This is a genomic window from Fulvivirga sediminis (assembly GCF_016757215.1).
GTDB lineage: Bacteria > Bacteroidota > Bacteroidia > Cytophagales > Cyclobacteriaceae > Fulvivirga > Fulvivirga sediminis.
Genome location: NZ_JAESIY010000001.1, coordinates 519042 through 576712, shown reverse-complemented (window position 1 = coordinate 576712; position 57671 = coordinate 519042). Strand labels below are relative to the sequence as shown.

Sequence of the window (57671 nt, the reverse complement as noted above, 5' to 3'; positions counted from 1 at the left end):
TTTACAGATTACCATACCTCTCTTAATGTCAGTTTTTTCAATACCTCTAAGAAGAAGACCTACGTTATCACCAGCCTCACCTCTATCTAATATCTTTCTGAACATCTCAACACCAGTAACTGTAGACTTAAGTCCTTCAGCACCCATACCAAGAATATCAACAGGATCTCCAGAGTTAATAACACCTCTTTCGATTCTACCAGTAGCCACAGTACCACGACCAGTGATAGAGAATACATCTTCAACAGGCATTAAGAAATCTTTGTCGATAAGACGCTCAGGAAGAGGGATATAGCTATCAACAGCCTCCATCAATTCTTCAACTTTAGCAACCCACTCAGGCTCTCCGTTAAGAGCTCCAAGAGCTGAACCTTGGATTACAGGAAGATCATCACCAGGGAAATCGTAATCAGAAAGTAATTCTCTAATTTCCATTTCAACAAGTTCTAATAACTCAGGATCATCTACTAAGTCAACTTTGTTCATGAATACCACAAGAGCAGGTACACCTACCTGACGAGAAAGCAATATGTGCTCTCTAGTTTGAGGCATAGGACCGTCTGTAGCAGCCACAACGATGATAGCGCCGTCCATTTGAGCAGCACCAGTAACCATGTTCTTTACATAGTCAGCGTGACCAGGACAGTCAACGTGAGCATAGTGACGGTTCTCAGTAGCGTACTCAATGTGAGAAGTATTAATTGTAATACCTCGTTCTTTTTCTTCAGGAGCGTTATCGATTGAAGAGAAATCTCTGTTATCAGCAAGTCCTTTGTCTGACAATACTTTAGATATTGCCGCAGTTAAAGTAGTTTTACCGTGGTCAACGTGACCGATTGTACCAATATTCACGTGGGGTTTTGAACGGTCAAAATTTTCTTTAGCCATATTTGAAAATCCCTAGTTTAGTTAAAATTATATTCGTTATTTAAATTATCGCTTCTTTCTAAATGCGTATAGAGAACCATCTTACCGCCATTATCTCTAATAAACGGAAATGATCCCTACATCATTCGACTTACCCTTACGGCCAAGAAATTAATTCTAAACCAAAAGAGCCAAGAAGGGGAATTGAACCCCCGACCTCTTCCTTACCAAGGAAGCGCTCTACCCCTGAGCTATCTCGGCTGATTTTCTGAGCCAGGAAATACATTATTTAAACAATGTCCTACCTCTAGGCAGGCTTCTTGGCCCAATGCCGAGAACTGGCAGGCGCTTTACCTTGAACTCAAAAAGAGCGGGAGACGAGGTTCGAACTCGCGACCTACAGCTTGGAAGGCTGTCGCTCTACCAACTGAGCTACTCCCGCTTGAATTCCATACAAATTTCTTGGAAAAGAAGTAATTTTCAAAACACTTCCAAGATCTGTATTAAACATTAAATCTATAAAAGAGTGGGGGGAGCAGGATTCGAACCTGCGTAGGCTTGCGCCAACGGATTTACAGTCCGTCCCATTTGGCCGCTCTGGTATCCCCCCAAAGCATCTTTCTAATAAAGAACTCCTTTGATTTTCGGCTGTTTTTGTGTGCCTTTTGATCAAAGAGAGTGCAAATCTATGCGCTTTTTTCTTTTATTCAAACTTTCGGCTAAAAAAAAGTGTATTTTTTTTAAAAATTTTCTAAAAACAGCCTTCAGAGCCATTTTATCAATAAAAAAGAATTTCGTTAATTACCTTATGCCCAAATTCCTTTTCTAATATTTTCATGATCTCCATCTTAGAATGGTTGAGTTGGTGCTTTAATGGAGCCGATAGTATTTCAACGAAAAGCACCTGATCTTTAATGAAAATTTTACCTGTGCGATTAGCTATAGTATTGCCCATAAGCTTGGCCCAACTCTCCACTAAGCGAGCCTCATCAAACCTGCCTTTTAAGCGATAAGTATCTAACAGAGAATCGATCGCCTCTTTTACTGATGAAATGTCTGATTTCCTTTTATCGAATTTATCGAAATTACGTTTCTTCATTGTATCACTGTACCCCGGTTTACTCTATAAAAGTTAGCTGAGATTTTAAGTTCATTTAATATTGTACGCGTTCTTTCTTCTCTTGCATCTGTGATGAATATTTGACCGAAATCATGATTCACCACTCTTTCCATGAGGTGTTGTATACGGCGAGAATCTAATTTATCAAATATATCATCTAACAAAAGAATCGGTTTAAAACCCTTCAATTCTCTGATTATATCGAAATGTCCCATCTTCAAGGATACTAAAAATGTTTTTTGCTGTCCTTGAGAACCAAATTTTTTCAGGGGCTTCCCTTCTATAGTAAATCGAAAATCATCTTTGTGCACGCCCATTGTAGTTCTCTCCAAAGCTAAGTCTTTCCTTAGAGCATTATTGTATAATTCTTTAAAATCAGAATCTGATGCCTCGGATCTATAGTGTATGCTTACTTTTTCATTTCCTTCCGAAAGTTTATCATAATGATTTTGAAATAATTTTTCAAAATCGATTATAAAATCACTACGCCTCTGGTTAATGTATAGCGAAAGCCCTATAATATGTTCATCATATATTTTCAATAGCTCGTAATCAGTACGTCCTACGTTAGCAAAACGTTTCAACGCACTATTGCGTTGTTTCAAGTACTTTGAGTAACTAATTAGGTTATCAAGGTACTCTGCATCTATCTGACTAATAATAGCATCAAAAAATTTTCTACGGGCTTCACTACCATCTCTAATAATATCTGTATCGTTAGGAGCAATCAGTACTACGGGTAACTTGCCAACATGCTCGCTTAAACGTGCATATTCTTTTTTATTTACTTTAAAGGTTTTTCCTTTCCCCTCCTGATAAGAGCACAATACAGGTAGTGCTTTTTCGGAAAGTCTAAAATCTCCACGAATGGAAAAAAATTCCTCTCCAAACTTTACATTTTGGCTATCAATAGTGTTAAATGCACTTCTAGTCATAGACAGATAATGTATGGCATCCAGTAGGTTGGTTTTCCCACTTCCATTTTCTCCTACTAAACAATTCACTTCATTTGAAAAAGTGAGTGCTACTTCTTCGTAGTTCTTAAAACCAAACAAACTCAATTTTTCAATGTGCATTAACTTTTTTTACTTATTTTCGCAATCCAAATTATTGGATTCAAATTTACTATTATGGCAACTACAACAAAAGGAAAGTCAAAATCTAAATCCTCGGCCAAATCCAAATTCAATAAGGAAACCTACATGCACTGGTTCGAGAGCATGTTATTCTTAAGAAAGTTTGAGGAGAAAGCAGGCCAGTTATATGGTCAACAAAAAATTAAAGGATTTTGTCACCTGTATATAGGACAAGAAGCTTGTGTAGCAGGCTCTATTTCAGCATTAGAAAGAGGTGATAAACACATTACCGCTTATAGGGATCATGCACACCCTATCGCATTAGGATCAGACCCGAAAAAAATTATGGCTGAGCTGTTTGCTAAGGAAACTGGTATTTCTAAAGGAAAAGGTGGCTCAATGCACATGTTTGACAAGGAAAACAACTTCTTTGGAGGTCATGGTATAGTAGGTGGTCAGGTGCCTTTAGGTGCAGGTATTGCCTTTGCAGAAAAGTACAACAAAACTGGCAAGCTATGCATGTGCTATATGGGAGATGGTGCCGTAAGACAAGGTGCATTCCATGAAGCTCTTAACTTGGCAATGACTTGGAAGCTTCCGGTAATCTTTGTTATAGAAAATAATGGTTATGCGATGGGAACTTCTGTAAAACGAACTTCCAATGTAACTGAGTTATATACTTTAGGTGAATCATACGATATGCCTTCAGAACCTGTAGATGGTATGTCAGTAGAAGCGGTGTATGAAGCTGTGGAAAGTGCTGCCGAAAGAGCAAGAAAAGGAGAAGGACCTACTTTATTAGAGTTTAGAACATATAGGTACAAAGGACACTCCATGTCTGACCCTGCTAAATATAGAACTAAGGAAGAGTTAGAAGAGTACAAAGGGAAAGATCCTATAGAGCAAGTTAGACAAACCATACTGGAAAATAAATATGCCAGTGAGGACGATATTGCTGCTATAGAAAAGAAAGTGAAAAATGAAGTAGCTGACTGTGTAAAATTTGCTGAAGAATCTGACTTCCCTAAAGAAGAAGAAGCTTTCAGAGATGTTTATGCTCAAGAAGATTATCCTTTCGTAACTGACTAAGAAAATACGACTTATAAAAGAAGGAACAGGATTTTTTAAGATTCCTGTTTCTTATATGTAAAGTTATCACTAGCTTTGAAGCCTTTAAATTTTTGCAGATGGCAGACAAAAAGACAAATAATACAACCGAACATCACAATGAGCTTTTAGAAAATCCAGAAGCTCTTGCCGATCAGTTAACCAAAACTGAAGAATTCCTAGAGAAGAATAAAACCATTGTACTCGCTATAATCGCCATTTTCGTGGTAGGTGTAGCAGGATATTTCGGTTTCAAGTATTATAAAAACTCTCAAAATGATAAAGCACAAAATGAAATGTTTCAGGCTGTGTATTATTTTGAAAGTGACAGTTTAGACTTAGCCCTTAATGGAGATGGTAATCGTTTAGGCTTTTTAGATATTATAGATGAGTACGGTATTACTGAAGCGGCTAATCTTGCACATTATTATGTAGGAGCGGCTTACCTTAAGCAAGGTAATTTTGATGATGCCATATCTCACTTAGAGGAGTTTAGTGCCGGGGATCTATTAGTTCAGGCCCGCGCTTATAGCTTAATTGGAGATGCTTACATGGAAAAAGGAGAGTTTGAAAGTGCTGCAAGCTATTTCCAAAAAGCAGCTGATTATAAACCTAATAAGTATTTTACTCCTGAGTATTTAATGAAAGCAGCTTTAGCATATGAAAAACTAAATCAGGTTGATGAGGCTAAGGAATCTTACGATAAGATTATTAATAATTACTGGGATTCTAACCTAATCCAAACTGCTAAGAAATATAAGGCTAGACTTGGCGCATAAAAAGCTAGGTAAGCAATAGCTTAAAAGAAATTGAAAGGGATAAGGGTATAATCTTTATCCCTTTTTTATTTTTGAAGAAAATTCTAAATACACATGGCTTCATCTCAAAAGAACTTAAGTGATTATAGTTCAAAAAATATTCAAGATATCAGTAATAAGAAATTTGCAATAGTAGTCTCTGAGTGGAACGATGAGGTAACAGAAGCTCTTTATTCTGGAGCTTATGAAACCCTCATAAACAACGGTGCTGATAGAAACAATATCATAAGAAAAAATGTCCCGGGTAGCTTTGAGTTAACCCTCGGAGCACACTGGATGGCTGCAGAGGAAGATATTGATGCAGTAATTTGCCTTGGTTGCGTGATTCAAGGAGAAACCAGGCATTTTGACTTTATTTGTGATGCTGTGGCTCAAGGTATCACTCATGTTAACCTAAAATTTGCCAAGCCGGTAATATTTGGGGTATTAACTACAGATAATCAAAAACAAGCTTTAGACAGGGCTGGAGGTAAGCATGGCAACAAAGGTGATGAAGCTGCCATTACAGCCATAAAAATGCTGGGATTTTAATAAAACAAAAAAGGGGCTGAAACAGCCCCTTTTTTGTTTTATTAAAAAGTATATCTCAGGCCGAGCTGCATCTGCCATCTGGAAATAAGTCCAGTATCAGTAACAAAGGTACTGTTCAGAGCTTCATTGAAATTATAGGTAGGCTCTCCCGCACCATTAACCTCTACTACACTAACCGGCTGTACACTACGTGGTATTTGCCTCACTCCCCAATCTGAGCTTAATAAGTTACCTGCATTGAGTACATCTAAACTAAATTGAATAGTATTCCCATTATTTAATTTATAATCCTGTAAGAGTCTGAAATCAAAGCGAGAATACCAAGGACTCAATGCTCCATATCTTTCAGCGTACTTCCCTCTGTTATCACTTAAATAATCATCCTGCTGAATATAATTTCTATAGGCTTCTCTGTTTTCGGATGAGATAAAGTTCATTTGATCTAGCTCAGAATCAGTAGGGATATAAAGCAGGTCATTTAATACCGAACCATCTCCATTCAAATCGCCAGCATAGGTATAACTATATCTTCCACCATGCGCATATTCAAAGAATAAAGACAAAGTAGTGGACCAATGGTCATTCCCATATTTAAAGGTTTTATTTACATTACCTACAAAACGATGTTTATTTCCATAAATCGATGGAGCCAATACTGCTGTATTAGCATTACCCACTACTGGGTTAATTGAGAAAGCATCACTGGATATTTCCGCTTCTATTGAAGATACAGACTTAGCATCTAAATAATTATATGCAAGGCTCGCGAATAAACCATTATCCCATTTTTTCTTTATTTCCAGCGTCATGTTAAAACTTCTCCCTTTATCTGTATTCGTGAACACATAGTTTGAAGCAACTCCTCCGTTGAAAGTAACAATATCTTCAGGCTGATACCTATCCCTGTTATCGACTCCTCCTAACTGTCCGGAAGGTTTTCTCAAGCTATAATCTCTCACCATCATAGCATTAATATCTTTAGTATAGCTCAAATCTATCGTAGCTACTAGCCCTTTGCTAATTACCTTATCTACGCCTAAAGAGGACCTCCACACCTGAGGAAATTTAAAATCTGGTGCTGTAACATTTAAGAATCCCGTGCCTGGATTAGCAACTTGATTCCCAATCCAAACAAAAGGCAAACGACCTGTAAACACACCACTACCTCCACGCAGCTGTAAAGTTCCGTTCTTCATAACATCCCAATTAAAACCTACTCGGGGAGATGCCAATATAGTAGCATCTGGCAATTTAGTATTATCAAAAGTTACCGGCTGATCGTTTTCATCGTAGTAGACGACCTCATCAGTATTAGGAGGAATATTGTCAGAAGTATTGAAATATAAAGGTTTATCGAACCTAACTCCTAAAGTAAGGGTAAAATTATCATTCACTAACCATTTATCTTGTGCATAAAATGCCAATTGGCCTACTTCTGTTTCTGCCATGGCCCAGCCATCATTGGCATTATTAAAATCATAGGTAGCACGTGCTTCTGCCACTGTAGCATCCCATTCGCCATTATTAACTTGAGTAATAAAGTCTTCAATGTTGGTTGAGGAAAAAATACTTGGCCCATAAGCCGTTAGGTTAAAGGAATTTTCAAACATGAACTTTTCAAAAGAAACACCAACGGTGAAAGTATGATCACCCAAATACATTTCGAAATTATCACTAGCTTGAAATACTTGCTGATCTAGTGTATTATTAATAGAAAAAGGCTCATGCCCAACAATTATATAATTACTACCTCCTTTAGTAAGATTAATAGGTGGGAAAGGCGTACTAAAAGGATCTCTATAATCATCGAAATGGGTATAGCCTACCTGTAGCTTATTTGAAAATTTATTTCCAAACAAAGACCTTAATTCTACCAGCCATGAATCAATATTATTATTCATCTGATAGCCAGAATTTCTGAATTGAAGAGTATTTGCATCTGGTCCTCTCCTTCCTAAAGCCGTGGGGTGGGCAGGTTTTTCTTTAGAAGCTCTTAAAAAATTATAGGTCGCGGTGAGGGTGTGATTGTTGTTAATATTATAGTCTAGCTTCACTATTCCTTTTTGGTTTCTGGTGTCTAAAGTAAAGCCTTCATAAGGTCCGGTTTCATATCCAAATCGATTGTATAATAGAGAGCTGATTCGTTCTAAATCTGTAGCCAACACTCGTGATTCATTTACAGCGCCAGTACCTCTGTTGGCTACAAAACTAGAACCAAGATCCTCTCTTCTGTCTAGTTCGAAGTTGGTAAAGAAAAAAAGCTTGTTCTTAATAATAGGGCCTCCCAGACTAAAACCTGCCTGCACCTGCCTAAGGTCAGCTTTCAGCACATCTTCTCCCTCTACCTTACTCCCCAGCAAATCCTGATTTCTAAAAAAACCAAACACAGTACCATGAAAATCATTGGTTCCGCTTTTAGTAACCGCATTTATGGACGCCCCGGTGAAACCCGATTGAGTAACATCATACGGTGCCACAGACACTTGTATTTGTTCTATAGCATCTAAAGAGATAGGTTGAGCATCGGCCTGACCACCTGGCGTTGCTGCATCTAACCCGAAAGGATTATTAAAGATAGATCCATCTAATGAGAAATTATTATACTGATCATTTCTACCTCCGAAGGAGTTTCCATCAGAAGATGGGGTAAGTCTATAAATATCACTAGCGGACCTAGTGATAGTGGGTAGCTTCTTTATTTGATCATTGGAAAAGGCCACTTCTGCTCCAGTACGATCACTGTTAAAAGTATCATCTCCGGCACCTGAAACCACTACTTCTTGTAAAGTGGTAACATCAGGGTCTAATGAAATATTTAAAACAAAGGTTTCTCCCAGCACCAGTTCAATTCCCTTAAACTCCTGTGGGTGATGCCCTACATAACTAACTCTGATGACGTAAGGCCCTCCAACCTTTAAATTGGGTAAGGTATACTTTCCATCCAACCTAGTAGAGGTGCCATATTCTACACCTGTGGGTTCATGAATGGCTATAACATTGGCTCCGGGCAGGGTAGCGCCCTCTCCATCAGTTATCGTTCCTCTTATACTGGCTGTAGTCACCCCTTGGGCTAGTATTTTTTGACATGACAGCAACATTATCATTGCTAAAAGCAAGACTGATCTCTTCATAGGTTTAAGTAGATTATTTAGGTTAAATTTTATCCGAAAATACCCTTTTCATAACAATATGATCAAATTAAAGCCTAATTTTTAATCATAAATTCTGAAAATAATCACTTTTACACACTAATAAACCTTTTTTTTAGCCAACAGAGTCTTTATCTCCCAATATGGAGGTACCATCAATTTATTTACAAACAAAAAAGGCATGCCCTTAGGGCATGCCTTTTTTGTTGTATAATGCTTAGTTTAGATTAAGCTATCTATCACTGCATTTAAAGTAGGGCTAGGTCTCATAGCCTTTGAAGTAGTTTGGTAGTCAGGGTTATAATAACCTCCGATATGCTTTGCTTCTCCCTGCACTCCGTTTAGCTCATCTACTATTTGAGTTTCTTTCTCTTGCAATTCAGAATACACTTTTTCAAACGTAGCTTTTAAAGCCTCATTCTCTGACTGTGCCGCCAAAGCTTCTGCCCAGTACAGCGCCAGATAAAAATGGCTACCTCTATTGTCTAACTCACCTACCTTACGAGATGGTGATTTTTTATTTTCTAAGAACTTACCGGTAGCTTTATCTAGAGCATCGGCTAAGATCTGAGCGCCATTATTATTATAGGCATCACTCAAATGCTCCAAAGAAGCGGCCAAAGCCAAGAATTCACCTAAAGAATCCCATCTCAAGTGATTTTCTTCTATGAACTGCTCTACGTGCTTAGGAGCCGAACCTCCTGCTCCTGTCTCAAACAATCCTCCTCCGTTCATCAACGGCACTATAGAAAGCATTTTAGCACTGGTACCCAATTCCAGAATAGGGAACAAATCAGTTAAATAATCTCTTAAAACATTTCCTGTTACAGAAATAGTATCTTTTCCTTCTTTAACTCTCTTAAGGGTAAACTCTGTAGCTTCTACTGGAGACATGATTTGAATATCAAGGCCTTCAGTATCATGCTCAGGCAAGTATTTATTTACTTTTTCGATTAGCTCAGCATCATGTGCTCTGTTTTTATCTAACCAGAATATAGCAGGTGTATTAGTAGCTCTAGCTCTATTTACCGCCAACTTAATCCAGTCTTGGATAGGTGCATCTTTAGCCTGGCACATTCTCCAGATATCACCAGCCTCTACAGCATGCTCGATAACAGTCTCCCCTGCCTTATTAATTACTTTAACAGTACCATCAGCTGGTATTTCAAATGTTTTATCATGAGAACCATATTCCTCAGCTTTCTGAGCCATAAGCCCCACATTAGGTACAGTACCCATTGTGGTAGGATCAAATGCTCCATTCTTCTTACAGAATTCAACGGTAGCATCGTATACACCAGCATAACTGCTATCAGGTATTACGGCTTTAGTATCTTGTTGCTTTCCTGCTTTATTCCACATCTGGCCTGAGGTTCTGATCATAGCAGGCATAGAAGCATCTATGATTACATCACTAGGTACATGCAGGTTAGTAATTCCTTTATCAGAATTCACCATAGCCACGTCTGGTCCTTCGGCTAAGGCTTTTTCGATATCAGCTTCAACCTCAGCTCTCTTATCTTCAGGAAGTGTTTTTATTCTAGCGATAACATCTCCAAGTCCATTATTCGCATCTGCTCCTACAGATTTTAAAGCCTCTCCATGTTTTTCAAAAACATCTGCAAAGAAGACTTTTACAGCATGGCCAAAAATGATAGGGTCTGAAACCTTCATCATAGTGGCTTTCATATGCAGAGAAAAGAGTACCCCTTTAGCTTTAGCATCAGCTATTTCAGCCTTAAGAAACTCTATCAATTTCTTCTTACTCATTACAGTAGCGTCAATCACCTCACCTGCGAGTAGAGCCACTTTTTCTTTAAGTACCTGAGTTTTTCCTTCTTTATCTACAAACTCGATCTTTACACTGTCATCTGCGGGTATAGTAACCGATTTCTCATTAGCTCTAAAATCGCCCTCACTCATGGTAGACACATGAGATTTAGAATCAGAAGACCATGCACCCATACTGTGAGGGTTATTTTTAGCATATTGCTTTACAGACCCTGGAGCTCTTCTATCAGAGTTACCCTCTCTAAGGACAGGGTTAACTGCGCTCCCTTTGATCTTATCATATTTAGCCTTAACCTCCTTTTCTTCATCATTCTTAGGCTCTTCAGGGTAATCAGGCAAAGCATAACCCTGTGCTTGCAATTCTTTAATAGCAGCCACCAACTGAGGAACAGAGGCACTGATATTCGGCAATTTAATGATATTAGCTTCTGGTTTCTTAGCCAGATCACCTAGTTCAGCAAGGGCATCAGGTATCTTTTGCACATCAGTAAGCTTTTCTGGGAAATTAGCTATGATTCTTCCTGCCAAAGAAATGTCTCTGGTTTCGATGTTTACGCCACTTTGTCCGGCAAATGCCTTTATTATCGGTAAGAATGAATGAGTTGCCAGGGCGGGGGCCTCATCAGTTATGGTATAAATTATTTTAGCTGTGTTGTCACTCATGATCTATTATGCCATTTTTGATTATTGAATATGTCTTAAACCTTCTTTAAAGGGATGCTAAATTAACAATTTTAAAGGTGGTATCTAAATGTGAAATTAGATTAATGCATTACGATTATTGAACTTAATTTTTACGTAATCTGTAGTATCTTAAAGCAAATATTTCATCCAACAGTTATGTCCCTTCTTTTTTTTATTCATTTGAATTTAATATCATTTTTCACCCCTATCACAACACGTGTAGATGTTTGTGTAAGTACGGAAGAGAAAAAGTTATACGAAATAATAAACGAATATCGTAAGCAAAAGGAGCTTGACCCTATTGCTTTTTCATCTAAACTCACTGCCGTAGCACAAGCTCATGCTAAGGATCTTTCTGAAAATTATGATTTTGACCCTAAAGGAAAGTGTAACCCTCACAGCTGGTCTGATGAAGGCGCCTGGACCCCATGCTGCTACACCAATGATCATAAGCAAGCCCAATGTATGTGGGATAAACCAAAAGAAATAGCGGGCTACACTGGCTCAGGCTATGAAATTGCCTACTTTAATAGTGGCGGAGCAAAAGCAGAAAAAGGGCTTGAAGGGTGGAAAAAAAGTCCAGCTCATAATCCTTTGATCATCAACTCAGGAATGTGGGAAAAGGCCCATTGGCAAGGAATTGGTATAGGAATTTATAAAGAGTATGCGGTAGTGTGGTTTGGAGAAGTTGCAGACGAACAGAATAAGATCATCACCTGCAACCTGAACTAAGCTATTAAATAACTAGTAGCTTTCATCTTGATTAGGAAAATCTCCAGACTTCACATCATTAATATAATTGGCGGCTGCCTCCGTCATTATAGTTTGTAAGTCAGCATAACGCCTCAAAAACTTAGGCTTAAAATCTTTGTTCATACCCATCATATCTTGAACCACTAGCACCTGACCATCTACACCTGCTCCTGCACCAATACCAATAATAGGAATGGTTAATTGCTCTGCAACTGTTTTTGCTAAAGTAGCCGGCACTTTTTCCAATACAATAGCAAAACACCCTAACTCTTCCAGCAGTTTAGCATCGCTAATTAACTTATTAGCCTCTGCCTCCTCCTTTGCTCTTACTGAAAATGTTCCAAATTTATTAATAGACTGTGGAGTCAATCCTAAGTGGCCCATAACAGGAATACCTGCACTTAATATTTTTTTCACAGACTCCTCTATTTCTGCTCCTCCTTCAATTTTTATTCCATGAGAACTGGTTTCCTTCATTACTCTCACTGCCGAGCGGATGGCCGTTTCCGGATCTCCCTGATAAGTTCCAAAAGGCAAGTCAACAATCACCATAGCGCGCTTGCATGCTCTTGCTACAGAAGCGCCATAATAAATCATGTGATCAAGAGAAATAGGCAATGTAGTTTCATACCCAGCCATAACATTAGCGGCAGAATCACCAACAAGAAGTATTTCTACCCCGGCCTCATCCAGAATGCGAGCCATTGTATAATCATATGCGGTAAGCATAGACATTTTTTCTCCTTGTCTCTTCATTTCATGAAGACGCTGAATGGTAATCTTCTTTATATCACTTTTATGTATAGACATGTATATTTCATTTTGTATTTGGAATCACAAACTTAAAATTTGTTCCTTCTAATTCCTCACTTCTGACCTTAATTTCAGCATTAAGCTTATCGGCCACTTTTTTCACTATATAGAGTCCAAGGCCTGAGCCTTCACTCTTTTCCGTAGCTCTATAAAACATATCAAATATATGGGGCATTTTAGATGCCTCTATTCCCTCCCCATTATCTTCGATCTCTATTATTGCTTTTTCCTCATCTACCGTCACATCAACCTTTACATAAGAATATTCTTTATGTCTAGACCGATACTTAATAGCATTTGATATCAGATTATTTAGTATAACTCTGATCCTGGTTAAATCAGAAAAGAACTCTACCGGCTGGTGGATATTAGTAATAATCTCTAAGCCCTCATTATCGCGAGTATAGTAATAGCTAGTAATACTACTATTGATCTCAACCATAAAATTAATTGATACGTGAGGGTCGTTAACACGATCATTTCTTGAGATACTAAGTAGATCTATAACCAGAGAATCCAACCGCTTAACACTGGACTTAATCTTGCTTATACATTCTAGTTTAATCTTCTCATCCTTCTCTAACCGAAATACATCTATTAAACCTAAAATAGACCTAAGCGGAGATCGTAAATCATGTGAAGAATGATAAATGAAGCTATCTAACTCGAAGTTTACTTTTTGTAATTCAATTAGGCTAGATTTAGTTTCGGTGATATCCTTAATAATACAATCTACCACCCCCTCCTCTTCATACAATATAGCCCCAAATGAAATCCACAATGACGTGGGGCCCCAGTCTTTAATCTCAAGCTCGAGATTGTCTATACTGCCTTCATTTTTTAATAAATCAAAAATTAATTTCGCATGCTTTTCACCTATTATGTCTTGGCATTTAGTAGCATTTCTTTTGTCTAATGAAATAGAGAACAGATCCCAAAACTTATCATTAGCCTCTAAAATATCTCCAGTGGCAAGATCATTCCTCACCATAGCTATCATAGAGTTTTGAAATAGATTTCTATACTTGTCACTGCCCAGTTTAGTATATCCTTTTTGTTCCTTTAGTGTAGTGACATCAGTATAGTAAGACTTGGCCCATGTAACTTCTCCTTTATCATCCCTCTTAAGGGTAGCGGCAGATTGCACCCATATGTAGCTACCATTAATAGACCTAACTCTGAATATCTGCTCATAATGAGAGAGCAGACCATTAATAAAATCCAAGAAGTGATTGATTACTTTATTTAAATCTTCGGGGTGGATATGCTTGTGCCAAAAGCCCTCTATCGGAACAGGCTTATCTTGACCGTACCCAAAAAGCTGGCGCAATTCAGGAGATAAATAAAGCCTGTTGTTTTCGAGGTCCCATTCCCAAAAAATTGCTTTTTCTTTTTGTTGATGATCATCATATTCTCCATCTCGAATAAGATGGGTTGGCTTATTCAGCCACTCCAGTAGATCAGTAACTTCAACAAATTTCAATGCTTTATAAAAGAAAAAGTTATTTGAAAATAGGTTGTGATTCGAACACAACAGGCTAAAAAATTACTTAAAATTATTGTAAGTATACAACCTTTTTATTTTTATCTAACTCTACGGCTACATGATCATTAATAGTAGTAGCAAGCTCATAGCCTGCATACTTGGTAGATATAGGAAACTGGGTATGACTTCTATTCACCAATACCGCCGTTTCTATTTTCTTAACTTTTACATTAAGAAAAGCTTTTAGGCTATAAGCCATAGTTCTACCTGTATTCATAACGTCATCAATGAGAACTATACACTTATTTTTGAGAGTAGCTGTATCACAGTCTAAACTGATATCACTTTGCGTAGGAGCGAATTTATCTAGGTTTAAGCCTATTAATTTAACCTTAAAACTAGCTATAACCTCTAGGTCATTTTGCAGTAATTTAGCTAATTCATATCCCTGAGAGTGTATACCTGCTAATATTATTTCCTTCTCCTGAAAGTTATTTTCATATATTTCATACGCCATCCTTTTAATCTTTTGGCGCACTTGATCATCCGTTAGTATTAAACTCTTCTCTTCCATGGTTTATGGTATAGGCATTACTTTACTGTCCTTAAATGTAGATAGAATAACCAGAGATTGCATATTATCCACCACTTCAATATTAGTAACTCTTTCTAACATTAGTTTTTGATAAGCAGCTATATCCTCAGCGATTATCTTCAATATAAAATCTCCAGATCCGGTAACATGATGACACTCTATTATCTCATCAATCTCACTGATACTTTCAGTGAAAATCTCAATATTATCTTTATTATGCCCCTTCAGTGTAACCATCACAAAAGTACTCACTCCCAACCCAACCTTTTGTGTATTAAGTTTTGCATGATAGCTTTTTATAACGCCTGACGTCTCCAATTTCTTTACACGCTCTAATGTAGGAGCAGGAGAAAGTCCTATCTCTTGAGCCAGCTGTGCGTTTGTGATTTTAGCATTGGCCTGCAAAATCTTTAGTATTTTAAGGTCTATCCTATCTAATTTTACTTTATCCTTCATTGATTTACCAAATAATATTTGGCGCGAAGATAACCAGAAAATGTAAGGATATAGAAATAAGTCTGCAACTATTGCAAAATAGTTTTTTAATGTTTAACCGTTAATCTAAATGCTTTCCGACTATTACCTACTTCTGATTTCAACAGATAAAAGCCATTACTTAAGTCACTAACATTAAATTCTATCAGCTTATAACCTTTTAAGCTTGAAAAATCGAATTGCTTTACAAGCTGTCCTCTTACATCATATAAAAAGAAGCTTCCTGGTGTCTGTTTGGATGTTACTACTCTTACAAAAACAGCATCAGGCGATGGGTTAGGCCTGGGAGGTAATACTACAACATCTTCCCCATCAGCGTTTTGAATGCACTGTGTATTGTTGTTAAAGTCTGCATCTACTATTCCTTTAACCATACCATAAGCCGAAACACATAAGTAGGCAGCGTTTAAACGGTTAATAGCAAAATCCAAGGTAATGTTTTTTTGTTGCCCTGGTAACAGCTCTAATGGAAATATCCGCTCTATAATCACCTCATTCCCCATATCCAAATTAAGACTGATGCTATCTAAAGATATCGTACCATTATTTTTGAGGTTAAGGATTATAACACCATCCTGATAAAACACATTGGCCAGTTCTAATTCCAGATTAGGATCTAGTACGCTAATCATCTGAGAAGTTGTATCTGTACATTGCTCAGCACTAAAAGCTACCAAATCTATCCAGTAATCGGCCTCTTCCACAAAATTATAAGACACATTTTCATCAGTACTTTCTGCCACATCTCCCAAATACCATCTGTAGTTTTCCGCCCCAATGGATTCATTAGTAAAGTCAACATCTAAAGGAGGTGCTCCAAAAGTGATAGATGAACTAAACTGTGCAATAGGAGCTTCATAAATTGAAATATTAGATGCTTTTTCGTAAGTGCATCCATTTTGAGTATCTACTAACAAACTGAGCTTATAGGTTCCTGCATTATCAAAAGCATAATAAATAGATGAATCGGCACCTATAATGCCATTAGAATAACTCCATTTTCGCATAGCAGCGACATCAGTACCATAATCAGTAATATCGTAAATATGAGTTTCTGCATTGTCACAGTTAAATTCAGATGCGAACGACAAATCAGGCACAGGATTAACAGTAATGGTTTTATACTTTGTAGCAGAACATAAGTTTTCTGAAGTTACGGTTAAGCCAATGTTATAATTTATTGGGTATTGAAAAGTGATACTAGGATTTTGCTCCCCACTATAAACACCACCCAAATCCCAAGCCCACGAGATATTATCAAACCCAAGTACCGGCTCACTCTGATCCGTAAATTCTACCACCTCTTTTAAGCATAACTTATCATAGCTAAAATCAACTTCAGGTGCTGGGTTAACTGACACTGGCTGCTGAATAGAATCTTTACAACCATTGGTAGTGGTGACCGCCAACTTCACATCATACCTTCCATCTGCAGCAAAATTATGAGTAGGGTTTCTCTCCGTTGAAAACTCACCATCATCAAACTCCCATCTCCAGGCCTGCAAGTTAGCATCCCCTACCTCGGAAGCATCTATAAATTGGGTAAGAGAGCCTTCACACGCTAATTCATTATTAAACTGGACATTTGGCAACTGATAAACACTGACACTTCTTGTTAAATCTGACTCGCAACCAACATCATTGATTACATTAAGAGTAACATCAAAAGTGCCAGGGTCACCATACTCAAAAAATGGATTTTCTAAGCTAGATGTATATCCATTACCAAAATCCCAATGATAGTTCGTAATATTTCCTTCTGACTGATTACTAAACTGCATTGGGGTGCCTACACAGTCATCATTAACCTGAAAAGCAGGAACGGGACCATCATTTATATTAGTAAGAACATCAATAGCTTCTGCAGCACAGCCCGGGATGCTGGCAATTAGCTTAATCTCTTTATACCCTCCAGTAGGAAACTCATAGTTAAGGTCTTGAGTATTGGCAACAGAATCGCCATTTACCTTCCACTTCCATGATAAATTTCCGCCAAAACTGCCATCGGTGGTATTTTTAAAGGTATATACATCATTAGTACAAACCAGCCCTGTGGGCGAATCGAAAGAAGGAACCGGCTCATCATATATTGTAATGTCCTTCTCAACAAAATTGCTACAGCCATTAGCGCTTTCAACTGATAAGTTAACCGTATAATCCCCTGAAGTAGCATATTGATTACTCGGATTTGCCTCAGTAGATGTATTAGAATCTCCGAAAGACCAGTTGTAAGAGGTGATGCCTCCTGAGTTGTTAATATTAGTGAACTCCACTGGCGTGTTGGAACAGATGGTTTCGTTATTGAAGTTGATGTCTGGGGCTTGAGAGTCGGTTATGGTTATGGTTTTTGTTATTTGGTCGGAGTTGCCGTTTTCGTCAAAGACTGTTAGGGTTATTGGGTGGACTCCTGACTGTGAAAATTGTATATAGGGGTTAAATAATGCATTAGAAGTTCTTAAAGAGCTATAACACTGTCCCGAAAAATTAAATCGATATAAAGCAGAATTGGCAATTGATGTCATCAGCACAACAGGCTCATCTCTTTCCACTGCCGATAATGTTATAATATTGTCACTAGCAACTGATAGTTCTCTTACAAATACCCAACCTTCATCTTCCTCAACTAAAACATCAATTCTATCCCCTAAATTAAGGACCAGCAAAACATTTCTACCTTCATCCCTAATGAAAGAAACTCTATAAGGAGAGTTGAGATTATGATTTTCTAGAATAATATTCTCAACTAAAGGTGGTTGGTCTAAACCCTGGTTGAAAACGAGTTTTAATAACAGATTTTGGTCATTACTGACAACAAAAAACTCCCATACACCATTTCTTTTTCTTTTAGATATGCTCTGAATTTTAGAGAGTCCATTCAAGCTAAAAGTATATTGACTAGTAGCTTGGTTTAAAAAACCGTTGGAAAAATTTACAACATTTACTTCACCGTTACTATTTTTAATGGTTATTAAGGTTTTTTGATCATCCTCATTAATTACCTCAAGCGCTGATGTACCAGTCAATGGTGATGCTCCCTCAATAAAATCAAAACTTTCAAGAGATGACCCTATTTCATATCCAAAAAACAGTCTACTAACTCCAGATGTCCCCGATTCATTTGAGACAAAGCCAACCCACCTTCCATCTTCCTTAACAACTTTCACGTCATTTGGGGAAGAAAATGATCCGCCGCTATTCGCTATAGATTGAACTGAGCTTATCGATTCCAAAAAATCATTTTCAAAGCTTACCTTTCTTAAAGAACCATTGGAGAAAAATACAGCAACTGAAGTATCTGGCAGTATTGCAAATGCATTTGATCGATAAACGTTGGAATTACCAATTGAAATGTTACTATAATCATAGGTTAGCAAATGGGGGCTACAAAAATTCCATCTTAAGCTATCGTAATCACTGCTTTGGTTATTTATTAAAATATTTTGATTCAAACAAGAATTAGCCGGTAAAGAAAAGGATGCAATTTGTGCATGACCAATAGTAGACAGAAACAATATATATGTGAATGCTACCAGTTCCTTAAACCAGGAAATACGTTTACATTTATACCACCAGTGAATTATCTCTACTACCATACTTATTTGAATATCTCGGAATGTCAAAAAAAACTCTAAACACAAACTTCCATCTAATTTTTACAATCCTAAAGTATCTTTGTCTTTCAACCTTAGACATTAATGGTAAAAGAAAGATGGTAAATAAGGAGTTAAAATATACCCCAATCACATACACCCAATATGCCTGATAACTGATCTTATACCAGTATAAAAAATCAGACAATAAATTCTGATCATTAATGATGGTCTGTCTACTACTACCTCCTCCATAATGAACTACTGTTGATCTTTCACATAGCTTAATCCGGTAGCGGTCTTTAAGTCTATTTCTAAACCATTCCGTCTCTTCACAATACATGAAAAAATCAGGGTCGAATCCTCTTGTCTCTTCAAATACAATCCTATCCAAAAAAATATAGGCTCCATACAATCCTCCAATCTCTCTAGACTCAGCTTTAGGAATTGCGTTAAGATACTTATAGAAAAATGGATTAGAATTAATTACCCCAATCTTAAATGCCATCAAAACATCATCCCTTCTTCCTAAGAAGAAAGACCTTTGTGATGATAGATCACTATTTCTAATATCTGCGCCATAAATTTTGTACTGCTTTTGATTTTCATCAGCAAACGCCACAGCATTGGTTAATACGTCATTTAAGAAATAAGTATCCGAATTTAATAACAAGTAATATCTGCCTTTAGCATAATTCATCCCTTGATTATTGGCAATGCCAAAACCAACATTCTTAGAGTTTTGAATAAGCTTAATCATTGGAAATCTATTAACAAGTTCTTCTCCTTCGTTATTTTTAGAGTTATTATCAACAATAATAATCTCATATGTAACACCTAAAGATGTATTCTCCAATATACTATTAATACAGGCGGTAGTAAGGGGCAAAGTGTTATAATTAACTATGATCACAGAAACATCAATCATATACTCAATGACTTCAATTGCTTATAAATGTCAAATGCTTCCTTTAGAACCGTATTTTTATTTTCATACGAGGTCTTATGCAGAATGTCTTCATCGTAAATTTCTTTAATCGTGGTTTTAATCTCTAAACCAATATTATCCTTTAACCACCGCACTAGTTCGTTCTCATTTCCAACAAAATCATTTACTTCGGTTATTATTACATCGTTGGGATTTTTATACTGAAAATCTATGATGCTTTTATTATATTCAATGTAAGTTTTTTGGAATGTTGAAATCCACTTATTCCTATTGAGATCTATATCGATATACCATGCTAATCTCTTTATAGGATTCCGAGTATAATACCATTTATTCTTACTTAATCTCTTATATAAAGATTCTATCACCTCAATTGGATTTCTAAAAACAGCGACAACTTTAAGATTTGGAATATAATGCTCCTTTATATCATTCATGAATAGTGTAAACCGGGGTTCTTTCCATCCCCAAATTTCATGATGGCGGTTTCTTTCATTAATCAATCTAGATAATTCTACCTTATAATGATTAAATTTAAATTTGTCACCCTCCAAAATAAGTCCTGTTGAGTGCAATCCCATTCTTGTCAACTCATTACTCGATAACCTTAGAAAATCAAGATCTTCAAAATGACCATATTTATTATCACTATATCCACTCAAAAGCATATCACCCATAAATAGATTATTTTGATTAAGCCATTGAGAAACTAAAGAGGTTCCTGATCGATGCATCCCAGATACGAATAATACTCTATTATTAGGTTCGCCTGATATTACAGACTGAAAATTATGAGGATCTATCATAGCTTATTTATTACCTGTTTATATACCCTCGTCAAATTCTCAATTGATCTGTACTTCTTAGCCAATTGATTTGACACGTTATTAATCCTATCAATATTATAATCTTTAATAATTTGCTTTATTTCAAGAAAGTCTTCATCCGAAATATATTCTTCAAAGTCAACTACTTTACCCCCTCCTTTAACTTCCTCAATAATGGTTGAATCATCGCCAATTTGAGTTGACATAATAATAGGTAATCCGTTTGCCCAATATTCTCCATTTTTTATTGGAGAAAATGCCATAGACCATCTAGTTCTTCGATGCAAGCAAAATCCAAAATCAGCAACACTCAAATAATCTTTAACAGTGTAATGAGGTACATTTGTAATAAATACCATTTTCAAATCTATATGATGCTTTGACAATAGAGCATATAGTTCTGTTTTTTCCTGAGGAGTTAATATTATTAAGTAAACATTTTGTTGTTCAATAAAATTCTTAAATAGATTGAAGGCTACATCATCATAATACAAGCCGCCAAACTTCCCTACATATATTCCAACTACCGCCTCATGAGAAATCTTCATTTTTCTTCTTAACTCATTTCGAGCTCTATTACTAAATTGGAAACTTTCGCCATCTACGACACAAGGAATAACCACGATATTGCTATTCCCATAAGTATTTACCAAATAATCTTTATAACTATTAGAAACCGTTATTAATGTCTCTGCAGTTCGAATTTGTTTATACTCATAATACTTTTGAATGAGGTATCTTATATCCCATCTTTTCCAAACACCACTAGCTGCCATATAACTTGAATGTGGTTCAAAAGACTCAACGATAAATGGAATTTTTGTCTTCTGCCAAATGAGATAACCCAGAGCCCCAGCAGGAGCCCCTCGGCAAATAATCTTATCAAAATGCCACTCTCTACAAAGAAGGATTAGTTGTTTAGGCAGAACATTAAAATCTCTTATTTTATCCCTAAAAAAACTTTTATATGGTGAATAAAATGGTTTATGTATTACTTTATCCAGCTTCCAATTACACTCAGCCTTTGCAACATTTCTTTCTATTGAAACATAAACAATGTTCTGAACTGCCTCAAACTGATTTAATACAGCTAAGGCAGGCCTTATACTGGCCTCACTCAACCCTTCATAGACAGACCAGTAACCTATATACAGAATATTCATCTAAGTAATACGTTTAATGCCCTAAGCACTTTTCCTCTACCTAGATACGATTTAAACATAATTTTTTTAATTCTTCTTAAGAGGTATTTCAATTGAACCTGGTTGACCTCAGGCCAATGACATAAGATATTATATAGATTAAAATATCCGTTTTCTAATGACGTGAGGGACGACATGGCGGATTCATGACCTATTCTTCTTTTGTATATTACTTTGTCTGTTGATTTGTATAATTTACCAGAACATATCGAGAGGTAGAACAATAGGTCCTCACCATGTGTAAGATTTTCGCGAAAGTTATAATGCACATGAGCACTATTTTTAATCATCCAGGTTATTCCAAAAAAGCATTCTTCAGATAATCTTACCAGACTATTAAATGGATCACCTTCAAATTTAGGGACAAATTCTCTTATGACATTATCTACACTTTGATCAAAGATCTGAACACGCCCATCAACAAAATCGACACGATCATCATCAAAAAAAACAGAAAGCCTATCCTTAATACTGTTAATAGAAAGTAAATCATCACTATCTAAAAAACAAAAATACTTTCCTCTCATATTTTGTAAACCTACATTTCTAGCAGAACTAACTCCATTGTTACTCTTCTTAAAGTAAAAAATTCTTTCATCACTGAATAAATTAATAATTTCCTCTGATTCATCGGTGGAACCGTCATTTATTATTAATAACTCCCAATTTGAATATGATTGACTTATAACCGAATTTATACTGTCACACAAAAAATCCCTGGCATTGAAGACAGGCATAATAATTGTGACTAAAGGATTTCTGTCAAGCATTTTTCAACTTCTTGAATTTTTCTCTCATATGAATTATCTGCTGCCAAGGATTTCCTTGCTAATATCAAATCTTCAGTATTGTGATTAGTTAGGTTCTCAATCACTTCTCCAATTAATTGACACCAACTTTCAGAAGTTCTTGCCATATAAATCAAATCCTCAAAAGGCAAGTATTCCTTTGTATAAGAAGTAATTATAGGCTTCCCTACTGCCAAGTATTGCCAAAATTTATGCGGCGATGCATATGTCACGTAATATTCTTCCGAATATGCCAACATCAGAATATCTGCAGCATTCAAATACGACCATAGTTCGGCAGGAGGAACAGCTTCTAAAATATATGTATTTTCATAAGATTTGAAAGGTTCAGGAACAAAATCCATGTTACTCCCCAAAAAAATAAAATCTGTTTTAGGTTGACTTATTACGGCCTGCTGCAATAAGTCCCAGTCTATAAATGGCATAGCTAGATTCCCCACGTATAAGGCCTTAATTCCGTTGGTTCCTGGAAGAGTAACTATGTTTGACGAATATTCTGAAAGATTTACTCCATGAGTAATTAGATATGTATTTGTATTATACATAAAAAGCCTTTCTACAATATCAGGTATTACACCAAAACAGACTTTAGCAGTAGTTGCAGCTTGTCTAGTATTAAAATCTTGATTCAAATCCACAATATGAGAGATACATAATACTTTTTCGGGTAACGCATAAAAATCAAAGAACACTGAGTTATCAAAAGACCATACAATGTCAAAATTAACTCCGCACAATTTTTGTAAATTATTGAATTTTATGCTGATAAAATAACGCTGCAGCCAGGTCGGAAGGAATCTAAGTCCTTTCACAAATCCTGAATAATTGATTATAAAGAGATCCTCATATCTAGAATTAGTAATCTTATACTTACTGCTGGAGGGGGGATTAAGAAAAAACACTTTATTCCCTTTTTTTGACAAGTTTACTGCATAATGGTGTTTTGAAACAAAAACATGATTCCAAGGTTCAGGAGAAATTAGTAAGATATTTTTGTTGGATAAGGTCACTATAATTAATTATTATCGATTATTGATTTCATCATATTTTTATAAAGCGAGCCAATCTTTAGAGGAGTATATTTAGGGGCAGATGATCCTCTCTTCAAGTCATCAAACTGAACACCCCTACAAAGAGCATGGAACCAGTCTTCTTCACACCATGAAGACAACAACCACCCAGATTCACCTATAACCTCGGGTATTCCACCAATTTTGGGTGCAATTACCGTAGCCCCACAGCTAATAGCCTCCGCACAAACCACTGAGAAAGTTTCATAATTGGTTGGATGTAGAAATAGAGCGCACGTTTGCATCTTATCTACAATCTGATTTGCATTCATTTTCCCCAAAAAAATAAGCCTCCCGTGCTTATCATTCTTATTTTTCCATTGTATCATATCATCATACAATGTACCATACCCTCCAATTTGCAACTCATACTTATTATCATTCTTGCTGTTAAAAGCTACGAAAGCATTAAAAAGTGGGAAAGGATCCTTTGGTGGCTTCCATTGACTAATCATAAAAAAAAACTCTCTTCTCTTTACTCTATTATTATTTAAAAAAACATCGTCTACAATATTAGGAACGATGAAGGAAGGGAAGCTAGCCCCAGAAAACCTTTTTATATCTTCTGACAAAGCCTTTGAAACAGAAATCACCGGAATATTTTGTCGAAAAATATGTTGTATCCTTGGCACATCACCTGCCGATGCCATTCCAAAATTATTATGATAAGCACTCCAATGTTCAGTAACTACAATTGGTGTTTTCACCCACCTTTTAATCCAATGCCAATATGTTAAATTGGGATATGCAATATGAAAATTGATGATGTCGAACTTGCTTTTTCTCTCACGAAAAAGCACCAAAATTACCATCCCAATTGCTATTAGTTCTAATAAAAACCAAGGTGCAATTTGGGATGAAAAGAGGTATTTCTTATTACCTAGCAATTCTTTTTTCCCTAAAGCTACTTCGAATAAACTTCGGGCTGATTCTACATGATATACTGTATTTTCACAGCCTGCCAAATTTAAAGACTCAATATGTCGATAAATCCATAATGCGGTTTTTGGATTATTATAGGATGGATACCAAGAAGTAATGTGAAGTACTTTCAAAACTAAAACAAACTTTTTCTAATACAATATTGTAAAGTTCGCCAATTGACAAAATACCATGGCCTCTCTTTTACAGCATAAAAAGAATTGAGAATAGCCTCTTTGTTAAGACCGGAAAACATCAAGTTTTCGGCCTTTTTCCTATAAAATAAAGAGGGGTCTTCTTCGAAAGGAATTTTTAATTCATTAATGTATCTAACCAGTTCAGACAGATCATTTTTTTCAATAGAGTCCGGTTCAGAGTTTCCTCTTTCTTTAGCTAAAAACCTAACAATATCATGACCTAGAAATTGAGTAGGGTTTTTAAACCCCTTCGTCATCGCCGTGCCTACTGACCGATAGAGGTATAATGGCTGATGATAGTTTATATTACTCATCTTATATCCGCTTTCATTAATTCTCAACAACCAATCATAATCCTCACTGATAATTCCAAGCGGTTGAAGTTGTTCCCTAAAGCCCCCAACTCGTTTCAAAATTTCCCTTCTGAACATAATAGAGGGCTTTTGAAAAAAATTACATTTTATCAATTCCCCTTGTATTCGATCAGTATTCTCCTCCTGATTTAATTGTTTACGGATTATATTACCCTTTGGATCAATCACGGCATAATTAGTCCCAATCAAATCAAGCCCCTTATTTAGTCCTTCCAACTGTAATTCCAACCTTTTACAATGTGATACGTCATCAGCATCCTGAAAAGCTATAATGTCACCGCCAGCCTTTTTAAAAAGAAAATTGATCGTCTTTTGATAACCGAGATTACTTGAATTTCTATAAACCTTAATTCTTTCATCATCAATCTTCGATACAATTTCCCAGCTTCCATCCGTGGAGTGATCATCACATACAATCACTTCTAAATTATTATATGTTTGATTTAGAATAGAGACAATTGACTCTTCAATAAAATTAGATGCATTGTATACAGGAATAATTACTGAAACTCGCATAACTTTTTATTAACACCAAACACGGTTTCTCCTTTTGAATATAATTGAAATCCAGCCTTACTTAAAAAGTCACAGATTTGAATTCGAGATGCAACTTCGTCATGGATTTCAATACATAAAAGCTTGGTCTTGTCGATTACATTAATAAATGAAGGTTCTTCAATGATTATTTTTTGTTCAGCTCCTTCAATGTCAATTTTAAGCACATCTATTTCATGCCATTTGTGGTCATTCAAAATATTTAAAAGTACTGCTGATTCGACCAATTCCAAGTCTGAATGGGATTCCTTAGCACTTAATGACCATGACTGTCCGTCCCTGAAAGTTCTATCTATAACAACCCCATTTGAATGAATCCAAAGCGCCTTGTTTACGACTATATGATCACTAAAACCAGTTAAGTTTCTTTTCAGCACCTGGAGGTTCTTACTATCCATTTCTATAAGCATTAATTGTACGTGTGGATATTTTCTTAGAAAATACAAGCTTGTCAGGCCGATATTTGCACCTGCATCAACCAAATTCTTAACTGAACCATTTAAATAATAATTTATGAGATGATTAAAAAACGAATATTCCTCGTCAATTAATACCTGTTTAAACACCCTATAATCGGATCCTGAATTCCTCAAGTAGATGGGGATGTCGTTCCAACAGAATTTTTCAGAATCTACTTTATATTCTTTCAGCTCTTCCCGCAGAAAAAAGTCTTTATCAATTCGCAGTATTTTGACGAGGACTCTTCTAACCAGATCAATCAAATTCATTTTTTATTAATTTCATGAATATTCAAAAATCTCTTTTTTCTAGATATCAAGTTACGAATTTCAGACTTTATAGTAAGAAAGCTAATTTCCATAAAACAAACATAATTCTTGAAATCAAGAGGATTATTAGTAATTGATTTTACACTTAATAACCAACTATTCAAATTAAGTCCCTGATGGTATAAATAATTAGCACCAAATCTAAATGGATATGAAGGATCTTTTATTGTTTTCTGCAGCAGTTCCAACTTAACATCTTCCAATTTCTCAAGATCGTTAATATTGGGAGTTCTTAATCTAATTCCATGCAATTTATATATTAGGTCGCTATTGATAACTCTCTCATTATTAAAATAACGGATACTCTTTGTTAGTGAGGTTTTGTTCATCCTGTAATAATATAAGGGATCACATAAATTCTTAGCCTTGAAGTAACCTATAAACCTTAAATTAAAATCAATGTCTTCTCCATGCGTGAAATTTCTATATAAAGGCCCTACTTTATCTAAAACTTTCATTCTTAATATCGTGGTAGGTCCATGAAGAGCCGGTTTTCTATCTTCCAAAAATGAACTGATCATTTCGCTATCAAGCGGCAAATTAGAGGTTGACATCAGCCTATTGCTCATGAATGAGATATAATTTGATCCAACCATATCTACTTGACAATCATCAACCAAAGCAGCTATTTGCAATTCGAACCGATCCAGACGAGAAATATCATCTGCATCATGTATAGTTAAATATTGACCTCTTGCTTTTTCAATAAGACTATTCACCGTAGCAACTTTACCCCTGTTAAATTGATTATGACTTATAACTATTCGCGGATCAGTATATGAATCAATAATCTTTCTAGTTTTATCATTCGATCCATCATCAGCGATTATTAACTCAAAGTCAGTATATGTTTGATTTAGAATACTATCGATAGCAGCACTGACATATCTTTCGGCGTTATACGCAGCCATTATCACAGTTAATGAAGTCATTCTAAAAATCATGGTTATTAACCTTTTGCTATAATACAAAAGATGCCTCGAAAATTAATTGTAAATAATACATATCGGAAGAAAAGGGCTTAAACGAAATAATTGCATTTCAGTTATAATTGAGGATCAAACCCGCTTTGCTTATATTTACTTATGATAGAGTTTCTATTATTATATAGCTCACGTTTCTCTCTATAAATCTTGAATCTACTTATAGATTCAGTAAACTGTATTTTAAAAATGGCCTTAATTACATCTTCCAATCCCATGAATATTTCATTCTTCAAATCTTTAGAATTATAACTTTCAGATATATCTAACGCACAAACCTTGAATTTTTTAATGGCTAGATGACGCTTAAAGTTTTTATCATTGTGCTTTCCTTCTCTATCTTCTGTGTCATGATAGGCAAAAGTGGAAGGCACCAAGCCCACCTTTAGATTAAAATATTTAAGCCTTTGTAAATAATTATTATCCTCTCCATAATGCGGAAAATTTAACGAATCGAATAAACCTACTATTTCGATTGTTTTAATAGGTATCAACCAAGCTGCTGCATTTATAAAATCAACTTCATAAACTTTTTTTATAGGGTGTTTTAAAACTAAATCTGAATAAAACTTTCTCCCTTCATCTGAAGGGTTACTTATAAAAGTACTGAAGAGAAATTCTAACATTTCGCCACTTGCGTTCAAATGTATAGGACTCAATACTCCGTAATTTGAGTTTTCTTTAGCCCGCAACACCAAATTTTCAATAGTATCACTTCGAACCCAAGCATCGTGATTGAGCAAAAAAATAAAATCAGAGCAAGAAGTTTGAGCAAGTTTCAGTCCTATGTTATTCGCTGCTGCAAACCCCAAATTTTCATCATTGCTGATAAGAGTTATTTGTGGATAATTACTTTTTATAAAATCAATTGTTTCATCATCAGATGCGTTATCCACTATTACGACGGTAACTTCTACCGTACTCGACAGTAAACTATCTATACACTTTTGAATCCATTTAATTGAATTATAAGTTACAACTACGGCAGTAATCTTCATTAACGGTCAACCATTAATTTAAACTCATCAAAAGAAATCAAATTTAAAACCTCTTTACGACTCAAACAAAATGTAGAGTATTCGTAAAATTCGTCATCTATTGAGGTCGGCTCTCCAATATTTTTACCCTTTGAAATAAGACCAACCCCCCAATCTATATCAATACAACAGCTAGATAAATTATTCATTTTTCTATACTTCACAAATGCCTTCCATGTAGATCCATTCCAATACTTGTTCGCAGGCGTCCACTCATATAAATATTGATCCCTCGCATGCCATTCAGTTGGAGGATTGCAATCATGCAATACAATAAACCCATCATCCTTTACGTATCTTAACGCATTAGATATATCGCGATCAACATATGAAGCTAGGTGCATACCATCTATAAATACTACATCAAATTTTATAGATTTCGATAATAGAGCTCCTTGATCCAACTGCTCAAAGAAATCATCACTAGTTAATTTAAAATCAACAGGATTTTGGGTATATTCTAAACCAGGATCTACACTATATTTAACATTCGCCTTAATTAAATTAAAATTATCCTGAGGGTTCCTAACACCAATTTCAAGATAGAATGTTTCTCGGTTTAATGATGCTAATAAATGATTTATAACATCATATCGCTTTTTGTCACTTGTTGCCTGATAAATTGAACCTTTCTGAGCATCCAAATAATGCTTATTTTTAAACACAACTTCTTCGTAATACTCACCAAGCTTATATCTTCTATATAGTTTTTTAAAATATTTCATATTTTAGGAACTGACATCAAATACTCAACTCTTTCCTCAATTTTGGTCATGCCCCACTCCCACCAACAATCTTGCAGAAGCCGATTAGTTATTTCATCAGAAAATCTGCTTTTAATTTTTTTCGCCGGATTTCCTCCCCAAATCTCATAGTGACCTACATCTTTAGTTATTACACTGCCAGCTGCCAAAACAGCTCCATTACCTACATTCACACCCGACATAATAGTAACACCTCTACCGATCCAAACATCATTTTGAATAACAACGTCTCCATTAGTACTCGGATGCCCTTCTATATGACAGAACTTTTCATGGAAATGTGGAATTTTATTAAATGGATAAGTCGTAATCCAATCATACCTATGATTTCCCCCTAAAAAAATTGTCACATCATCGGAGATCGAGCAAAACTTTCCAATATGTAAACTGGCGTCACTATCCGCAAATAGAACTGATGGTTTTCCATAAGTAAATTCTCCAATATGAAAATTGTCATGAGTGAGAATTTCTCTTGTAAAAAATAGACTCTTCACTTCACTATTTTTACTGAACAGGTGTCTCAGACGTGCACTGATGTTGCTAAATAATTTCATCAAACTTTATAATACCAACATTAAAATCTTCCAAATGTGATAATTTCTTTGAGTTCTCTTGAACTTCAAATTGACAGCATTCTTCAACTTTGTCATATACCTCTTGACCTGGTTTATACAATATTAGATTTAAATAATACTGCCCTTTATTAAAAATTTCACTTGACAATTTTACTATGAACTCTTTCTCATCCGAACTAATAACTTTATCAAGTGCACCAACTGCGACATTGTCATAATTAAAAACCCTTAGTAATAAGTGCAAACTATCATCCAGAACCTTTTTATTAACTGTCACTTTAACTATAAGCAACTTTTGTCCTGAATGATCTGTAAAATCTAAATGAACTCGTTTGATATAATTTACATCTTCCGAAAATGAACTGTCCGCAATAAATTCATGGGAATTATGTTGATTGCCCATAGACGTGTATTTATTTAACACATTCCCTATCTTGCTAGACATCTCTACCTTGCTATTATGGAGTAATATCCCTTTAGTGCAAAGTTGCCTGATAGAAGAAAGGTTATGGCTCACAAACAAAACCGTCCTCCCCTCATTCTTACTCACCTCATCCATTTTACCGAGGCATTTCTTTTGGAATTCGGCATCGCCTACTGCTAATACCTCGTCTACAATTAAGATCTCCGGCTCTAAATGAGCTGCTACGCTAAATGCAAGACGGACTTTCATACCTGAGCTATAGTGTTTCACAGGGGTGTCAATGAATTTCTCAACACCACTAAAGGCCACTATCTCATCGAACTTGGCTTTAATCTCAGCTCGCTTCATGCCCAGGATAGTACCATTTAGGTAAATATTTTCCCTACCACTAAGCTCCATATGGAAGCCTGTACCTACTTCAAGTAGTGAAGACACACGGCCATTAATTTCAAACCTACCTGTAGTTGGTTCTGTAATCCTGCTAAGGATTTTTAAAAGGGTACTTTTACCGGCTCCATTTCGGCCAATAATGCCTACTGCCTCGCCCTTTTTAATTTCAAAGTCAATATCCTTCAGTGCCCAAAAATCTTCTTTCGTGCTACTGGTCTTGCCTAGTAATTTTGACAATTTAGCACCGAAAGCATTTCTGAGATCGCCTTCTTTTTTATGGCCAATCTCATATTTTTTACCTAGCCCTTCGACTTTTATTGCTACATCTCCCATCTTTAGACTACATCTGCCATTATACGCTCCACCTTTTTAAAGTAAAAAAGCGACGATATAAACAAAATAATTATTATTGAAAAAGAAATCAAGCTATATGCTGATGGAGGTTGCTGCCCTAGTAAAGTCCACCGAAATCCTTCAATCACCCCTACCATCGGGTTAGCATAGTATAATATATTAGCCCAATCAGGAAGGTTATTCATCACCAATGAAGAAGGGTACCCAACAGGAGTGGCGTATAGGCCAAACTGAACCAGAAACGGCACTACATGCTTAAAATCTCGATAACGAATGGTTAGTGCACTCATCCATATGCCTACCGCTAGGGCAGATATCATGGCCATGATTAAAAACAAAGGAAAATAAATGATATTAATTGAAGGAGTGAAACCGTAAATAATCATCAGTATCAACACCAAAAACAAACCAATCGAAAAATCCACTAGTCCAACAACTGCTTTAGATAAAGGAATTACTAACCGTGGAAAATAAATTTTCTTAACCATTTCTTGCGCAGAAATGATAGAATCTCCTGCTTGTGCTAATACAAAAGCAAAATAACTCCAAGCAGCCATTCCCGATATTGCAAAAAGAGGATACGGCACGTCTCCGGTATCTACCTTTATAGCTCTACCAAAAACCATTATAAATATTAATAAAGTGGCCAATGGTTGAATAAACACCCAAACTAAGCCTAACGCAGTCTGAGCATACCTTACTCTCAGGTCTCGGTAGGCTAGAATTAAAAATAAGTCTTTATATTGAAATAATTCCTTAAGATTTAGGCGTAAACCTTTTTTATTTGCATCAACTACTAACTTATGCATTCTAAGTCTATACTTTTTATCACTCCTTATCCTCCCGGAGAAGCTCCGAGTCAACGCTTTCGATTTGAACAGTATCTAAAGCTATTAAAAAACAAAGGCTTTAGCATTGATTTTCAGCCATTTTTAACCGAAGGAGGATGGTTCACTCTATACAAAGATGGTAAATTCATCCTCAAACTTTATCATCTCACTAAAGGTTTTGTAACCCGTTTCTTAACTTTATTTAAAATTTATAAATACGATTTCATTTTTATTCACCGAGAAGCATCGCCTGCCGGACCTCCTGTTTTTGAGTGGTTTATATCTAAAATATTAAATAAAAAGATAATTTACGATTTTGACGATGCTATTTGGCTGGAAGATCCTGATGAAGTAGGTTCTATCAAAAGTAAAATAAAATGGAAAGGTAAAGTGAAGCGTATTTGTCAATGGAGTTGGAAAGTTAGTGCCGGGAATCAATTTCTGGCAGGTTTTGCGGCAATTTATTGCAAAAACGTGGTTGTCATACCCACTACTATTGATACTATACATCAGCACACACCATCTTCCAAGGACTCTTCTACTTCTAAAAAATTAGTCATCGGCTGGACAGGCACACACAGCACACTACAATATCTCAAACCTCTTGTTCCTGTAATTCAGCAGCTAGAAAAAGAATATGATTTTGAGTTTTTAGTGATTTCTAACAAAAAGCCAAATTTTAAATTAAAATCATTAAGATTCACTCCTTGGAATAAACAGAGTGAAATTGCTGACTTGCAAAAAATAGACATAGGGATTATGCCACTCACTGATGATCTTTGGTCGCAAGGAAAGTGTGGTTTCAAAGCCCTTCAATATATGGCTCTTGAAATTCCTGCGCTGGCTTCTCCTGTAGGTGTAAATAATCAAATTATTGACAATGCAATAAATGGCTATCTGTGTAAGACAGATATCGATTGGCTAAAGTATTTAAGAGAATTACTACACGATTCAGTAAAAAGGCAAAGAATGGGAGAACAAGCCAGGGTTAAAATCGAAAGGAACTATTCGGTCTCTGCCGTTTCTTCTGAATTCTTATCTTTATTTAAAGTGGAGTAATAGTAAATAATAATTAAACCCACCAAATAGAACGGCATCAGAGGAATTTTATAACGGGAAAGCGTCCCGAAATTATAGGATGAGATACCTACTGCAAAGGCAAATACTACCGAAAATGTAATACAAAATAATACATCTGGTTGAAATAAGTATTGGAAAAAATTCCTTACTCCAAATTTCCACATCATCCATAGTGTTAAAAATAAAAAGCCCATGGCTTCGACAGAAGAAAGCAACATTAAAGGATTTCTAACTTCCCAAAGGTAGGGCCTGAATAAAGACACATTCACAGCCGAAGGAAATAGCTTTATCATACTACCAAAAGAACCATCAAGCTCTCCCAACGTATATCCGGAATTCTCTCCTTGTCTCGCTCCCCAGCCATAGCGAATATCATAGGCTGTTACCTGAGCGGTAGTGGCAACGTTCTCAAGAGCATATTTAGAATTTTGCTCTCCAACCATTTCTATAGCAAAGTACCCTACAACTATTCCTACAGCCAGCAAGAAGGGAGCGAACAGAAGCTTCAATGCCAAGGACTGGATTTGCTCAATTTTACTGACAAAGTACCATAGAATAAGTGCCGGCAGGAAACAAAGCAATATGTAGATTTTAATTTGTAAAATCAAAAATGAACATAGCCCCAGCACAATCATATTCATTATATTCCAATTTCGTCTTAAAAAGAGTTGATCAAAGCTATAGGTTATCCAGCCCAATGCTCCTAATGTAACAGTATCCTTAAGTATACCAGAACCCCAGAAAAAAACAGAAGGAACAAACAATATTGCTAAAGCCAGCCAATTACTCATTTCTGAGTATTTTCTGTTAAAAGTCATATACATAGCCCACATCCCTGAAAAGCTGAGCACTGCAAAAATTACAGCCGTAGCAGAATAGGTAGAAAAAGTTATCAGATCTATAAGCGCTACAATTTTTATTAGAAAGTAAGAATGTTCATCTCTAAAATACCAGATATGCGAAGCATAAGTATAAATCCCTTCGTAATTACCATCTGCGGTAAGCATTTTAAAACCAGAAGCAAAGGAATCATTAAATGCTTTCCAAATCCACCTGCTACCATGGGTGTGGTAAGCAAAAGTGTCTCCTCCTCCATAATAAAATTGATACACCATTCCTACAGCTATGGCCCCCACTATTTTCACTGTTAGGCCAGGGATAAAATACTTTACGGTGGTTTCATTACTCACGTATGGCCTTATTATATAAGCTAAAATGTAGACCACAAATAGAACAATGGGCGTAACGATGAAGTCTTTTAATTCCATAGAGCAAACCTAAAAGTCACGAAGTTTTTCACGAGCCTTTCTATGGACATCGTCTTTACGCTTAGCTTGCTTTTTCACCAGCTTATAGTACCGCTTCGACTCTAGGTCATTACCTTCTTTTTTGTAGATATCTCCTAATGCCAGTAATGAATAATGATAATAGCCCGTATCAGTAGCCTCAATTTCTTCTGAAAAGTTTTTAGCTCTTATATAATAATATTTAGCCTTTTCGCTATTATGCTCAGACTCGTATATCTGTCCGAGAAAAAAAGCTGCATATCGGCCACTAGTACCTTCATAACCAATCATGTCTTCATCTATACGTTCAATGATTTTTTCTGACACTGGTTTAGCCTCACTAAATCGACCAGATGAGTAAAGTAACCTGGCATAATAACGGTGAAAATATGGATTGTCTGGATAAGTAGTATGTAGGTATTCTCCTATTTGTAGTGCTTTAGGTTTATTGTTTTCGTAACTATTAAGTATTCGCATTAGAAATACCATTGCTTCAATCCTGGTGTAAAATGCGTTATAAGAAACCTCAGTTAATTGCTTTATTCCTAGTTTTTTATCTCCCTTTGGAAAAAAAACAATAATTGGCTTAAGTAGTGGATAGTTCTCGGGCACCCAAACGGAAAAGTAATTATACAGTGCCTTTCCGAAAAGTAACTCCGGACTTAAATCAGCATCATCTTCGATCTCATTCATATAGTTAAGTGCATTTTTCCCAACCACCGCGGATTTAGCCCACTTCTTGCGCTCTTCAGTAGAATACAGCCTGCCTTCAAATCCATAGGCTGCAGCCAGAAAAAAGGATGCTTCCACCTTATGCTTAGGCTTATCATACATCTTTTCAGATATGGTTATAACACTGTCCATATAAGCCAAGAAAGTATCATCATGACTAGTGTTATCCATATCAGGCATTATTTTCCACCACTCACTAAGACCTAATAAAAAGTAGGGCAAAGGATGCCCTGGATGCTTTTGTTTTAGCCAACGAAATTGTTGCTCAGCCTTGGCAAACTTGAAATTATAAAGATCGTTCATGGCCTGATTAATCTCTATCTGAAGCTGCATATCAGAGAGCAATATCACCTGCTTATCTTGCTCTTCATCACTTTGAGCGTAAGAAAAAGATAGTGCTGAACAAAGGAATAATATTAAAAACCGCCTCATAATTAGTAGCATAAAGATATATCTTTATTTTTTCTTTGCCTTATGATATTTACAATCCTTGCCTTAAACGGCTAAAAGGTATCCAGTGACTCTGAACGGCAGAAGAAAAAATGTATTTTCAGTTAATTTGCACCAATGAACAAAAACTACACCACAAATAGCTCCTTTTTTGATATCAATAAATGGGCAGGTTTTGCGCTGATATGTGCAGCCACTCTAGTGCTATTGATAGCTAAAAAAGTACTAATCGAAAACAATACCGCTGCCTTTGAAGTATTGGAGTCTCGTGGACAAATTGGAGTTTTTCAACTTCTTAACACCCTTCAATACCTTTCCGTTCCTATTATTTATCTCATTAAATTCACCTCTATTGCATTTATATTATGGGTGGGATCCTTTATGTTTGGCTACAAAATCACGTTTGGTCAAGTATGGCAGATTGTGGCTATTTCAGAGCTCATTTTTCTGGCACCAGAAATACTTAAAATAGTCTGGTTCCTTATCATAAATCCAGATCCTAATCTATTTGAAATCAAATCTTTCTACCCCATTTCATTGATTAATTTATTTGATCCATATAATCTTCCCAAGAGATGGTTTTACCCTTTGAAAGCTTTAAATATTTTTGAAATCATATATTGGTTTATTTTGGCAAGTGGCATTCATCACATGGCCGGAAAGAGAAAAAAAATAGCCTATAGCATTGTCTTCTCGTCTTACTGTTTGTTCTTCTTACTTTGGCTAGGTTTTTACCTCATAGTTTATAAGTGATAATTGCCATTGATAAAATTGTTTTCCTATATAATTTCTTATTGGCATACTAATTAGCCCTTAATATGGTTAATTGTGCATAGTTCCTTATTTTCGCTTTCTAATTAATAATTTAACATCCTAATGGAATTTAAAAGAGTCAACAATATTGCTGGTTGGATCGTGTTCGCCATAGCTACCATTGTATATCTATTAACCTTAGAGCGCACGGGCAGCTACTGGGATTGCGGTGAATTCATTGCAGTATCTTACAAATTGATGGTTCCACACCCTCCTGGAGCACCGTTTTTCCTGCTCATTGGCAGAATTTTCTCCTTTCTGGCCCTAGGTGATGGCACCCAGGTAGCCTACTGGATTAATGTTTCCAGCGCGCTTAGCAGTGGTTTTTCTATACTTTTCCTTTTCTGGACTATATCTATGTTCTCCAGAAAAATGCTTAAAATAAAATTAAACGAGAAGTTATCTTCTGAGCAAACTTGGTTGATTATTGGTGCCAGTGCTGTAGGCTCTCTTGCCTATACTTTTTCTGACTCTTTCTGGTTCTCAGCTGTTGAAGCTGAAGTTTATGCCATGTCTTCTTTCTTTACTGCATTTGTAGTATGGGCCATTTTAAAGTGGGATCTTATTGAAGACGAAAGCAGAGCTAACAGATGGCTTATTCTTATTGCCTACATGATGGGACTTTCCATAGGAGTTCACTTACTTAACCTGGTAACTATTCCTGCCTTAGGACTCATCTATTATTTCAAAAAGCATACCCCTACCCAATGGGGTCTGATTGCGACCATGGCTATTAGTGGTGGACTAATTATTTTAATTAATAACCTCATCATACCAGGCTTACCAAGTCTGGCGGGTACTTTTGAGATATTTTTTGTAAACACGATGGGACTACCTTTTGGGTCTGGAGCTATTTTCGTAGGAGCACTATTAATTGGTGGTCTTATTATCGGAATAAGGTATTCCTTAACTCATCAAAAAGCAATATTAAACACAGCCTTATTAGGCCTTACTTTCATACTTATAGGCTATTCTTCTTACGCCATAGTTGTAATTCGTTCTAACTATAACACTCCTATTGACGAAAACAACCCTGAAGACGTAATGTCTTTCGTAAAATACCTAAAGCGTGAGCAGTATGGAAGTCGCCCGCTTTTATACGGTCAGTACTTTACTGCTCAGGTTACAGGCACCAAAGAAGGGGCTCCTCAATATGTAAAAGGTGATGATAAATATGAAATAGCAGATAGAAAGTTTTCTTACGAGTATGATCCTTCTCAAATGACATTTCTACCACGTATGTATAGTAATGATCCAAGGCATATACAGAGATATCGCGAAGTTGCAAACCTAGCAGAAGGTGAAGTACCTACTTTTGTAGATAACATAGAGTTTATGCTAAAACACCAGCTGGGCTGGATGTACATGCGCTACTTCATGTGGAACTTTGCTGGTAGAGAAAGTGACATTCAAGATGCTGACTGGCTCGGACCAACTGACTGGTTTAAGGATGTACCTCAAGAATTAGCCACTAATAAAGCTAGAAACAACTTCTTTATGATTCCTCTCATTTTAGGAATAATTGGACTAGTATTCCAACTTTCTAAAGACAAAAAGAATTTTGCAGTAGTAACTATGCTGTTTTTCTTAACAGGTATAGCTTTGATTTTATATCTAAATTCACCACCTATAGAACCTAGAGAGAGAGATTACATATACGCAGGTTCTTTCTATGCCTTTGCTATATGGATAGGCTTCTCAGTTTTGGCAATAGCTGAATTATTGAAGAAATACACTGGTGGCAAGCTAGCTGCTATGATCGCTACTATTTTATGCCTTACCGGGCCAGCCATTATGGCTCAGCAAGGTTGGGATGATCATGATAGAGATGATCGTTATTTTTCTGTAGATTCTGCTAAAAACTTCCTAGCCTCTACCGCTCCAAATGCTATTCTATATACCGGAGGTGATAATGATACCTTCCCATTGTGGTATGCTCAAGAAGTAGAAGGTTTTAGAACCGATGTAAGAGTAGTAGTATTAAGCTACTATAATACTGATTGGTACATTGGCCAAACCATGAGACAGGTATATGAATCTGAACCATTCCCTTATACTTTAACTTTTGAAAACTATAAGCAAAATGGTCTTAATGACTACTTGCCTTATGATGACATGGGGTTAAAAGTTATTGACTTAAAGCAATTCCTAAAACTTCTGAAAGACAATGATAAACGCCTAAGAACTAAGTACAGATCTGCCAATGTTGTTCCTAGCCGCACGTTCTCTCTTAATATTGACAGAGATAAAGTTAGAAAACTAGGAATAGTACCAGAAGGTATGGATAGCCTTTTAGTAGACAAAATGGTGTTTAGCCTGAAAAGAGGCAAAAATGCATTAGAGAAAAAGGACTTGGCAATACTAGATGTTATAGCTTCTGCAGACTGGGAGCGTCCGATTTACCTTAACAACACCTCTATTCAACAGTTTAACATTGACATTAGCCAGTATGCCATTCAGGAAGGTAATGCCTACCGTATTTTACCGGTAAAAAACCCTAACCCTGATGTGGATTTTGTAGACACTAAAACCATGTACGATAATCTGATGAACAACTTCTATTATCGTGAATTGGATAATCCTGATGTTTATTACAATCAAGATTACAGAAACTTTGTGCTCAATCACCGCACTAGCTTTAACACTCTGGCTGCTGCTCTTATTAATGAAGGCAAAACCGAAAAAGCAAGAAAAGCGCTATTATTTAGCCTGAAAACAATGCCAGATGAAGCGATTCCTTATGACTATACGGCCACTCGCACTATAGCTCTATTATTTGAAGTGGGAGAAAAAGATAAGGCTGTAGAAATAGCTGAAACTATTGGTGACAGAGCCGTAGAAATGGTTGAATACCTAATTGCTGAAAACTCAGAACTAGGAATGGAGCTTCAAAGAAATCTACTGGTGTTAGCCGAACTACAAAGAACCCTTAACCGCACAGGTCAAGGTGAGCTGGCTCAGAAATATGAAGAGGCTTATAATAAAGCTCTTGGCAACCTTCAGCTCGATAGACGAAGGATGTAAAATAATAAAGCATAAAAAAAGCGGGTTGAAGCCCGCTTTTTTTATGTCCAATATTTTAATTTTTATTTCTCCATGATGCAGAATAAATCAAGTGCTCCGTCTGCCTGATCTGTAAGCAAATAGTCAGTATGGTGTATTTGATTAACCAAACTATCATTACTGGTTTTTAGTTTATTCCTGTTCATTCTGTTCAGTAAATCATAAGGAATTCTCAATAAAGGAGCAGGTAATCTATATTGAAGATTTAAAATATCAAATCTGGTAATCTTCTCCACACTCTTCTTATTCATTTCATAGTACTCCATCACCTTATCATTTCCGGCTACACCTTTCATCTCCACTTTAGGAAACACTGTTTTAGCTAGATTTTCAAGCTCTGTAGCTTTGTACTCACGAATATGCCAAGGGTTTCTGGTAAGTGTTTTTTTAATATTTGGAGTGGTAATAAGTGCCTTTCCTCCAGGCTTCAATACCCTATGAATCTCTTGTAGGTACAACTTATCATTTTTAATGTGCTCTATCACCTGAAAGCTAATAATCACATCAAAAGAATTATCAGCAATCCCTGCAAAAGGAGGTATATTTCCTTGTATCAGTTTCACATCCGGGTATTTCTTTTGGAGCTGATCGATTACTTCCTGAATCTTATCTATGGCTGTATAGCTTTTACACTTATCTTTAAGCAGGGCTATACCTCTACCCTCTCCACATCCTATTTCAAATAAATCACCATGAACATATTCTTCAGCCAAATAATAGGCCTTTAATAGTCTTTGATGAATAGGATTATCAGAAGCAATTTTATCAGAAGCTATCTCGGTAGTATAAACACTCATTATATTTATTATTTACAACAAAGTAAACGAATTAAAACAAATACCTTTTAATGGTTTTTTATTTTAAACTGCAAAACATGTAACTTCCACCCACCAACTAACATCTAAACGGCACATTAACTATCATTATGCGTTTATTTTCAATTTTACTTTTCACAATTTTTACTTGGTTTCAGAGCTATGCTCAGAGTTCGTTATCAAAAGTGAATTTTGCTTTTAAGTATAATCCTGATAACGAAATTGAAACCTCTCAAAAAGCCTATATCAAGCAAGATTATATAGAGTATAATCTGCTATTAAAGGTAAATAAACAGTACTCATCCATTAAAGATTATGACATTAGCTTTTTCAGCACATCATCCACTCATGATGCTTTAACTCCTATTCCCAATCTGCATATAGATACCTTAAACATAAATACCGTCAAAAACAGCTACAACTATCAACTCACCTTTCCAAAGGAAATTGAAGGCGATATTATTGTAGCGCAGATTTTGAGCAAGTCTTCAGGTTTTACATACTTCTCTTACGTAAGACCAACGGATGATGTGCCCTTCAAATATTTCATGCCTGGCCAAACTTTTAAAGATTGGCTTCCTACAGGACTGTATTCTATAAATTATCCTGATAATCTTTTCGCATTTTATTACGACAATAATTTTCCTCCGGCACTTCCACCTATGCCATCGAGTTCCTCTGAGCCTCCAAAAGCAATGGAAATAGACTCTATTATTAGTATTAACTCTAACCAGCTATTACTAGGACAGAAAGGGCTGTATCTCATTCAGCAAGATACCACCTCTGCCATAGCAGTAAGCTTTAGAGTGGAAGACAAATATTACCCTAAAATGGTGAGAATAGAAGATTTAGTCATACCTCTTAGATACATCACCACTAAAGAAGAGTATGAAGACTTACTTCAGGTAAATGGTGATAAGAAAAAGTTTGATCAATTTTGGCTAGACCTGACCAACTCGCCTGAAAGGGCTAAGCTAATCATTAAAAAATATTATCAAAGAACCCAACAGGCTAACTACTTCTTCACTAGCTATAAAGAGGGCTGGAAAACAGATATGGGCATGATCTATATGATCTATGGTATGCCCGATGAAGTAAAGCTAACCAACGATGGAGAAGATTGGTTATACAAGGCTACTCCACAGCTACCTAGCCAGACTTTTAAATTTATTAATGCACAAAACATATTCAGTGATAAAAATTTTGCACTAATTAGAGAGCGAAAACATGCGGCAAATTGGTATAGAGCTATAGATTTGTGGCGAAAAGGGAGACTTTAATTTATATGGCTGACAATAAAGAATACATATTTGGAACCAGAGCAGTTCTGGAAAGCATTAATTCTGGCAAAGAGATAGATAAATTGCTAGTACAAAAAGGTCTTTTTAATGACCTCACGAAAGAGCTAATGAAAGAAGCTAGGGCTCACAATATACCTATATCTCAAGTACCCCTGGAAAAGCTTAACCGCGTGACCAGAAAAAACCATCAGGGAGCCATTGCCTTTTTATCAGCTGTGAATTACGCCTCTCTGGACAATGTTATAAATGAAGTATATCAAAAAGGAAAGGAACCCTTTTTTATTATTCTCGACAGGGTTACTGATGTAAGAAATTTTGGAGCAATAGCCAGAACGGCCGAATGCTCTGGTGTAGACGCTATCATTGTGCCCAGCAAAGGCAGCGCGGCTATTAATAATGATGCCATGAAAACATCAGCTGGCGCACTGAACTATATTCCGGTCTGCAGGGAAGACAATCTTAAAACTACCATTAAATATTTACAGGAAAGTGGTATTCAAATAGTAGCTTGTACAGAAAAAACCGATAGCTACATTTATGATATTGACTTTAAACAGCCAGTGGCTATACTTTTAGGGTCTGAAGAAAACGGTATTTCACCTGAATACCTAAAAATGTGTAACTATAGAGGTAAAATACCTATGGCAGGAAATATAGCCTCTCTAAATGTATCCGTATCTGCGGCAATAGCCATTTATGAGGCCATAAGGCAAAAAGGGGCTGAGAGTTTATAAAAACTCAGCTCCTTTTTTATCTTTTACATCTGCAACAAAATCACGGAACTTTGCTTCCTGATCTTTTTTGCAGATTAATAGTACATTATCACATTCAGCTACCAGATATCCTTCTAAGCCTTGTGCTATAATCAACTTGTCCTTGGGCCCTTTTAAAATACTGTTATTAGTATCATATAAAAGTGCATTAGCCTGAACCACATTGTTTTCACCTTCCTTATCAGATAGCTCATGTAGAGAATTCCATGATCCTAAATCTGACCACCCAAACTCACCAAGTACCACAAAAACATTATCGGCCTTTTCCATTACACCATAATCGATAGATATATTTCCACACTGTGCATAGGTAGTCTGCAAAGCAGTATCTTCGTTATCGGTATAAAAGTCCTTCTCCATCTCCTCAAAGAGTTCTGCCATCTCCGGTAAACTCTGATTAAAAGCTTCCTTTATAGCGGCTACACTCCAGACAAAAATTCCTGAGTTCCAAACAAAATCACCGCTCTCCAAAAACTTCTCAGCCAAGGCTCTTTCAGGCTTCTCCGTGAAAGTTTTTACTTTTTTAACGTCATCTTCTGAGTGAATATATTGAATATAGCCAAAACCCGTTTCTGGTCGGTTGGGCTTTAAGCCAATGGTGATAAGCTTATCTTTATCAGCTGCTGCTCGCATTCCAATATTAATCACTGACCTGAATGAGTCCTCATTAAAAATAACATGATCAGCAGGTGCCACAGTAATTACTGCCTCAGGCTCCTTCTGTGCTATTTTATAACAAGCATAACCTATACAAGGGGCCGTATTTCTTCTTAAAGGTTCTTTCAATACCTGATCATCAGAAAGCTCAGGGAGTTGCTCTTTCACCTGATCCGCATATATTCCGTTGGTAACAATAAAAATTCTTTCCTTAGAAATTAATGGTAAAAAACGATCGTAAGTCATCTGCAAAAGAGACCTTCCCGTACCCAAAATATCTAAGAATTGTTTAGGGCGGTTATTACGGCTGTAGGGCCAAAAGCGGCTTCCTATCCCTCCGGCCATTATCACCAAATATTTGTTTTCCATCTGCGGTTATTATGTTAGTTTTTATTATTCGAATTAAATAATTCCTTCTCTTAGCAAATCATGAAGATGTACAAATCCCTCTACCTTACCTTTTGAAAGGACAATTATCTGACTAATACTATTTTGCTGCATAATGTTTAGAGCTTTCACAGCAAAATCTCCTTTTTCCATAGTCTTAGCCCCGGTGGACATAATTTCAGAAGCCTTATTTTTTTCTATATTAAGACCTTTCTCAATGGCTCTACGTAAATCTCCATCCGTAATTATACCCTGCAATTCTTTATTATCATTTACTACTGCAGCAGCCCCGAGCCTCTTTGAAGAAATTTCAATAATTACATCTTTTACTAAGGTATCTTCTTTTACTAAAGGAAGCTCATTATTTTCATAAATATCATCCACTTTTAAGTAAAGTTGCTTACCCAGAGATCCTCCAGGATGATATTTAGCAAAATCTTCACTTGAAAACTCTCGTAGCTCCAGCAAACATATGGCAAGAGCATCTCCCATAGCCATGTGAGCGGTAGTACTAGTAGTGGGGGCTAGATTATTAGGGCAAGCCTCTTCATCGATAGTAGCATTGAGAACATGATCTGCCTGCTGCGCCAGATAAGAGTTTACATTACTCACTAGCGCCACCAGCTTAGCACCAGTCCGCTTTATTAACGGCACGAGTACTTTTATCTCAGGAGTGTTACCACTTTTTGATAAGCAAAGCACCAAATCATCCTTCTGAATCATGCCCAAATCACCATGAATTGCGTCCGCAGCGTGCATAAATAATGCAGGTGTACCAGTTGAGTTAAAAGTTGCAACAATTTTATTAGCTACAATAGCACTCTTCCCGACACCTGTAACTACCACCCTACCGTTTAAATCAAATATTGTCCGTACACACTCTTCAAAATCGTTATCAACAAAATCAACCAGTTTTCGGACAGCCTCGGCCTCATTTAGAAGTACCTTTTCGGCAATTTTTTTAATATTTTTTAGTACCTTCAATTTACTTTTGCATTATTGGTGATTATAAACACACCAAAGATAAAAAAATCATGAATAAATGCCCACGTGGGTTTCTACGGTACTTTGAACCGAATATAGAGTATATCTACTGAACAATATTTTAAAACATTGATGATTTATTAAATTTTATCAAAGATTATGACGCTGGTTGAAGAGAAGGAAAATTTAAAGAGTAAGCTAAAAGAGGTTTTTGGCTATAGTCAATTTAGGGGGAACCAGGAGGCCATTATAGAAAATATTTTACAAGGAAAAAATACTTTCGTAATAATGCCTACGGGAGCAGGGAAGTCTTTATGCTATCAACTACCTGCCTTAATTACTGATGGCTTGGCCATTGTAATTTCGCCACTTATTGCTCTAATGAAAAATCAGGTGGATCAGCTAAATGCATTTGGCATTAACGCACAGTTCTTAAATTCCACCCTTTCTAAAGGTGAGATCAACAGGGTAAAGAGAGATTGTCTTGATGGCTCGATTAAATTATTATATGTAGCCCCTGAATCTTTAACCAAAGAGGAAAACATTGCTTTTTTACAAAAGGCCAATGTTTCTTTTGTAGCAGTAGACGAAGCTCACTGTATCTCAGAATGGGGACATGACTTTAGACCTGAATACAGGAGAATAAAAGAAATAATAGGCTTACTAGGAAACTTACCCATTATAGCCCTTACAGCTACCGCTACCCCAAAAGTGCAACTAGACATCCAGAAAAACCTGCAAATGGAAAATGCGGATGTCTTTAAATCATCTTTTAATAGAACCAACCTTTTCTATACAGTAAAACCTAAAAAGCACGCCAAAAAACAGCTAGTGCAATTTTTACAGGTTCATAAAGGGAAAAGTGGTATCATATACTGCCTAAGCAGAAAAAAAGTCGCTGAAATAGCCGAGCTACTCAATGTAAATGGATTCCGCGCAGCTCCTTACCATGCGGGACTAGACCCGGCCGTAAGAGAAAAAAATCAGGATGACTTCCTTAATGAGAATTTAGATATAGTAGTAGCAACTATTGCCTTTGGCATGGGTATAGATAAACCAGATGTAAGATTTGTGGTGCATTATGATGTTCCTAAATCTCTGGAAGGCTACTATCAAGAGACAGGACGTGCCGGGCGAGATGGCTTAGAGGGTGAATGCCTAATGTTCTACTCTCATAATGACATTAACAAACTGGAGAAGTTTAACAAGGACAAGCCAGTGCAAGAACGTGACAACGCCAGAATACTCTTGCAAGAGATGTCTTACTATGCAGAATCTCCTGTATGTAGAAGAAGACAGCTACTTCACTACTTTGGCGAAGAATTTGAAACGGAAAACTGTGGTGGTTGTGATAATTGCGTTCATCCTAAAGAAAGATATGAAGCCAAAGATTTCGCTAAAATTGCAATAGAAGCAGCCTTGGTCACTGAAGAAAGGTTTGGATTAAACCATTTGGTAGACGTGATACGAGGTGTGGCCAATCAGTATGTAAACTCATACAATCATGATAAGCTGGAAGTTTACGGAAAAGGTAGCGAAGAGACCAAAGACTTCTGGAAGTCAGTAGTGAGACAATCTCTTATCTATGAACTACTTCAAAAAGATATAGACAATATTGGCGTTCTAAAAGTGAGTGATAAAGGAAGGCAATTCCTTCAAACACCACATTCTATTCTTTTCGCAAAAGATCATGAATATGTAGACGCTGGAGATGAGGAAGAAGAAAGCGAAAGAGTAACTAACACCTCTAAGGCCTATGATGAAAACCTATTCAATATATTAAAAAGCCTTAGAAAAACCATTGCTCAGCAAAAAGAGCTACCTCCTTATGTTATCTTCCAAGACCCTTCTTTAGAAGAAATGGCCACTATTTACCCTACTAATGAGGCTGAGCTGGCTCAAATCAACGGAGTAGGAATGGGCAAGGTGCAGAAGTTCGGCAAAGACTTCCTTAAAACCATCACCAAGTATGTAGAAGATAATGACATAGTTACGGCCAGCGAAGTAGTGGTAAAATCATCGGTGAACAAGTCTAAGATGAAGATTTTTATCATTCAGCAGATAGACCGAAAAATAGATTTGGAAGAAATAGCGGAGACCAAAGGCATTTCTTTTGATGAATTGCTAGATGAAATCGAACACATCTGCTACTCTGGCACTAAACTCAATCTGGACTATTATATAGATGATATACTGGATGAAGAAAGACAAGATGACCTTTATGATTACTTCCTCAATGCTGAAACAGATAGTATTGCCGTAGCATTGGAAGACGAAGATAATGAAGAATATTCTGAAGAAGAATTGAGATTAATGAGAATTAAGTTTCTCTCAGAATATGCTAATTAACCCTATAAAACCCTAAGAAAAGGCCGCATCTCATGTGGCCTTTTTTGTTTTTCAGCAGATTTAGATTTTAAAGGTTACCTTAGCCCTGAATAATTTCATAATTTTGCTTCAGTTTAAACCTGTAAATATGAACGTACTAATTCTTGGTAGCGGAGGGCGTGAATACACCCTGGCATGGAAAATTTCTCAAAGTGTAAACTGCGACACTGTATTTGTTGCCCCTGGAAACGCAGGCACTCAGCAGTTTGCCGATAATGTAGATATAGATGTAAACGATTTTGATGCTATTGGCAAATTTGTTTTAGCTAATAACATAGAACTAGTAATCGTAGGTCCTGAAGATCCTTTGGTCAAAGGCATAAGAAACTACTTCCAAGCTAGCGAAGCCCTTAAAAGCATTGGCTTTATTGGCCCAGATGCCGCAGGTGCTCAACTAGAAGGCAGTAAGGATTTTTCCAAAACTTTTATGGAAAACAATAACATTCCTACAGCTACATCTAAAACCTTCACTATTGAAACATTGGAAGAAGGCCTGGCTTATCTGGAAGGTTGTGATTTCCCAATAGTACTCAAAGCCGATGGCTTGGCCGCAGGAAAAGGAGTATTAATATCTCAAAGTCTGCAAGAAGCCCAAGATTCATTAAAATCTATGTTGCTAGACAAGCAGTTTGGTGTAGCAAGTGAAAAAGTACTTATCGAGCAATTTTTAGATGGAATAGAGCTTTCTGTATTTGTACTTACTGATGGAGAAAATTACGTTCTACTACCAGAAGCAAAAGACTACAAGCGTATCGGTGAAAAAGATACAGGTTTAAACACCGGCGGTATGGGAGCAGTTTCTCCTGTTAATTTTGTAGACGACAGCTTCTTAGAAAAAGTAAAAGCAAAAGTAATAGCACCTACTCTAAGTGGACTAAAAAAAGAATCTATAGATTATAAAGGTTTTATATTTATAGGCCTCATGAATGTAAACGGCGAGCCTTATGTAATAGAATACAACGTGCGTATGGGTGACCCTGAAACACAAGTAGTATTCCCTCGCATAAAAAGTGACGTGCTTGACCTGTTTACCGCAGCTGCCGAAGGCAATCTCAACAAGTATAAGCTGGATATTGACTCTAACTATGCCACTACCGTGGTTTTAGTAGCTGGCGGATACCCAGGAAATTATGAAAAAGGACTTGAAATAGAAGGGCTTGCCAACGTACCTGATGCATTAGTTATACATGCGGGCACTAAACAAGACGGTTACAAAGTTCTAACTAATGGAGGTAGAGTAATGGCAGTAACTGGTCAGGGAAAAACCTTAGAAGATGCTTTAGAAGAATCATATTCGACCATTAAGCATATCAGCTGGAAAGATATGTATTATAGAAGAGACATCGGAAAAGATATTTTAGCCCTACGAATAGATTAGTATGCTATATTCTTTATCTTTAATGTGCATAAAAGAATATAAAAAGTAAGCTATGGCGGGATGTAGTTCTTGTGGAACCAGCGGAACAGCAGCAGGATGTAACAATAACGGAGGCTGCCAAACCGGAGGTTGCAATAAAATGAATGTATTTGACTGGCTATCCAACATGGATTTGCCAGTAGTAGATAAATTTGATATAGTAGAAATAAGGTTTAAAGGCGGAAGGAAAGAATTTTTTCAAAATGCTGAGAACCTTACTCTTCATACTGGTGATGCCGTGGTGGTAGATGTACCCAATGGCCACCACCTGGGATACGTATCTCTGCAAGGTGAGCTTGTTCGCCTGCAGATGCAAAAAAAGAAAGTAACTGAGGATGAGATAAGAAAAATATACAGGCTAGCTCATGAAAAGGACCTAGAAAAATATGAAGAGGTACAAAAGAGAGAGATGCCTACACTCTACCGTACCAGACAGATAATACAAGATCTGAAACTGGAAATGAAACTCTCTGACATCGAGTATCAAGCAGACAACAGCAAAGCCACCTTTTATTACTCAGCTGATGACAGGGTAGATTTTAGAGAGCTCATAAAAATATTAGCAGGTGAGTTCAAAATAAGGGTAGAGATGCGCCAAATCAGCCTGAGACAAGAAGCCGGAAGGCTTGGAGGTATAGGCTCATGCGGAAGAGAACTATGCTGCTCAACCTGGCTTAGCGATTTCAAAAGTGTTTCTACTAGTGCGGCCAGATACCAAAACCTGTCACTCAACCCCAGTAAGCTTTCCGGCCAATGCGGGCGCCTAAAATGCTGCCTTAATTATGAGCTTGACACTTACATGGAAGCCCTAAAAGATATCCCTGAATTAGAAAAACCTCTTTTAACTGAGAAGGGAGTAGCTAAGCTGCAAAAAACAGATATTTTCAGAAAAATCATGTGGTTTGGCTATGACGATGAAAACACTTGGCACCCTATTGATGTTGACAGAGTTAATCAGATCATAGCGCTCAATAGCAAAGGCAAAAAACCAGCCTCCTTGCTAGAAGATGACGTTCCTGGTCAGGGAGAATTAAACAGCCTCAACAGCGACTTGGAAAAAATGGACAAAAAGTTCAACCAAAAAGCTGGCAACAAGAGAAAGAAAAGAAACAAAAACAAAAGAAGGAAAGGCCGCAAGCCTAGCAACAACACTAATAAATGACGCGAATTGCATTTATCATTTTAATTGCTTTTTTAGGAGCATTAGCAGCCTGTGACGAGAACAGGATTTACGAGAAAAATAAAAATTTTGAGAATAAGGAATGGTTAGCTGATTCAACTCAGACATTTGACTTTAATATTAAAGACTCTACACTGACCTATAATATTTATTACAACATAAGGAATACGATTTCTTATCCTTTTCAAAATATTTATGTGAAATATTCTCTTAAAGATAGTACAGATAAAGAATTAGATTCTCAACTGATCAATAATGATCTGTTTGACCCAAAAACAGGAAAACCTTACGGTGACGGGCTAGGTGATGTTTTCGACCATCAGTTTCCTATACTTAAAAATTATAGCTTTGATAACTCCGGTAAATATACAATCACATTACAGCAGTTTATGAGAAGAGATACATTGCCTGACATTATTGCTGCCGGAATCAGATTAGAAAAAGTAACTAAGGATAACAAAACAGAACAATGAGAATAATTATTGCCGGTGCCGGTGATGTAGGCTTTCACTTAGCCAAACTCCTTGCTTATGAAGAACAAGACATTATTCTCATAGACATGGACGGAGATAGGTTAAGGCAAGCCGCCAGCAACCTTGACGTAAGCACCATTAAAGGCAGTAGTACCTCATATTCTGTTCTCGAAGAGGCCGATGTAGCTAACGCTGATCTGCTTATAGCCGTAACCTCTTCTGAAGAAACCAATATCACCACTACTATTATTGGTAAGCACCTGGGAGCTAAAAAAACCATAGCCAGAATCCAGAATGTAGAATACCTCCTCAATAAAGAAAAACTAAATCTGGCTGATTTAGGAATAGATGAGATCATTTCTCCAGAATCTCTGGCAGCAAAAGAAATCAAGAGGCTATTAAAAGAAATCGCCCTTACTGATACTTTTGATTTTGATGAAGGCCGCTTGTCATTAGTTGGAGTCACTGTAGATGAAAACAGCAAGCTCAAAGACAAAACGCTAATAGAAGCCGCTCATCTTAACCCTAATCAAAACTTCGTTACAGTAGCTATTCTCAGAGATAGCCAAACTATTATCCCACATGGAGATAATAAGTTCATAGAAGGAGATCATGCTTATTTCATAGCTCAACCCAATGGTATAGATACAGTTTTAGAGCTATCTGGAAAACGAAAGCAAGAGATCAAAAATATAATGATACTTGGTGGCAGTAAAGTAGGTTTTCATGCTGCCAAAAGGCTCAGCCGTAAGTTTAATGTAAAACTTATTGAGCGTGATAGAGAAAAATGTCATGAACTAGCAGATCAACTCAAAGATGTGATGGTAATCTGCGGTGATGGCCGAGATGTAGACTTGCTACAAGAAGAGGCCATTGAAGAAATGGATGCCTTCATAGCTGTGACAGGAAACTCAGAAACCAATATCATTTCCTGCCTTGTGGCAAAAAATAATAATGTAAAAAAAACCATTTCACTGGTTGAAAACATTGATTATATACATCTATCTCAAAACATAGGAGTAGACACTATGATCAATAAAAAACTCATAGCAGCCAACTTCATTTTCAGATACATTAGAAAAGGAGATGTTATATCTCTTACCAGCATTCATGGTGTAGATGCTGAAATACTAGAGTTTATAGTAAAGGCAGGATCAAAAATCACTACGCGTGAGATTAAAGAACTAGATTTCCCTAAAGGAGCCATAATAGGAGGGGTTGTAAGAAATGGAGTAGGATACACTACCATGGGCGACTTTCAATTTAGACCTAAAGACCGCGCCGTAGTATTATGCAGGCCAGAGTGCATTCATGACGTAGAGGAATTTTTCAAATAAATAAAGACCTCACAAGTTTACATGCCCTTACTAGGCCTCCAATTCAATCGCACCCTTTCAGACATACTAGCTCTAATCAATTCTATAGCTATATTCCGGACAAACTTATTTATCAAAAAATCAGCAGCTCCTTCCATAGTCAGTAAAATTGTTAGAATTTCAGTCCTTATAAAAAAAGCCTCACAGAAGTGTGAAAAAATGACTCCCGCTATCATTATATGGATTATGATCCTACCCATTTTATGAGTACCATAAACAGCTGGCGAGCAAATATTAGCTCCACTATTGGCGATACGATCCATGTTAATAATTTTGCAAGCCTAAATAATTCGAGCAAATATTTGTTATCAATTATAATGCTTCAGCAGCTTAGCATTACAGGCACCAGCATTATTCACCTGTTATTTCAGGAGAAGCTAACTTCCTGAAAATAAAATATATTATATTAACAAAGAAAGATATATAGATGAGGTTCAATTTTAAATTAATATTAAATATACTCGGAATACTATTGATCTTCAATGGCATTTTCATGCTTCTATGTCTTCCTTTCTCGATTTACTATCGCGAAGCCTGGTGGCACCTGGCCGCCTCAGGAGGCATCACCGCACTTGTTGGCGGCATAATGACAGTCTCTACCAGAAAAAACACCAATAAAGAATTAAAGAAAAAAGATGGCTACCTCATAGTCACCCTAGGCTGGTTAATCATGTCTTTCTTCGGCACCATACCCTATCTGCTTTCTGGCTCCATACCAGATCTAACGAATGCCTTCTTTGAAACCATCTCCGGATATACCACCACAGGAGCATCCATTATTAACAACATAGAAGGCGTACCAAAAGGAATATTATTTTGGAGAAGCCTTACTCAATGGATCGGGGGAATGGGCATCATTGTTCTAGCTGTAGCCATACTACCCATCTTAGGCATAGGAGGCATGCAGCTCTTTGTAGCAGAAGCACCTGGCATCTCACCAGATAAAATGAAACCAAGGATAAAAGAAGTAGCTAAAAGACTCTGGTTCATGTATTTAGGGCTCACCATAGCAGAAACCATCTTACTTACCCTAGGAGGCATGACCTTTTATGATGCCATCAATCACTCACTCACCACCATGGCTACAGGTGGCTTTTCCACCAAAAATGCCAGTGTAGCCTATTACGAATCAGCTTACATTCAATATGTAATCATTGTATTCATGTTTCTGGCAGGCACTAACTTTACCATCACCTACTTTGGCCTGAAAGGAAAATTCAGAAAAGCATGGGACAATGAAGAATTTAGAAACTACTTTTTCATCACCCTTATACTTTCTATTTCTATATCCTTCTTTGTGTTTTCTTCCAAATGGGAAAGCTTCGAAAAGTCATTTAGAGATTCACTCTTCCAAGTAGTAAGTGTTATAACCACCACGGGCTTCGTTACGGCTGACTATACAGCCTGGGCTCCATTTCTCACTATAATATTTTTCTTACTTATGTTTATGGGAGCTTCGGCGGGCTCCACAGCTGGAGGTATTAAAGTGGTACGACATACTTTATTGTTTAAAAATTCATTTTTAGAAATGAAGCGACAGCTACATCCATCAGCCATCATACCTGTACGTCTTAATGGCATAGCTGTGAGCAGAGACATTACTTATAACGTACTTGCCTTTATCATGATCTATCTCTTGGTATATGGAGTGGGAGTATTCTTACTATCATTTACTGGAGAGGAATTCGACACTGCGCTTGGCGCCGTAGCCACCTGCCTAGGAAACATAGGCCCTGGTTTAGGAGCTGTGGGGCCTGTAAACAACTTTCATGACATTACAGGCTTCGGTAAGTGGCTCCTCTCCTTCCTTATGCTATTGGGCAGACTGGAGCTCTTCACCGTTTTAATGCTTTTTAATAAAAACTTCTGGCAGAAGGTTTAGCAAGTCACTCTTGCTCATCTTTTTAGATGAATGAAAAGTATACATTAAATTTTCCAGGGATCATGAATCAGTTAGAATTCCGAATCGACTAAGACCTTGTTAGAATATTTTTTTGTGTAAAAAATAAAGTACTTAGAATTGATTGAGAAAATTATTCTTATTCAAGAATAAATCAATGGTGTGTATTTCATCTAAATCTTTAAATCAGTTGACCAGTCACTAAAATAAAAGGCATAAAAAAAGCCGATTATTTTTCAATAACCGGCTTTTCACTTAGTAGCGGGAGCTGGACTCGAACCAGCGACCTTCGGGTTATGAGCCCGACGAGCTACCAACTGCTCCATCCCGCGATGTATCTTTAATATTAAATTATATCGCTTTTTTTATTTTCAAAACTTATCTTTTTAAGTTTCTCACCTTACTGTTTCTTAAAAGGATTACAAATGTAGTGGTCGGGAATCACAAAGTCAAGAGATGGCGTAAAAAAAATTCATTTATTTTAAAATTCCCCTTCAGAAGATAACTAAAAGGATCATTTTGAATTAAAAGACTACCTTTGCAAAAAATAAGAAGTATGGTTGAAAAATCTCACAAAGCTGGTTTCGTCAGTATAATAGGAAAACCTAATGTAGGTAAGTCTACTCTTATGAATAAAATGGTAGGAGAAAGATTATCTATTATAACCTCTAAGGCACAAACTACCCGTCATAGAATAATGGGTATAATCAGCGGTGATGATTTTCAAGTGATATATTCTGACACTCCGGGCATTATAAAGCCTGAGTATGAATTACACAACTCTATGATGAAGTTTGTTTATTCATCATTAGAAGATGCGGACGTAGTTCTTTTTGTTACTGACATCTATGAAAAATATGACGAAGAGCTGGAAGCGCAATTAAAAAAGATCAATCAGCCTTTAATATTTATTCTTAATAAAATAGACCAGGCCAAAGGCACGCAGGCCAGCGACAAGCTGGATTACTGGAAAGAAAATATAAAGGCCGATGCCTATCTGGCCGTATCAGCTTTGGAAGGCTTAAATGTAGACACTATTTTTAATACTATAGTGGAATTACTCCCTGAGCACCCGGCCTATTTCCCTAAAGATGAGCTTACGGATAAGCCGGAAAAGTTTTTTGTAGAAGAAATCATAAGAGAAAAAATATTTTTGAACTACAAAAAGGAAGTCCCTTACAGCACAGAAGTAGTGGTTACTGAATTTAAAGAAGATGATACCATTATTAGAATAAGGGCTGAGATATATGTAGAGAGGAAAAGCCAAAAAGGCATTATTATAGGAAAAGGTGGTGAAGCTTTAAAAAAAGTAGGTATCGCCTCCAGAACAGAATTAGAACAATTTTTCGATAAACAAATTCACCTTGAAACCTTTGTTAAGGTTGCAGAAAACTGGCGAAAAAAAGAAATAAGCCTTAAAAGGTTTGGGTATCGATCTTAATTTCCTTTAGAAAAATTTAAACATGGCAAATATATTAGCAATTGTAGGCAGACCAAATGTTGGCAAATCAACACTTTTCAATAGGTTAATTGAAAAGAAAAAGGCCATCATGGATGATGAAAGTGGGGTTACCCGAGATCGTCATTATGGCTATGCAGAATGGACTGGCAAGCATTTCACCGTAATAGATACTGGAGGATATGTTACTGGCTCTGAAGACAAGTTTGAGTCTCAGATAAGACATCAGGTGGAGTTGGCTCTAGAAGAAGCAACAGTAATTTTATTTATGGTAGACAGTTATATGGGGCTGACTGACTTGGATAAAGATTTTGCTAATGTTTTACGCTCTTCAAACAAGCCCATTTACTTGGTGGCGAACAAAGCAGACACTACCGAACGTATGCATATGGCTAACGAATTCTATGCCTTAGGCATGGGTGAGGTGATACCTATATCATCAGCCAGTGGCTCTGGAACTGGAGAACTGCTGGAAATAGTGGTAGAACACTTTGATGAAGGAAACGAAAACCCTGACGAAGGCATACCCAAACTAGCGATACTTGGTAGACCCAACGTAGGAAAGTCATCTTTTCTAAATGCACTATTAGGTGTAGATCGTACTATTGTTACTGATGAAGCTGGCACAACCAGAGATGCTATCAATACGCGCTATACAATGTACGGCAAAGACTTTATACTTACTGATACCGCTGGGATACGAAAAAAATCAAAGGTAAAAGAGGATATTGAGTTTTACTCTGTATTAAGATCCATACAAGCACTACAAGATAGCGATGTATGTGTGATTTTAGTAGATGCTGAAAGAGGCTTAGAAGCTCAAGACATGAACATAATTTCCTTGGCCATTAAATATAATAAGGGGATTATGATAATGGTTAATAAATGGGATTTGATTGAAAAAGACACTAAAACAGCAGATGTTTACAAAAAGAGCATTGAGCAAAAACTAGGTCAGTTAAATTTCATTCCTATAATTTTTACTTCCGTTACTAAGAAGCAAAGAATTTTTCAGGCAATAGAAAAAGCAATAGAAGTATATGACAATAAAACCAAAAAAATATCTACTTCTGAGCTTAACGATGTCCTACTCCCTGAGATAGAAAGGTACCCACCACCCGCCTTAAAAGGAAAATATATCAAAATTAAGTACGTCACCCAGCTTCCTGGTCAAATTCCTACCTTTGCTTTTTTCTGCAACCTCCCACAGTACATAAAAGCGCCATATGAGCGGTTTTTGGAGAATAAAATCAGAAAAAACTTCGGGTTAGAAGGTGTACCAATCAGGTTATTTTTTAGAAAAAAATAACTTCTATTTGACAGGTATCTAGATTGTACATATATTAGAGCCAAATTCAAAACCTGAAATATATGAGAAAACTATTAACATTTTTATTGGCTTTTACATTTTCATTAGCATTTGTAGCATGTGATAACAAAGCAAAAGAAGAATCTGCTGCTGAAGAAGTAGAGGAGTCTGTAGAAGAAGCTGGTGACAGCATGGAAGAGGCTGCTGAAGATGTAGAGGAGTCTGTGGAAGAATCTGCTGAAGAAGTAGAAGAAGAAGTTCAGTAGAGTTAAGCTCAAACTGAATAAAAAATATCTTTTATTAAAAAAGGCTTTAGGGAGTTTCTCTAAAGCCTTTTTTTTTGATTTATTTTGCGGGAAATGACTAGTTCTGAAAAGAAATTTAAAGAAGCACTAAAAAAACATTTGCCTGAAAAGGCCATTGACTACTGCCATTGGCTTTGGCATGAAAATGACTTTTCTCTAAAAATAAAAAAAAGAAGAGCCTCTAAATTAGGTGACTATAGGTTTGATCCTGCTACCGGCAAACAGAGTATCTCTGTAAACAATAACCTTAATCCCTACTCATTCCTTATTACTTACATTCATGAAGTGGCCCATTTGGTGACTTACTCTATCCATAAAAGAACAGTAAAACCTCATGGAGCAGAATGGAAGAAGAACTTTAGAAAACTGATGACTCCCATGCTCACCACAGATGTATTTCCACAAACTGTGCTGCAGCCGCTTAAGGAATATTTAAAAAACCCAAAAGCCTCTTCCTGCAATGACCATACTCTAATGGCTGCATTGAGGCTGCATGATACCCATGTAAGCCTCCAGCTGAGCGACATACCTACCGGAGAGCTATTTAAATTTAAGAACCGCGTATTTAGAAAAGAAAGCTTACGAAGAACGCGATATGTATGCTGCGAAGTGAGCTCAAACCTAAAATACCTCATATCCAAAATGGCGGAGGTAGAAAAGGTATGATTAGATAGAAAGACGCCTTTGTATAAGTTGGTCTACCAAAATGTAAAAACGGTTTGGAGCCATGGTTCTCCATTTATCTATCTGCAAACTCCCTCCCATATTAATGTACATGTCCACATTATAATTTTTGAGTTCCTCTTGTACAAACTCAGGAAAGTTAACAGCCGCAATCCAACCATCCTCCACATCTTCAAACCACTCTTCATAGTAACTATCATCAGAGCCATGAAAATTAAAAATATTCTCTCCTATTAAAATATATTTATTGACACCATGATGTGCATAATTCTCAATAATATTTCGCTTCAGATGCATAATATCATTGTTAATAGCATCATTCCACTCACCTATAAATTCCATGATAGCAAATCCCTCATCATAATCTGTGTAAAGCACTTTAATATAAAGTGTTTCTGATCCTATAAAATCCCATGCAGGGTCTATGTAATAACCATAAATATTTTCCGAATAAAGATCATGATTATACTCCTTCCCATAAAAGGGGGAAAGGCTATCTTCTGCCGGGTTATAAAGATGAAGCCATCTATAGTATGGTTCTATTTCGTGCATTCTACCTTACGTTATCTATTACTTTTCTTACTGAGCCGTGTTTTTTCAATAGCTTTTCCGCCTCCTCTCTGCTAATAGAAAGCTCATCCATGAGCATACGCGTACCTCTATCTACAAGTTTATTATTGCTTAACTGCATGTCTACCATCTTGTTGCCCTTCACGCGGCCAAGCTGTATCATTACAGAAGTAGAAATCATATTGAGTACCAGCTTTTGTGCAGTACCTGCCTTCATTCGAGTACTGCCAGTAACGAACTCTGGCCCTACTATGGCCTCTATAGGAAATTTTGCCTCTGCGGCCAAAGCTGAATCGGCATTGCAAGTAATACAACCTGTTACTAAACCTTGCTCATTAGCTTTTT

General features: G+C 36.6%; 50 protein-coding genes and 4 tRNA genes (2 of these 54 cut by a window edge). 19 read left to right on the top strand and 35 right to left on the bottom strand.

Translation table 11 applies throughout. The annotated features are described in order from the left end of the window. The 6 genes from tuf to recF all read right to left on the bottom strand — a co-directional run. Positions 1–888 carry the 5' portion of an elongation factor Tu gene (tuf, locus tag JL102_RS02590; RefSeq protein ID WP_202242110.1) on the bottom strand. Its footprint begins 300 nt before the window's first position, so the window shows 888 of its 1188 coding nt (coding positions 1–888); the start codon lies at positions 886–888; its stop codon lies beyond the left edge, outside the window. Between the two features lie 168 nt (positions 889–1056). Further along, positions 1057–1128: transfer RNA gene (locus JL102_RS02585), tRNA-Thr, on the bottom strand. Between the two features lie 108 nt (positions 1129–1236). Further along, positions 1237–1309: transfer RNA gene (locus tag JL102_RS02580), tRNA-Gly, on the bottom strand. Between the two features lie 85 nt (positions 1310–1394). Further along, positions 1395–1477: transfer RNA gene (locus JL102_RS02575), tRNA-Tyr, on the bottom strand. A gap of 168 nt (positions 1478–1645) precedes the next feature. Beyond that, positions 1646–1966 carry a DUF721 domain-containing protein gene (locus JL102_RS02570; protein WP_202242109.1) on the bottom strand — a complete coding sequence of 107 codons (321 nt, stop codon included), beginning with the start codon at positions 1964–1966 and terminating at the stop codon, positions 1646–1648. Beyond that, positions 1963–3063, bottom strand: coding sequence for a DNA replication/repair protein RecF (gene recF, locus JL102_RS02565; protein WP_202242108.1), 1101 nt, complete (start codon positions 3061–3063; stop codon positions 1963–1965). Before recF ends, JL102_RS02570 begins: the two co-directional genes overlap by 4 nt. 54 nt (positions 3064–3117) lie before the next feature. Here recF and pdhA point away from each other — a divergent pair, with 54 nt between their 5' ends. The 3 genes from pdhA (at position 3118) to ribH (ending at position 5519) form a co-directional block, all read left to right on the top strand. Then, positions 3118–4152: a pyruvate dehydrogenase (acetyl-transferring) E1 component subunit alpha gene (pdhA, locus tag JL102_RS02560; RefSeq protein WP_202242107.1), complete on the top strand. Its 1035-nt coding sequence runs from the start codon at positions 3118–3120 to the stop codon at positions 4150–4152. 98 nt (positions 4153–4250) lie between these two features. Further along, positions 4251–4949, top strand: a complete 699-nt coding sequence (locus JL102_RS02555; protein WP_202242106.1) for a tetratricopeptide repeat protein — start codon at positions 4251–4253, stop codon at positions 4947–4949. 93 nt (positions 4950–5042) lie between these two features. After that, positions 5043–5519 (top strand): 6,7-dimethyl-8-ribityllumazine synthase, encoded by a 477-nt coding sequence (ribH, locus tag JL102_RS02550; protein ID WP_202242105.1) that lies wholly within the window; start codon positions 5043–5045, stop codon positions 5517–5519. A 41-nt stretch (positions 5520–5560) separates the two neighbouring features. Here the strand turns inward: ribH and JL102_RS02545 are convergent, their stop codons facing one another. After that, positions 5561–8650, bottom strand: a complete 3090-nt coding sequence (locus JL102_RS02545) for a TonB-dependent receptor (protein WP_202242104.1) — start codon at positions 8648–8650, stop codon at positions 5561–5563. A gap of 240 nt (positions 8651–8890) precedes the next feature. Continuing rightward, positions 8891–11122 (bottom strand): NADP-dependent isocitrate dehydrogenase, encoded by a 2232-nt coding sequence (locus JL102_RS02540; RefSeq protein WP_202242103.1) that lies wholly within the window; start codon positions 11120–11122, stop codon positions 8891–8893. Positions 11123–11299: 177 nt separating this feature from the next. On the opposite strand from JL102_RS02540, the gene JL102_RS02535 reads away from it, so the two are divergent. Then, a complete protein-coding gene (locus JL102_RS02535; protein WP_202242102.1) occupies positions 11300–11875 on the top strand; it encodes a CAP domain-containing protein in 576 nt (191 codons plus the stop codon). A 12-nt stretch (positions 11876–11887) separates the two neighbouring features. Here JL102_RS02535 and panB read toward each other — a convergent pair whose 3' ends face one another. The 19 genes from panB to JL102_RS02440 all read right to left on the bottom strand — a co-directional run bounded on the left by panB (position 11888) and on the right by JL102_RS02440 (position 31903). Next, on the bottom strand, positions 11888–12706 hold the full coding sequence (panB, locus tag JL102_RS02530) for a 3-methyl-2-oxobutanoate hydroxymethyltransferase (protein ID WP_202242101.1): 819 nt from the start codon (positions 12704–12706) through the stop codon (positions 11888–11890). Positions 12707–12713: 7 nt separating this feature from the next. Next, positions 12714–14192 carry a sensor histidine kinase gene (locus JL102_RS02525; RefSeq protein WP_202242100.1) on the bottom strand — a complete coding sequence of 493 codons (1479 nt, stop codon included), beginning with the start codon at positions 14190–14192 and terminating at the stop codon, positions 12714–12716. A 73-nt stretch (positions 14193–14265) separates the two neighbouring features. Beyond that, entirely contained in the window at positions 14266–14769 is a 504-nt protein-coding gene (locus JL102_RS02520) for a phosphoribosyltransferase family protein (protein WP_202242099.1), read from the bottom strand. Between the two features lie 3 nt (positions 14770–14772). Beyond that, a complete protein-coding gene (locus JL102_RS02515) occupies positions 14773–15246 on the bottom strand; it encodes an Lrp/AsnC family transcriptional regulator (protein WP_202242098.1) in 474 nt (157 codons plus the stop codon). Between the two features lie 86 nt (positions 15247–15332). Beyond that, positions 15333–18878 (bottom strand): PKD domain-containing protein, encoded by a 3546-nt coding sequence (locus JL102_RS02510; protein ID WP_202242097.1) that lies wholly within the window; start codon positions 18876–18878, stop codon positions 15333–15335. Continuing rightward, positions 18847–19803, bottom strand: a complete 957-nt coding sequence (locus JL102_RS02505) for a glycosyltransferase family 2 protein (protein ID WP_202242096.1) — start codon at positions 19801–19803, stop codon at positions 18847–18849. The genes JL102_RS02510 and JL102_RS02505 overlap by 32 nt, the downstream gene beginning before the upstream one ends. Then, positions 19800–20630 (bottom strand): sulfotransferase, encoded by an 831-nt coding sequence (locus JL102_RS02500; protein ID WP_202242095.1) that lies wholly within the window; start codon positions 20628–20630, stop codon positions 19800–19802. Before JL102_RS02500 ends, JL102_RS02505 begins: the two co-directional genes overlap by 4 nt. Continuing rightward, positions 20627–21814, bottom strand: a complete 1188-nt coding sequence (locus JL102_RS02495; protein WP_202242094.1) for a glycosyltransferase — start codon at positions 21812–21814, stop codon at positions 20627–20629. The genes JL102_RS02500 and JL102_RS02495 overlap by 4 nt, the downstream gene beginning before the upstream one ends. After that, on the bottom strand, positions 21811–22623 hold the full coding sequence (locus JL102_RS02490; protein ID WP_202242093.1) for a glycosyltransferase family A protein: 813 nt from the start codon (positions 22621–22623) through the stop codon (positions 21811–21813). The genes JL102_RS02495 and JL102_RS02490 overlap by 4 nt, the downstream gene beginning before the upstream one ends. After that, the gene (locus JL102_RS02485; RefSeq protein ID WP_202242092.1) at positions 22602–23672 is read right to left on the bottom strand and encodes a glycosyltransferase family protein; all 1071 of its coding nucleotides are present in this window, start codon (positions 23670–23672) and stop codon (positions 22602–22604) included. The genes JL102_RS02490 and JL102_RS02485 overlap by 22 nt, the downstream gene beginning before the upstream one ends. A 5-nt stretch (positions 23673–23677) precedes the next feature. After that, positions 23678–24787: a glycosyltransferase family 4 protein gene (locus tag JL102_RS02480; RefSeq protein ID WP_202242091.1), complete on the bottom strand. Its 1110-nt coding sequence runs from the start codon at positions 24785–24787 to the stop codon at positions 23678–23680. Positions 24788–24789: 2 nt separating this feature from the next. Then, positions 24790–25740 carry a glycosyltransferase family 2 protein gene (locus tag JL102_RS02475; protein WP_202242090.1) on the bottom strand — a complete coding sequence of 317 codons (951 nt, stop codon included), beginning with the start codon at positions 25738–25740 and terminating at the stop codon, positions 24790–24792. Then, a complete protein-coding gene (locus JL102_RS02470) occupies positions 25725–26507 on the bottom strand; it encodes an FkbM family methyltransferase (protein ID WP_202242089.1) in 783 nt (260 codons plus the stop codon). The genes JL102_RS02475 and JL102_RS02470 overlap by 16 nt, the downstream gene beginning before the upstream one ends. Further along, a complete protein-coding gene (locus JL102_RS02465; protein ID WP_202242088.1) occupies positions 26504–27478 on the bottom strand; it encodes a glycosyltransferase family 2 protein in 975 nt (324 codons plus the stop codon). The genes JL102_RS02470 and JL102_RS02465 overlap by 4 nt, the downstream gene beginning before the upstream one ends. A 134-nt stretch (positions 27479–27612) precedes the next feature. After that, the gene (locus JL102_RS02460; RefSeq protein ID WP_202242087.1) at positions 27613–28548 is read right to left on the bottom strand and encodes a glycosyltransferase family 2 protein; all 936 of its coding nucleotides are present in this window, start codon (positions 28546–28548) and stop codon (positions 27613–27615) included. Further along, positions 28548–29312 carry a class I SAM-dependent methyltransferase gene (locus JL102_RS02455; RefSeq protein ID WP_202242086.1) on the bottom strand — a complete coding sequence of 255 codons (765 nt, stop codon included), beginning with the start codon at positions 29310–29312 and terminating at the stop codon, positions 28548–28550. The genes JL102_RS02460 and JL102_RS02455 overlap by 1 nt, the downstream gene beginning before the upstream one ends. Further along, entirely contained in the window at positions 29309–29845 is a 537-nt protein-coding gene (locus tag JL102_RS23740) for a CatB-related O-acetyltransferase (protein ID WP_202242085.1), read from the bottom strand. Before JL102_RS23740 ends, JL102_RS02455 begins: the two co-directional genes overlap by 4 nt. 46 nt (positions 29846–29891) lie before the next feature. Continuing rightward, entirely contained in the window at positions 29892–31073 is a 1182-nt protein-coding gene (locus JL102_RS02445; RefSeq protein ID WP_202242084.1) for an ABC transporter ATP-binding protein, read from the bottom strand. Between the two features lie 2 nt (positions 31074–31075). Further along, positions 31076–31903: an ABC transporter permease gene (locus JL102_RS02440; RefSeq protein ID WP_202242083.1), complete on the bottom strand. Its 828-nt coding sequence runs from the start codon at positions 31901–31903 to the stop codon at positions 31076–31078. Between JL102_RS02440 and JL102_RS02435 the strand changes: the two genes are divergently transcribed. After that, entirely contained in the window at positions 31898–32983 is a 1086-nt protein-coding gene (locus tag JL102_RS02435) for a glycosyltransferase (protein ID WP_202242082.1), read from the top strand. The two genes, JL102_RS02440 and JL102_RS02435, sit on opposite strands and share 6 nt — an antisense overlap. Here the strand turns inward: JL102_RS02435 and JL102_RS02430 are convergent. After that, positions 32929–34272 carry a hypothetical protein gene (locus JL102_RS02430; RefSeq protein WP_202242081.1) on the bottom strand — a complete coding sequence of 448 codons (1344 nt, stop codon included), beginning with the start codon at positions 34270–34272 and terminating at the stop codon, positions 32929–32931. The two genes, JL102_RS02435 and JL102_RS02430, sit on opposite strands and share 55 nt — an antisense overlap. Positions 34273–34281: 9 nt before the next feature. Continuing rightward, positions 34282–35454, bottom strand: a complete 1173-nt coding sequence (locus tag JL102_RS02425) for a tetratricopeptide repeat protein (protein WP_202242080.1) — start codon at positions 35452–35454, stop codon at positions 34282–34284. A gap of 135 nt (positions 35455–35589) precedes the next feature. Here JL102_RS02425 and JL102_RS02420 point away from each other — a divergent pair, with 135 nt between their 5' ends. Both JL102_RS02420 and JL102_RS02415 read left to right on the top strand, forming a co-directional pair. Continuing rightward, positions 35590–36225, top strand: a complete 636-nt coding sequence (locus tag JL102_RS02420; RefSeq protein WP_202242079.1) for a sulfate ABC transporter permease — start codon at positions 35590–35592, stop codon at positions 36223–36225. A 123-nt stretch (positions 36226–36348) separates the two neighbouring features. Beyond that, positions 36349–39309, top strand: a complete 2961-nt coding sequence (locus JL102_RS02415; RefSeq protein ID WP_202242078.1) for a glycosyltransferase family 117 protein — start codon at positions 36349–36351, stop codon at positions 39307–39309. Positions 39310–39371: 62 nt separating this feature from the next. Here JL102_RS02415 and JL102_RS02410 read toward each other — a convergent pair whose 3' ends face one another. Further along, positions 39372–40145 carry a class I SAM-dependent methyltransferase gene (locus JL102_RS02410; RefSeq protein WP_202242077.1) on the bottom strand — a complete coding sequence of 258 codons (774 nt, stop codon included), beginning with the start codon at positions 40143–40145 and terminating at the stop codon, positions 39372–39374. 128 nt (positions 40146–40273) lie between these two features. Here JL102_RS02410 and JL102_RS02405 point away from each other — a divergent pair, with 128 nt between their 5' ends. After that, positions 40274–41443 carry a GWxTD domain-containing protein gene (locus JL102_RS02405; RefSeq protein ID WP_202242076.1) on the top strand — a complete coding sequence of 390 codons (1170 nt, stop codon included), beginning with the start codon at positions 40274–40276 and terminating at the stop codon, positions 41441–41443. A gap of 5 nt (positions 41444–41448) precedes the next feature. Then, on the top strand, positions 41449–42198 hold the full coding sequence (gene rlmB, locus JL102_RS02400) for a 23S rRNA (guanosine(2251)-2'-O)-methyltransferase RlmB (protein ID WP_202242075.1): 750 nt from the start codon (positions 41449–41451) through the stop codon (positions 42196–42198). Here rlmB and JL102_RS02395 read toward each other — a convergent pair. Next, positions 42193–43263, bottom strand: a complete 1071-nt coding sequence (locus JL102_RS02395) for a mannose-1-phosphate guanylyltransferase (RefSeq protein WP_202242074.1) — start codon at positions 43261–43263, stop codon at positions 42193–42195. The two genes, rlmB and JL102_RS02395, sit on opposite strands and share 6 nt — an antisense overlap. A gap of 33 nt (positions 43264–43296) precedes the next feature. After that, the gene (locus JL102_RS02390; protein ID WP_202242073.1) at positions 43297–44265 is read right to left on the bottom strand and encodes a KpsF/GutQ family sugar-phosphate isomerase; all 969 of its coding nucleotides are present in this window, start codon (positions 44263–44265) and stop codon (positions 43297–43299) included. A gap of 159 nt (positions 44266–44424) precedes the next feature. On the opposite strand from JL102_RS02390, the gene recQ reads away from it, so the two are divergent. The 6 genes from recQ to JL102_RS02360 all read left to right on the top strand — a co-directional run bounded on the left by recQ (position 44425) and on the right by JL102_RS02360 (position 52981). Continuing rightward, positions 44425–46614 carry a DNA helicase RecQ gene (gene recQ / locus JL102_RS02385; RefSeq protein ID WP_202242072.1) on the top strand — a complete coding sequence of 730 codons (2190 nt, stop codon included), beginning with the start codon at positions 44425–44427 and terminating at the stop codon, positions 46612–46614. A 127-nt stretch (positions 46615–46741) separates the two neighbouring features. Further along, entirely contained in the window at positions 46742–48031 is a 1290-nt protein-coding gene (gene purD / locus JL102_RS02380; RefSeq protein WP_202242071.1) for a phosphoribosylamine--glycine ligase, read from the top strand. Between the two features lie 52 nt (positions 48032–48083). Beyond that, complete coding sequence (locus tag JL102_RS02375) at positions 48084–49232, top strand: PSP1 domain-containing protein (RefSeq protein WP_202242070.1); 1149 nt, start codon at positions 48084–48086, stop codon at positions 49230–49232. Beyond that, the gene (locus JL102_RS02370) at positions 49229–49723 is read left to right on the top strand and encodes a gliding motility lipoprotein GldH (protein WP_202242069.1); all 495 of its coding nucleotides are present in this window, start codon (positions 49229–49231) and stop codon (positions 49721–49723) included. The genes JL102_RS02375 and JL102_RS02370 overlap by 4 nt, the downstream gene beginning before the upstream one ends. Further along, entirely contained in the window at positions 49720–51060 is a 1341-nt protein-coding gene (gene trkA, locus JL102_RS02365) for a Trk system potassium transporter TrkA (protein ID WP_202242068.1), read from the top strand. Before JL102_RS02370 ends, trkA begins: the two co-directional genes overlap by 4 nt. 466 nt (positions 51061–51526) lie before the next feature. Beyond that, positions 51527–52981 carry a TrkH family potassium uptake protein gene (locus tag JL102_RS02360; RefSeq protein ID WP_202242067.1) on the top strand — a complete coding sequence of 485 codons (1455 nt, stop codon included), beginning with the start codon at positions 51527–51529 and terminating at the stop codon, positions 52979–52981. Positions 52982–53258: 277 nt separating this feature from the next. Here the strand turns inward: JL102_RS02360 and JL102_RS02355 are convergent. Then, positions 53259–53331 (bottom strand) — tRNA-Met (locus tag JL102_RS02355). 224 nt (positions 53332–53555) lie between these two features. Between JL102_RS02355 and era the strand changes: the two genes are divergently transcribed. The 4 genes from era (at position 53556) to JL102_RS02335 (ending at position 56738) form a co-directional block, all read left to right on the top strand. Further along, complete coding sequence (gene era / locus JL102_RS02350; RefSeq protein ID WP_202242457.1) at positions 53556–54440, top strand: GTPase Era; 885 nt, start codon at positions 53556–53558, stop codon at positions 54438–54440. A gap of 22 nt (positions 54441–54462) precedes the next feature. After that, the gene (der, locus tag JL102_RS02345) at positions 54463–55767 is read left to right on the top strand and encodes a ribosome biogenesis GTPase Der (RefSeq protein ID WP_202242066.1); all 1305 of its coding nucleotides are present in this window, start codon (positions 54463–54465) and stop codon (positions 55765–55767) included. Positions 55768–55829: 62 nt separating this feature from the next. Next, positions 55830–56033: a hypothetical protein gene (locus JL102_RS02340; RefSeq protein WP_202242065.1), complete on the top strand. Its 204-nt coding sequence runs from the start codon at positions 55830–55832 to the stop codon at positions 56031–56033. A gap of 93 nt (positions 56034–56126) precedes the next feature. Beyond that, positions 56127–56738 carry a SprT-like domain-containing protein gene (locus JL102_RS02335; protein ID WP_202242064.1) on the top strand — a complete coding sequence of 204 codons (612 nt, stop codon included), beginning with the start codon at positions 56127–56129 and terminating at the stop codon, positions 56736–56738. Here the strand turns inward: JL102_RS02335 and JL102_RS02330 are convergent, their stop codons facing one another. Together JL102_RS02330 and murQ are read right to left on the bottom strand one after the other, a co-directional pair. Then, positions 56739–57308 (bottom strand): hypothetical protein, encoded by a 570-nt coding sequence (locus JL102_RS02330; protein ID WP_202242063.1) that lies wholly within the window; start codon positions 57306–57308, stop codon positions 56739–56741. Between the two features lies 1 nt (position 57309). After that, positions 57310–57671, bottom strand: the final stretch of a protein-coding gene (gene murQ / locus JL102_RS02325) for an N-acetylmuramic acid 6-phosphate etherase (RefSeq protein ID WP_202242062.1). It continues 439 nt past the right edge of the window; only the last 362 of its 801 coding nucleotides appear in the window; its start codon lies off the right edge, out of view — the gene reads right to left on this strand; its stop codon occupies positions 57310–57312.

Coding starts and splice junctions, on each gene's coding strand:
- JL102_RS02425 (WP_202242080.1), bottom strand. CDS start 35,454: ATGAGGCGGTTTTTAATATTATTCCTTTGTTCAGCACTATCTTTTTCT.
- JL102_RS02520 (WP_202242099.1), bottom strand. CDS start 14,769: ATGGAAGAGAAGAGTTTAATACTAACGGATGATCAAGTGCGCCAAAAG.
- JL102_RS02490 (WP_202242093.1), bottom strand. CDS start 22,623: ATGCTTGACAGAAATCCTTTAGTCACAATTATTATGCCTGTCTTCAAT.
- pdhA (WP_202242107.1), top strand. CDS start 3,118: ATGGCAACTACAACAAAAGGAAAGTCAAAATCTAAATCCTCGGCCAAA.
- JL102_RS02340 (WP_202242065.1), top strand. CDS start 55,830: ATGAGAAAACTATTAACATTTTTATTGGCTTTTACATTTTCATTAGCA.
- JL102_RS02440 (WP_202242083.1), bottom strand. CDS start 31,903: ATGCATAAGTTAGTAGTTGATGCAAATAAAAAAGGTTTACGCCTAAAT.
- recF (WP_202242108.1), bottom strand. CDS start 3,063: ATGCACATTGAAAAATTGAGTTTGTTTGGTTTTAAGAACTACGAAGAA.
- JL102_RS02500 (WP_202242095.1), bottom strand. CDS start 20,630: ATGATAGATCCTCATAATTTTCAGTCTGTAATATCAGGCGAACCTAAT.
- JL102_RS02540 (WP_202242103.1), bottom strand. CDS start 11,122: ATGAGTGACAACACAGCTAAAATAATTTATACCATAACTGATGAGGCC.
- trkA (WP_202242068.1), top strand. CDS start 49,720: ATGAGAATAATTATTGCCGGTGCCGGTGATGTAGGCTTTCACTTAGCC.
- JL102_RS02570 (WP_202242109.1), bottom strand. CDS start 1,966: ATGAAGAAACGTAATTTCGATAAATTCGATAAAAGGAAATCAGACATT.
- JL102_RS02410 (WP_202242077.1), bottom strand. CDS start 40,145: ATGAGTGTTTATACTACCGAGATAGCTTCTGATAAAATTGCTTCTGAT.
- JL102_RS02330 (WP_202242063.1), bottom strand. CDS start 57,308: ATGCACGAAATAGAACCATACTATAGATGGCTTCATCTTTATAACCCG.
- JL102_RS02370 (WP_202242069.1), top strand. CDS start 49,229: ATGACGCGAATTGCATTTATCATTTTAATTGCTTTTTTAGGAGCATTA.
- JL102_RS02555 (WP_202242106.1), top strand. CDS start 4,251: ATGGCAGACAAAAAGACAAATAATACAACCGAACATCACAATGAGCTT.
- JL102_RS02475 (WP_202242090.1), bottom strand. CDS start 25,740: ATGCGAGTTTCAGTAATTATTCCTGTATACAATGCATCTAATTTTATT.
- JL102_RS02505 (WP_202242096.1), bottom strand. CDS start 19,803: ATGATTGATGTTTCTGTGATCATAGTTAATTATAACACTTTGCCCCTT.
- rlmB (WP_202242075.1), top strand. CDS start 41,449: ATGGCTGACAATAAAGAATACATATTTGGAACCAGAGCAGTTCTGGAA.
- JL102_RS02495 (WP_202242094.1), bottom strand. CDS start 21,814: ATGAATATTCTGTATATAGGTTACTGGTCTGTCTATGAAGGGTTGAGT.
- recQ (WP_202242072.1), top strand. CDS start 44,425: ATGACGCTGGTTGAAGAGAAGGAAAATTTAAAGAGTAAGCTAAAAGAG.
- JL102_RS02470 (WP_202242089.1), bottom strand. CDS start 26,507: ATGAATTTGATTGATCTGGTTAGAAGAGTCCTCGTCAAAATACTGCGA.
- JL102_RS02545 (WP_202242104.1), bottom strand. CDS start 8,650: ATGAAGAGATCAGTCTTGCTTTTAGCAATGATAATGTTGCTGTCATGT.
- JL102_RS02375 (WP_202242070.1), top strand. CDS start 48,084: ATGGCGGGATGTAGTTCTTGTGGAACCAGCGGAACAGCAGCAGGATGT.
- JL102_RS02455 (WP_202242086.1), bottom strand. CDS start 29,312: ATGAAATATTTTAAAAAACTATATAGAAGATATAAGCTTGGTGAGTAT.
- ribH (WP_202242105.1), top strand. CDS start 5,043: ATGGCTTCATCTCAAAAGAACTTAAGTGATTATAGTTCAAAAAATATT.
- JL102_RS02360 (WP_202242067.1), top strand. CDS start 51,527: ATGAGGTTCAATTTTAAATTAATATTAAATATACTCGGAATACTATTG.
- der (WP_202242066.1), top strand. CDS start 54,463: ATGGCAAATATATTAGCAATTGTAGGCAGACCAAATGTTGGCAAATCA.
- JL102_RS02515 (WP_202242098.1), bottom strand. CDS start 15,246: ATGAAGGATAAAGTAAAATTAGATAGGATAGACCTTAAAATACTAAAG.
- JL102_RS02510 (WP_202242097.1), bottom strand. CDS start 18,878: ATGGTAGTAGAGATAATTCACTGGTGGTATAAATGTAAACGTATTTCC.
- JL102_RS02430 (WP_202242081.1), bottom strand. CDS start 34,272: ATGGAATTAAAAGACTTCATCGTTACGCCCATTGTTCTATTTGTGGTC.
- JL102_RS02465 (WP_202242088.1), bottom strand. CDS start 27,478: ATGGCTGCGTATAACGCCGAAAGATATGTCAGTGCTGCTATCGATAGT.
- JL102_RS02405 (WP_202242076.1), top strand. CDS start 40,274: ATGCGTTTATTTTCAATTTTACTTTTCACAATTTTTACTTGGTTTCAG.
- JL102_RS02335 (WP_202242064.1), top strand. CDS start 56,127: ATGACTAGTTCTGAAAAGAAATTTAAAGAAGCACTAAAAAAACATTTG.
- era (WP_202242457.1), top strand. CDS start 53,556: ATGGTTGAAAAATCTCACAAAGCTGGTTTCGTCAGTATAATAGGAAAA.
- panB (WP_202242101.1), bottom strand. CDS start 12,706: ATGTCTATACATAAAAGTGATATAAAGAAGATTACCATTCAGCGTCTT.
- JL102_RS02420 (WP_202242079.1), top strand. CDS start 35,590: ATGAACAAAAACTACACCACAAATAGCTCCTTTTTTGATATCAATAAA.
- JL102_RS02460 (WP_202242087.1), bottom strand. CDS start 28,548: ATGAAGATTACTGCCGTAGTTGTAACTTATAATTCAATTAAATGGATT.
- JL102_RS02415 (WP_202242078.1), top strand. CDS start 36,349: ATGGAATTTAAAAGAGTCAACAATATTGCTGGTTGGATCGTGTTCGCC.
- JL102_RS02445 (WP_202242084.1), bottom strand. CDS start 31,073: ATGGGAGATGTAGCAATAAAAGTCGAAGGGCTAGGTAAAAAATATGAG.
- JL102_RS02395 (WP_202242074.1), bottom strand. CDS start 43,263: ATGGAAAACAAATATTTGGTGATAATGGCCGGAGGGATAGGAAGCCGC.
- JL102_RS02435 (WP_202242082.1), top strand. CDS start 31,898: ATGCATTCTAAGTCTATACTTTTTATCACTCCTTATCCTCCCGGAGAA.
- JL102_RS02535 (WP_202242102.1), top strand. CDS start 11,300: ATGTCCCTTCTTTTTTTTATTCATTTGAATTTAATATCATTTTTCACC.
- purD (WP_202242071.1), top strand. CDS start 46,742: ATGAACGTACTAATTCTTGGTAGCGGAGGGCGTGAATACACCCTGGCA.